49 protein-coding genes and 1 tRNA gene (1 of these 50 running past the window's edge) are annotated in these 57671 nt (G+C 60.8%); 15 read left to right on the forward strand and 35 right to left on the reverse strand.

From position 1 onward, the window contains the following. The 3 genes from T370_RS22570 to T370_RS0102845 all read left to right on the forward strand — a co-directional run. On the forward strand, positions 1 to 509 hold a 509-nt coding region (locus T370_RS22570; protein ID WP_034505643.1), incomplete at its 5' end, for a hypothetical protein. 12 nt (positions 510 to 521) lie between these two features. Next, positions 522 to 1088 (forward strand): hypothetical protein, encoded by a 567-nt coding sequence (locus tag T370_RS0102840; protein WP_029434680.1) that lies wholly within the window; start codon positions 522 to 524, stop codon positions 1086 to 1088. After that, complete coding sequence (locus tag T370_RS0102845; RefSeq protein ID WP_029434681.1) at positions 1085 to 1348, forward strand: hypothetical protein; 264 nt, start codon at positions 1085 to 1087, stop codon at positions 1346 to 1348. The genes T370_RS0102840 and T370_RS0102845 overlap by 4 nt, the downstream gene beginning before the upstream one ends. A gap of 61 nt (positions 1349 to 1409) precedes the next feature. On the opposite strand, the gene T370_RS0102850 is transcribed toward T370_RS0102845, so the two are convergent. Beyond that, positions 1410 to 1757, reverse strand: coding sequence for a cupin domain-containing protein (locus T370_RS0102850; protein WP_029434682.1), 348 nt, complete (start codon positions 1755 to 1757; stop codon positions 1410 to 1412). 331 nt (positions 1758 to 2088) lie between these two features. Between T370_RS0102850 and T370_RS26350 the strand changes: the two genes are divergently transcribed. Further along, positions 2089 to 2217: a Mom family adenine methylcarbamoylation protein gene (locus T370_RS26350; protein ID WP_462934494.1), complete on the forward strand. Its 129-nt coding sequence runs from the start codon at positions 2089 to 2091 to the stop codon at positions 2215 to 2217. A 135-nt stretch (positions 2218 to 2352) separates the two neighbouring features. Continuing rightward, the gene (locus T370_RS0102855) at positions 2353 to 2574 is read left to right on the forward strand and encodes a tyrosine-type recombinase/integrase (RefSeq protein WP_051643721.1); all 222 of its coding nucleotides are present in this window, start codon (positions 2353 to 2355) and stop codon (positions 2572 to 2574) included. Between the two features lie 47 nt (positions 2575 to 2621). Here T370_RS0102855 and T370_RS0102860 read toward each other — a convergent pair. Further along, positions 2622 to 2711 (reverse strand) — tRNA-Ser (locus tag T370_RS0102860). 259 nt (positions 2712 to 2970) lie between these two features. On the opposite strand from T370_RS0102860, the gene T370_RS0102865 reads away from it, so the two are divergent. Further along, positions 2971 to 4593 (forward strand): Na/Pi cotransporter family protein, encoded by a 1623-nt coding sequence (locus T370_RS0102865; protein WP_005029826.1) that lies wholly within the window; start codon positions 2971 to 2973, stop codon positions 4591 to 4593. 180 nt (positions 4594 to 4773) lie between these two features. Here T370_RS0102865 and T370_RS0102870 read toward each other — a convergent pair whose 3' ends face one another. After that, the gene (locus T370_RS0102870) at positions 4774 to 5040 is read right to left on the reverse strand and encodes a helix-turn-helix domain-containing protein (protein ID WP_029434684.1); all 267 of its coding nucleotides are present in this window, start codon (positions 5038 to 5040) and stop codon (positions 4774 to 4776) included. Positions 5041 to 5296: 256 nt separating this feature from the next. Here T370_RS0102870 and T370_RS22575 point away from each other — a divergent pair, with 256 nt between their 5' ends. Next, on the forward strand, positions 5297 to 5797 hold the full coding sequence (locus tag T370_RS22575; protein WP_248604192.1) for a hypothetical protein: 501 nt from the start codon (positions 5297 to 5299) through the stop codon (positions 5795 to 5797). 96 nt (positions 5798 to 5893) lie between these two features. Here T370_RS22575 and T370_RS0102880 read toward each other — a convergent pair whose 3' ends face one another. The 3 genes from T370_RS0102880 to T370_RS0102890 are packed head-to-tail and all read right to left on the reverse strand — an operon-like array spanning position 5894 to position 10934. After that, on the reverse strand, positions 5894 to 8197 hold the full coding sequence (locus T370_RS0102880) for an FAD-dependent oxidoreductase (RefSeq protein ID WP_029434685.1): 2304 nt from the start codon (positions 8195 to 8197) through the stop codon (positions 5894 to 5896). A gap of 11 nt (positions 8198 to 8208) precedes the next feature. Further along, a complete protein-coding gene (locus tag T370_RS0102885; protein WP_029434686.1) occupies positions 8209 to 9840 on the reverse strand; it encodes a glutamate synthase-related protein in 1632 nt (543 codons plus the stop codon). After that, positions 9828 to 10934, reverse strand: coding sequence for a class II glutamine amidotransferase domain-containing protein (locus tag T370_RS0102890; RefSeq protein ID WP_005029814.1), 1107 nt, complete (start codon positions 10932 to 10934; stop codon positions 9828 to 9830). The genes T370_RS0102885 and T370_RS0102890 overlap by 13 nt, the downstream gene beginning before the upstream one ends. A gap of 517 nt (positions 10935 to 11451) precedes the next feature. Here T370_RS0102890 and T370_RS0102895 point away from each other — a divergent pair. Continuing rightward, a complete protein-coding gene (locus tag T370_RS0102895; protein ID WP_029434687.1) occupies positions 11452 to 14148 on the forward strand; it encodes a mechanosensitive ion channel domain-containing protein in 2697 nt (898 codons plus the stop codon). Between the two features lie 158 nt (positions 14149 to 14306). Here T370_RS0102895 and T370_RS0102900 read toward each other — a convergent pair whose 3' ends face one another. Together T370_RS0102900 and T370_RS0102905 are read right to left on the reverse strand one after the other, a co-directional pair. Beyond that, complete coding sequence (locus T370_RS0102900; RefSeq protein WP_029434688.1) at positions 14307 to 14579, reverse strand: helix-turn-helix domain-containing protein; 273 nt, start codon at positions 14577 to 14579, stop codon at positions 14307 to 14309. Positions 14580 to 14868: 289 nt separating this feature from the next. After that, complete coding sequence (locus tag T370_RS0102905; RefSeq protein ID WP_248604193.1) at positions 14869 to 15081, reverse strand: helix-turn-helix domain-containing protein; 213 nt, start codon at positions 15079 to 15081, stop codon at positions 14869 to 14871. A 134-nt stretch (positions 15082 to 15215) separates the two neighbouring features. Here T370_RS0102905 and T370_RS24070 point away from each other — a divergent pair, with 134 nt between their 5' ends. Further along, a complete protein-coding gene (locus tag T370_RS24070) occupies positions 15216 to 15614 on the forward strand; it encodes a hypothetical protein (RefSeq protein ID WP_248604194.1) in 399 nt (132 codons plus the stop codon). A gap of 47 nt (positions 15615 to 15661) precedes the next feature. On the opposite strand, the gene T370_RS0102915 is transcribed toward T370_RS24070, so the two are convergent. The 6 genes from T370_RS0102915 to T370_RS0102940 form a co-directional block, all read right to left on the reverse strand. Then, the gene (locus tag T370_RS0102915) at positions 15662 to 17059 is read right to left on the reverse strand and encodes an outer membrane homotrimeric porin (protein WP_029434690.1); all 1398 of its coding nucleotides are present in this window, start codon (positions 17057 to 17059) and stop codon (positions 15662 to 15664) included. Between the two features lie 159 nt (positions 17060 to 17218). Further along, entirely contained in the window at positions 17219 to 17662 is a 444-nt protein-coding gene (locus T370_RS0102920; protein WP_005029805.1) for an HMA2 domain-containing protein, read from the reverse strand. After that, the gene (locus T370_RS0102925; protein ID WP_029434691.1) at positions 17659 to 19761 is read right to left on the reverse strand and encodes a heavy metal translocating P-type ATPase; all 2103 of its coding nucleotides are present in this window, start codon (positions 19759 to 19761) and stop codon (positions 17659 to 17661) included. The genes T370_RS0102920 and T370_RS0102925 overlap by 4 nt, the downstream gene beginning before the upstream one ends. A gap of 182 nt (positions 19762 to 19943) precedes the next feature. Further along, positions 19944 to 20192: a DUF6110 family protein gene (locus T370_RS0102930; protein WP_005029800.1), complete on the reverse strand. Its 249-nt coding sequence runs from the start codon at positions 20190 to 20192 to the stop codon at positions 19944 to 19946. Between the two features lie 54 nt (positions 20193 to 20246). Next, entirely contained in the window at positions 20247 to 22493 is a 2247-nt protein-coding gene (gene feoB, locus T370_RS0102935; protein ID WP_156034320.1) for a ferrous iron transport protein B, read from the reverse strand. Further along, positions 22490 to 22723, reverse strand: a complete 234-nt coding sequence (locus tag T370_RS0102940) for a FeoA family protein (protein ID WP_029434693.1) — start codon at positions 22721 to 22723, stop codon at positions 22490 to 22492. The genes feoB and T370_RS0102940 overlap by 4 nt, the downstream gene beginning before the upstream one ends. A gap of 394 nt (positions 22724 to 23117) precedes the next feature. Between T370_RS0102940 and T370_RS0102945 the strand changes: the two genes are divergently transcribed. Together T370_RS0102945 and T370_RS0102950 are read left to right on the forward strand one after the other, a co-directional pair. Continuing rightward, positions 23118 to 24491: an MATE family efflux transporter gene (locus tag T370_RS0102945; RefSeq protein WP_029434694.1), complete on the forward strand. Its 1374-nt coding sequence runs from the start codon at positions 23118 to 23120 to the stop codon at positions 24489 to 24491. A gap of 24 nt (positions 24492 to 24515) precedes the next feature. Continuing rightward, positions 24516 to 25073 carry a metal-dependent transcriptional regulator gene (locus tag T370_RS0102950; protein ID WP_005029791.1) on the forward strand — a complete coding sequence of 186 codons (558 nt, stop codon included), beginning with the start codon at positions 24516 to 24518 and terminating at the stop codon, positions 25071 to 25073. A gap of 207 nt (positions 25074 to 25280) precedes the next feature. Here T370_RS0102950 and T370_RS0102955 read toward each other — a convergent pair whose 3' ends face one another. The 15 genes from T370_RS0102955 to T370_RS0103025 form a co-directional block, all read right to left on the reverse strand. After that, a complete protein-coding gene (locus T370_RS0102955; protein WP_029434695.1) occupies positions 25281 to 25913 on the reverse strand; it encodes a class I SAM-dependent methyltransferase in 633 nt (210 codons plus the stop codon). A 320-nt stretch (positions 25914 to 26233) separates the two neighbouring features. Next, the gene (locus T370_RS0102960) at positions 26234 to 27055 is read right to left on the reverse strand and encodes an energy transducer TonB (RefSeq protein ID WP_248604195.1); all 822 of its coding nucleotides are present in this window, start codon (positions 27053 to 27055) and stop codon (positions 26234 to 26236) included. Then, positions 27045 to 27431: an ExbD/TolR family protein gene (locus T370_RS0102965; protein ID WP_029434697.1), complete on the reverse strand. Its 387-nt coding sequence runs from the start codon at positions 27429 to 27431 to the stop codon at positions 27045 to 27047. The genes T370_RS0102960 and T370_RS0102965 overlap by 11 nt, the downstream gene beginning before the upstream one ends. Then, positions 27424 to 28062: a MotA/TolQ/ExbB proton channel family protein gene (locus T370_RS0102970; RefSeq protein ID WP_005029783.1), complete on the reverse strand. Its 639-nt coding sequence runs from the start codon at positions 28060 to 28062 to the stop codon at positions 27424 to 27426. The genes T370_RS0102965 and T370_RS0102970 overlap by 8 nt, the downstream gene beginning before the upstream one ends. An 83-nt stretch (positions 28063 to 28145) precedes the next feature. Further along, entirely contained in the window at positions 28146 to 28658 is a 513-nt protein-coding gene (locus T370_RS0102975; RefSeq protein ID WP_029434698.1) for a flavodoxin family protein, read from the reverse strand. Continuing rightward, a complete protein-coding gene (gene hutX / locus T370_RS0102980; protein WP_029434699.1) occupies positions 28655 to 29188 on the reverse strand; it encodes a heme utilization cystosolic carrier protein HutX in 534 nt (177 codons plus the stop codon). Before hutX ends, T370_RS0102975 begins: the two co-directional genes overlap by 4 nt. 145 nt (positions 29189 to 29333) lie before the next feature. Next, entirely contained in the window at positions 29334 to 30737 is a 1404-nt protein-coding gene (locus tag T370_RS0102985; RefSeq protein WP_029434700.1) for an ABC transporter ATP-binding protein, read from the reverse strand. Next, entirely contained in the window at positions 30737 to 31519 is a 783-nt protein-coding gene (locus T370_RS0102990; RefSeq protein ID WP_005029773.1) for an energy-coupling factor transporter transmembrane component T family protein, read from the reverse strand. Before T370_RS0102990 ends, T370_RS0102985 begins: the two co-directional genes overlap by 1 nt. After that, positions 31497 to 32048, reverse strand: coding sequence for an MptD family putative ECF transporter S component (locus T370_RS0102995; protein ID WP_005029771.1), 552 nt, complete (start codon positions 32046 to 32048; stop codon positions 31497 to 31499). Before T370_RS0102995 ends, T370_RS0102990 begins: the two co-directional genes overlap by 23 nt. A 137-nt stretch (positions 32049 to 32185) precedes the next feature. Then, positions 32186 to 34330: a TonB-dependent receptor plug domain-containing protein gene (locus tag T370_RS0103000; RefSeq protein ID WP_029434701.1), complete on the reverse strand. Its 2145-nt coding sequence runs from the start codon at positions 34328 to 34330 to the stop codon at positions 32186 to 32188. Beyond that, positions 34330 to 35724: a heme anaerobic degradation radical SAM methyltransferase ChuW/HutW gene (hutW, locus tag T370_RS0103005; protein WP_029434702.1), complete on the reverse strand. Its 1395-nt coding sequence runs from the start codon at positions 35722 to 35724 to the stop codon at positions 34330 to 34332. Before hutW ends, T370_RS0103000 begins: the two co-directional genes overlap by 1 nt. A gap of 138 nt (positions 35725 to 35862) precedes the next feature. Further along, positions 35863 to 36324, reverse strand: coding sequence for a Fur family transcriptional regulator (locus T370_RS0103010; RefSeq protein ID WP_029434703.1), 462 nt, complete (start codon positions 36322 to 36324; stop codon positions 35863 to 35865). A 153-nt stretch (positions 36325 to 36477) separates the two neighbouring features. Further along, on the reverse strand, positions 36478 to 36924 hold the full coding sequence (locus tag T370_RS0103015; protein WP_005029763.1) for a flavodoxin: 447 nt from the start codon (positions 36922 to 36924) through the stop codon (positions 36478 to 36480). Between the two features lie 24 nt (positions 36925 to 36948). Beyond that, complete coding sequence (locus tag T370_RS0103020) at positions 36949 to 37368, reverse strand: hypothetical protein (protein WP_005029761.1); 420 nt, start codon at positions 37366 to 37368, stop codon at positions 36949 to 36951. Beyond that, the gene (locus tag T370_RS0103025; RefSeq protein WP_016360438.1) at positions 37365 to 38594 is read right to left on the reverse strand and encodes a DUF2325 domain-containing protein; all 1230 of its coding nucleotides are present in this window, start codon (positions 38592 to 38594) and stop codon (positions 37365 to 37367) included. Before T370_RS0103025 ends, T370_RS0103020 begins: the two co-directional genes overlap by 4 nt. Before the next feature lie 43 nt (positions 38595 to 38637). Between T370_RS0103025 and T370_RS0103030 the strand changes: the two genes are divergently transcribed. After that, positions 38638 to 39279: a hypothetical protein gene (locus T370_RS0103030; protein ID WP_029434704.1), complete on the forward strand. Its 642-nt coding sequence runs from the start codon at positions 38638 to 38640 to the stop codon at positions 39277 to 39279. Positions 39280 to 39491: 212 nt separating this feature from the next. Here the strand turns inward: T370_RS0103030 and glgP are convergent, their stop codons facing one another. The 5 genes from glgP to T370_RS0103055 all read right to left on the reverse strand — a co-directional run bounded on the left by glgP (position 39492) and on the right by T370_RS0103055 (position 50262). After that, positions 39492 to 43742: an alpha-glucan family phosphorylase gene (glgP, locus tag T370_RS0103035; protein ID WP_029434705.1), complete on the reverse strand. Its 4251-nt coding sequence runs from the start codon at positions 43740 to 43742 to the stop codon at positions 39492 to 39494. A 62-nt stretch (positions 43743 to 43804) separates the two neighbouring features. Further along, positions 43805 to 45034, reverse strand: a complete 1230-nt coding sequence (locus T370_RS0103040) for a glycoside hydrolase family 57 protein (RefSeq protein WP_005029749.1) — start codon at positions 45032 to 45034, stop codon at positions 43805 to 43807. A 1-nt stretch (position 45035) separates the two neighbouring features. Then, entirely contained in the window at positions 45036 to 46376 is a 1341-nt protein-coding gene (locus tag T370_RS0103045) for a glycosyltransferase (RefSeq protein ID WP_029434706.1), read from the reverse strand. After that, positions 46376 to 48409 carry an amylo-alpha-1,6-glucosidase gene (locus T370_RS0103050; protein WP_029434707.1) on the reverse strand — a complete coding sequence of 678 codons (2034 nt, stop codon included), beginning with the start codon at positions 48407 to 48409 and terminating at the stop codon, positions 46376 to 46378. The genes T370_RS0103045 and T370_RS0103050 overlap by 1 nt, the downstream gene beginning before the upstream one ends. Before the next feature lie 398 nt (positions 48410 to 48807). Next, positions 48808 to 50262, reverse strand: a complete 1455-nt coding sequence (locus tag T370_RS0103055) for a sensor domain-containing diguanylate cyclase (protein ID WP_029434708.1) — start codon at positions 50260 to 50262, stop codon at positions 48808 to 48810. A 333-nt stretch (positions 50263 to 50595) separates the two neighbouring features. Between T370_RS0103055 and ppk1 the strand changes: the two genes are divergently transcribed. The 3 genes from ppk1 to T370_RS0103070 are packed head-to-tail and all read left to right on the forward strand — an operon-like array spanning position 50596 to position 55296. Next, on the forward strand, positions 50596 to 52743 hold the full coding sequence (ppk1, locus tag T370_RS0103060; RefSeq protein WP_005029741.1) for a polyphosphate kinase 1: 2148 nt from the start codon (positions 50596 to 50598) through the stop codon (positions 52741 to 52743). A 25-nt stretch (positions 52744 to 52768) separates the two neighbouring features. Beyond that, entirely contained in the window at positions 52769 to 53707 is a 939-nt protein-coding gene (locus tag T370_RS0103065; protein ID WP_029434710.1) for an HD domain-containing protein, read from the forward strand. Further along, the gene (locus T370_RS0103070; RefSeq protein ID WP_231377916.1) at positions 53692 to 55296 is read left to right on the forward strand and encodes a Ppx/GppA phosphatase family protein; all 1605 of its coding nucleotides are present in this window, start codon (positions 53692 to 53694) and stop codon (positions 55294 to 55296) included. The genes T370_RS0103065 and T370_RS0103070 overlap by 16 nt, the downstream gene beginning before the upstream one ends. 158 nt (positions 55297 to 55454) lie before the next feature. Here the strand turns inward: T370_RS0103070 and mgtA are convergent, their stop codons facing one another. Continuing rightward, positions 55455 to 57671 carry the 3' portion of a magnesium-translocating P-type ATPase gene (gene mgtA / locus T370_RS0103075; RefSeq protein WP_029434711.1) on the reverse strand. It continues 486 nt past the right edge of the window, so 2217 of the gene's 2703 nt are visible here — the last part of the coding sequence; its start codon lies off the right edge, out of view; it ends in the stop codon at positions 55455 to 55457.

Below are 57671 nucleotides of genomic sequence, written 5' to 3' on the forward strand. Positions count from 1 at the left end.
ATTCATTTCGTTTTTCCCCGGACACGGGGGAGGCATATATGGATGGCCGTGTAATACATGCGAAAGCCGATACCGCCGGATACGCAGATACCGCCGGAAGTGCTCCGGCAAATGGCGGGACGGCATGGGCCGCGAACCGCCTGCGCAGGGAAGGGGGCGTCGATACCGTCTGGAATTGGGCGGGGCAGGGAGGCCAACCCGGTTGGCTGTGGGGAGGTAATGACGGCGTCAACATGTACGTCTACAACCCCGCCAATTTCAGCGTGAACTATGCAAACAGTTGCAACTATGCGAACAGTGCGGGCAGTGCTCCTGCGAACGGAGGGACGGCATGGGCGGTGACCGTTACGCCCAATGTTGTAAATGTCAGCTATTCAGCATTGCCCGCAGGAGGAACATGGCTGGTCATGAGTCTTGATAATGGCGATGGTGGTCAATTTCAAAAATTGAAATTTTCAAAGGTCGCAGGGGGCACGAGAACATCCGGGCTTGCTATCAGAATAGCTTAAAAAGGAGGTATTATGTCTGAATATGGAAATATATTCCACCGTGCATTTGACGATTCCTACGTCATTATAAAAAATGGTATGCCCTACCACGTCTATCCCTATGCCGCCGAATTCGCGGAGGAATGGGACGCCGTGTTTGCCTACGCCGAGGCCCATCCCGAATGCGTGACCGAAGAACAGCCCTACGTCCCGCCCGTACCGACGCTTGAGGAAGTGAAGACCGCCAAGCTCTCGGAAATCAACGCGGCAGCGGACAGGGCCATAGCCACACTCACGGCGACCTATCCGGACCGGGAGATCAGCACGTTCGACAAGCAGGAATCCGAGGCCCGCGCCTATGCCGCCGACCCTACGGCTTCAACGCCGCTTCTTTCGGCATTGGCGAAGGCTCGTGGGTTGGAGTTGGCAGAGCTTGTGCGGCGCGTGCTGATCAAAGCCGACGCCTTCGCCGTGGCTTCCGGCTCCATCATCGGGCAGAGGCAGGCACTGGAGGATCAGCTCGACGCCTGCGAGACGCTGGAAGAGGTAGATGCCCTCGACGTCGTCATCATTATGCCGGGCGCGGAGGTGGAGGCATGACGTACGGAAAGCGAACCCTGATTGCCGTCGACCAGCTCCTCAATACGCTCCTCGGCGGCTGGCCGGACGAAACCCTGTCCTCGCGCTGTTACCGTTGGGCGCGGGACGGGGTGAGGGCATGGCCCCGCAAGCTCGTGGACGGGCTGTTCTTCTGGCAGAGGGAACACTGCAAGAGCAGTTATGAGAGCGAGAGGGAGGGGAGGCAGTCGCCGCCGGAATTGAGGATACATGTCCGACCTAAAAAAACAGCACATCACTAGAGAGTTCCTGATAACTAGGTATCAGGAAAGTGGTCACCGTTAGGTGTGTTGTTTTTCTACGCTATTCCTGAGCGTCGGTGAAAAGAACAATCAGCAACATTTTAAAGCGCTCAAGTGCGTAAACGGCGTGGGGAATTTTGGCGGGCATAACGATACAATCCCCAGCATGAAGGATATGCTCCGTATCCCCAATAGTGATACGGCCAGTTCCGTCGAGGACTGTGACCATGGCATCGCCGGAAGAATCATGTGCGCTGATTTCTTCGTTCTTGTCAAAGGCGAACAGCGTTACGTTGTGGTGCTTGTTCTGCGCTAACGTTTTGCTGACGATCTGCCCGGGTTGGTATGTCACCTGTTCAGCCAAGGGGAGTACTGTGGAATGTTCGATATTTTTGATAGGATGCGACATAATAGTTCCTCCATAGCACTCTGTGGATGTTATAAATAAATCTGTATGTTGGGGTAGTCTTTCGGAGACTGTTTGTAAACCTCATTAGAAGAGTGGGCCAGAAGCCATGTGCTCACCCGCCGGAATCGCGACAAACATAGCATTTTCAGAAGAAGCGGGGGAGTTACGGTCTCCCCCGCCGGCCCGGCGAGGACACGCCAGGCCACGGTCCCGCACGAAGGGACGCATCGTGCAGGGTTTCCGCCGATGGCTGTGCTCATGGCGAGCGCACGATATATAACAGGCAGAGAGCCGGGGTGCAATATGTGATTTGTTCAATAAGGGACGCATATTGCACGATAATGCAGATCGGGCACTCAAGCTGATGTATCGGCAATATCGGTATGTCCTTTTTTTGAAGCAGTCATGGCGCAAGCGCCTGCGGTTGAGGGTGCAGCCGTACCCTAAGCCCGAAGCATAAATATAAAAGCCCGGAGAAATTTTTCTCCGGGCTTTTGCATATAATGTGCCAACTTCGATAACTTGTATGTCAAGGGTGTCCCAAATCGCGCGCTAAACTGTCCCAAATCGCGCGCCGCGTTAGTTCAAGTACCTTATGAAACGCCTTTGCGAGAAGGCGGGCATACCGTTCTTTGCGGCCCACAGCCTGCGCCACTTCATGGCTACCCATCTTAAAGACCCGCGCCGGGCGCAAAAGGTGCTTGGACACATGAACATCCGCACCACAGAAATCTATCTGCATGACCTTGGCGTCGACAGGGAGGCCGCAGGCATTTTTGAGGACATCACGCATGGAATCACGCATGAAGGCGATTGAGGCACGAAAAAAGGGCTTACTGAGTTTCAGTAAGCCCTTGAAATTTATGGCGGAGAGGGGGAGATTCGAACTCCCGGTACCTTTTGAGTACACACGATTTCCAATCGTGCTCCTTCGACCAGCTCGGACACCTCTCCGCGTCGTGCAGCGATGTAACTAGCGAAATTCAGGATGGCTGGCAAGCTTTTTTTTGGAAAAACCGACATTTTTTCCACACCACGAACGACGCTGGCAAAATAACACGCGATAAATAAAGGGTATTTTATTATCATGATACTCTAAAAAAATGCGGTTCCCCTTTTTCGGAATGCCGAGTATTCGAATTCGCCGGGAATTTCCTTGACAGTTCATCTTTTCATGGGGCAAGAGTCGAACCAAATTCTAAGGAGCGTCTTCATGTCTGTACAAAGCATCATTCAGCTTCTTGGCGGCGTTGGGCTTTTCCTCTTCGCCATCAAGCTGATCAGTGAGGCCCTACAGCTGATAGCCGGGGACCGATTGCGACAGCTTATCGGAACACTGACCAAAACGCCGATCATGGGCGTGCTGGTGGGTGCCTGCGTCACCGTTCTCATCCAAAGCAGCAGCGCCACCACGGTCATGACGGTCAGCTTCGTCGACGCGGGGCTCATGACCCTGACGCAAGCCATCGGCGTCATCATGGGCGCCAACATCGGGACCACGATCACGGGCCAGATCCTCGCCATCAAAGTCCAAGACTACGCCTACCTCTTCATTATTATAGGCGTGCTTCTCTCCTTCTTCGGACGCTCCAAGGTACAGAAGTACGCCGGCAACGGCCTCTTGGGTTTTGGTCTGCTTTTCGTGGGAATGCAGACCATGGAATCCTCCATGAGTTTCCTCCGGAATGAAAAGGAATTATTCCTCATGTTCAGCCACAACCCGCTCATGGGGGTTCTGGCCGGAACGCTGCTCACCCTCCTTGTCCAATCCAGCGCTGCTACGGTCGGCCTGACCATCGCCCTCGGCGTACAGGGCCTCTTGCCCCTCCACGCGGCCATCCCCATCATCTTGGGTGACAATATCGGAACAACCATCACCGCGGTCCTCGCTTCCATCGGCACGGATCGGACCGCCAAACAGGCCTGTGCCGCCCATGTGCTCTTCAACGTCATCGGCGTATGCATTTTCCTCACCATCCTTCCGCTTTACCAAGAGCTGATCGCCATGACGGCTACAGGCATCGCCCACCAGATCGCCAATGCCCATACGTTGTTCAACGTCTTCAACACCATCATCTTCCTGCCCTTCGTCAAGCCGTTCGCGGCGCTCATCCGCAGGCTCCTGCCCGACAAGGCCCATAAGGTCGTCGAAGGGGCCCAGTATCTTGATCCCAAGCTCATCGAAGCCACCCCCGGCATCGCTGTGGAAGCGGTCAAAAACGAATGTGCCTACATGGGCTTTTTGGTCATCCACCTTCTTGATTCGGTTCAGGAAGTATTCTTCAACGACAAGAAAGACCTCATCCCCAAGATCGAAGAGACCGAAGCCAAAATCGACCAACTGCACAAGGCCGTCAAAGCCTATGCCGAAGACATCATGCAGGCCGGGATCTCCGATGACGCGGCCCGCGTGCTGACGCTGTATGTCGCCAGCTCCGGGAACATCGAGCGCATCGGCGACTACGGCAAGAAGCTCCTTGAGTACTACGCGTACCGCCAGAACAGGCCGAAGGATTTCTCCCAGCAGGCCATGACGGAACTCTCCGGCATGTACGCCGAAGCCCATCACGCCATTGTGACCGCGCTGGACGGCTTCATCAACGACGACCCCGACAAGGCGCGCGAAGTCGCCCCCATCGCCGGGAAGCTGCGCGGCCTCGAAGTCGAACTCCGCAACCGCCACATCCAGCGGCTGGACAAGCAGGAATGCGACTCCGAAACGGGCCTTGTCTATGTGGATATTCTCGGGATCATCGAGCACATCGGCTATCATTCGAACAACGTCGCCAAGGCCACCATTTCCTCCTGCACGGCGGAGCACAAGGCGAAGGCGTAACAGATACCGAGAAAGAGGCTTTTTCCCAAAAGCCCCTCCCCGCAAAAACTGCGACAGGGAGGCCGCGCGGCAAGAGTTCCGCCGCAAAAAGGCTCTGCATGAACACACGTGCGGAGCCTTTTCCCTTTTTCCACAACACACTGTGATCATGAAAGGGCGTTTCCGTACTGTCGCTTGCCTTTACTGGAGATTTTTTCTTGGCTTGTTCAGTCCGTTCAATTCATCAGTCACCCTCTTGAAAAACTCCAGAGGAGAAAGGCCAAGGGCTTCACAGATGGAATAGATCGCGGTGATGGTGGGATTCCTTTTTCCTTTTATGATTCCACGGACATAGCAATCCTGCAAATCCGAAAAATCCGCGAGGGCCGTTTTGGTCATCTTTCGTTCTTTTCGGATTTTTTCGATTGTAATGCCAGTGGCTTCCAATAAACGAGGATAGGTTTTCATTCCATCAAGGTATACAATGTATTGACAGAAATTAGATACTATAGTATCGAAATAAACAAAATAAGATACTATCGTACCGCTTTTATGCTTTCACGTGTGAGGGGGGAGCCTGTCATGGCTGACATGGTGCAAGACAATCTCTGTTGCAGCCGCAGCGTGGTTGATTGGCCCAAGGTGACACGTTCGCTCCTAGGCGCGGTGTCCTTTCCGGTGATAGGCCTGCTTGTCCCGTACGGCATGTCGAAGCAAGGCATACATGACATTTTTCCCTATTTTTTTTATTGCAATAGGCATTGTGAACCTGCTTCTCTTCAGGGTGAACGCCAAAGGATACGTCATCGACGCAGAAAACGGTATGCTGGAGTTTCCGGGCGGCGGCATCAAAGTCCAAAACTGGACGTCGCACTTCAACCCCCTTTATCTGTTTCAGGAATTCATGAGGCATAAAATAGCTCTCGCCGAGATACGCGAAATCCACCCGCCTCTAAACATGAGGCAAACGGTCTACGGCAATGACCGTTCGCGTGCGAGCGTACCAAGCAGGATCGAACTCAACGGCGATTTTGGCACCGTTTCGCTTTCCTTCCGATCAAAGGAAAAACGGGATGAGCCGTATCCGTCACCCCAAAAAGCAAGGAGGTTTCCTCCCATAGCCGAATATACGCGCTTGAGGGTAGGAAGCCACTATTCCTGCATCAATCATGCACTATCACAGGCCTTTTCCCCCGTTCCCCTCCTGTCGGCAGGGATTCAATAAAGATGAAAGCCTTTGAAGCGGGAGAGAAGGGGGTTTGGGGGAGGGAGAAACTTTCTTCAGAAAGCTTCTCCCTCCCCAATCTTCCGTGTGCCTCCCCTACTCCAGCGGAACATTGGGATGCATCGTCCAAATGCCGCAGGGACAGACGCCGGAGCAGATGCCGCATCCGATGCACCGATTGGGATCGGAAACATACCGATACGCGCCGCCCGCCAGTGTTTCCCGGCTGATGGCCCCCTCCGGGCAGGATTCCAAGCACATTCTGCAATCCCGGCAGGTCCCGCAACTGACACAACGGTCAAAATCCCGGTTCGCGGCAGGCAGCTCACCATGAGGGCAACGGGTGAAATACGCTGTGCTCAGTTGCCCTGAGGGTACCGGTTTCTTCTCGACGGGCGCATAGGCCACACCGCGAAGCGAGGCGTCAACGGCCTCAGCCGCCTTGACTCCCGTTCCGATGGCGTCCGCCAGCAATCCTGGCTTGATCACGTCGCCCGCCGCAAACACGTTTTCGAGAAGGCTCATATCCGCCCCGGGAATGACCCAATCGCGGAATTTCCGCACGCCTTCAGGCAGGTAGCCCAAATCCGGGGATTCGCCGATGGTGATGATGACCATGTCGCCGGAAATGAGCGTCCCGTCCGCCGTGATGAGTCCGCCATCGGTTATTTCCTTGGTCATCACCGGCCAGAGCAGCTTGCCGCCCAGCGCTTCGATGTGCGCGATTTCATGGGCAAAGGCCGCCGGTTTCTGCACGTCGATGCAGGTCACGCTTTCCGCGCCCATCGCATAGGCCCCGGCTGCGGCATCCATGCCCGCGTTGCCGCAGCCGATGACGATGACATTCCGGCCGACACGAGGGTTCTCGCCCTTGTTGATGGCCTTAAGGAAGTCGATGCCCGCCACAATCCTCTCATGCCCGGGCCACGGGAACACGCGGGGGATATGCCCTCCGGTGGCGACGATCACCGCATCGCTTTCCCGCCGGAGCCGCTGGAACCCGTCCGCGTCAACCCGGCTGCCGGTCACGAAACGGACGCCCATGTCCTCAATGCGCTTCAGTTCCTTTTCCAAAATCTCATGCGGAAGGCGGGCGCGGGGAATGACCTGCTCCAGCTTGCCGCCCATGCGGTCGTCAGCTTCGTAGACGGTGACCTCATGCCCTTTCCGGGCAAGCCGCCATGCGGCGCTCAAGCCTGCGACCCCGCCGCCGATCACGGCGACTTTTTTGCCGGTAGGCCCGGTGGGACGGGGCAGGGACACATCAATGGAACAGCGCCCGAGCGCTCCGATTTGGACGGCTTCGTCGATGCCGCCGCGCGTGCACCCTTCCATGCACGGGTTGGGACACACGCCGCCGCACACTGAGCCGGGGAACGGCGTATAGTCGAGCACCAGCTTGTAGGCTTCCTCCACCTTGCCCGCGCGCAGCAGGTTGTACCGTAGCTGTGTAGGAATGGAAGCCGGGCAACGGAACTCACAGGGCGCGGCACAGGCGGCGTTGTCCCACGAGGGGACGCGCTGGCGGTACAGGCCGCGCGCTACGGTGGCGTTCACAACGAAATCATCACGGCATACGTCGCTGAAAATGCCGCCCTGTATCCATTCCTTGGCCCGGAACGCCTTCATCGGCATGGGATCGGGCCTAGGGGAATGTCCCCCCAAGGTGAAGGGATACATCTTCCGCCACTCGCTCCAATCGCTGAGGACGGCGTACAGTTCCGGCCTGCCCACGGCGGACAAAAATGTTTCCAGCCCGGCGTCAAGGTAGGCGATGTCATCTGACTCCAGCCCGGATACGGCGAGATCGTCCGCGACGTCCTCGGAAAACGCGCCGCGCACATACACTATGCCGCCGACCATGCCCACGCAGGGACGTTCGCCAAGGACGGAAGGAAGCCCTTCGCAGTCATAACCGCAGACCACGGCCTTGCCCCCGCCCATGAACTCGAAGGAAAAACTGCCCACATTCTTGAGCACCCACAGTTCCGGGGGCGCATAAAGGGGATCGTGCTTCATGAGCGAACCGGATCGGGCCCCTGCCCGGCCGCCGATATGGATGACGCCCGCCGCCGCGCAGTGCCCGGCGGTGTCGCCCGCATCCCCGCGCACGACAATGCGGCCTCCCGCGTTCAGCCAGCCCACATCGGCGGGCGCGGGGCCGTCCACAAGGATTTCCGTATTGCCGAGGCACATGGAACCGACGCGCTGGCCGGGGTTGGTCACATGGAACCGCAGGGCCTTGCCTTCCCTGTTCCACAGCGGGCCGCCGATGTCGTGCTGGCCCGACGCTTCGATTTCAAACGATGTCTCGCCGTTGCCGACCGCTTCCTCTATGGCGAGAAGCAAGTCCTGGGTCGACATGCGGTGCGTCCCTTGCAATGTCTTGATTGTCAACATGTCGCGCCCTCCTAGCACACGTATTGGATGCCGAGCTTGTCGGCCACGGCCCTGTCCGTCGTCACAAGGGCGTCGGAACGGCCCACCGGCAACGAACTGTTCCCGATGGGAGCCATCAGTTTGCGCAGTTCCCCGTCCAACGCCAGCATGTAGTCGACAATATTCTGAGCGCCGCGATCGACGTCCAGCCGATGGACGAGGCGCGGGTCCTGCGTACAGATGCCGGTGGGACATCTGCCCGTGGAGCAGGCGTTGCAGCGGCCCTGCTCATTGCCCACGCATCCAAGAAGCTGAATGAGGATCTTGCCGAGGAACACGCCGTTCGCGCCGAGGCAGATCATCTTGAAGGCGTCGGCCCCCGCCGTCCCGGTCATGCCGATGCCGCCGCCCGCCCACAACGGGATCTGCCCCTGCAACCCCTGCCGCACGGCGGCGAGGTAGCAGTCACGCAGTTTGGAAACCACCGGATGCCCCGTATGATCGAGCGAAACCTCATTCGCCGCGCCGGTGCCGCCCTGAATGCCGTCGATAAAGAACCCGCCGCAGATTTTGTACGGATCGCGGAGCAGGTTGTTGTAGACCGATACGGACGTTGCCGAGGCCGCGCACTTGATGGCCACGGGAACGCGGAACCCGAAGGCCGCGTTCAGGGACAAGTGCATCTTCTGGACCGATTCTTCGATGGAATAGAGCCCTTGATGGTTCGGCGGCGAATGCAGGGTCGTCCTCGGCACACCGCGAATGGCCTGAATGTGCGGGGCCACCTTGGCGGCGGGGAGCAGGCCGCCGTCGCCGGGCTTGGCGCCCTGCCCTATCTTGATCAGGATGCCCGCCGGGTCCGCCTTCATGCGGGGCATGGCCTTGATGATGCGGTTCCAGCCGAAATGCCCGGAAGCGATTTGCAGGATCATGTACTTGAGCCGCTCGGATTCCAACAGCTTGACGGGCATACCGCCCTCGCCCGAACTCATGCGCACGGGAAGGCCGCATTGCTCGTTGAGGTAGGCCGTAGCCAGCGCGATGGCCTCCCACGCCCGCGTGGACAGCGCGCCGATGGACATATCGCTGAAAATGACCGGATAAATCCAGTGCAGCGGGGGTGTTTTCCCCTCAAGCCTGAGTTCGCCGCCCTCGGCGCGCAACGGGAGTTCGCCGGGCAGGAGCACACGCCCGAACGGGGCCAGAATATCAAAGGTATGCCGCTCGGAATCCAGCGCCGGGTCGGTCATCTGGCTGATGCGGCCTACGACGATGTGATCAAGGGTGCGCTGCGCGTTCAGATTGGTCCGTCCGCCGCGCTTGGTGGGGCCATTCGTCCGGGCCAGCAGCGCATACCGGCTGTCAGGGTTGCGGACGGCACGGATGGCCTGATTGGGGCACACTTTTTCACACATGCCGCAGCCGACACACGATCCGGTAAGGCTCGCCTTCTGCCGGATGACGGGACGGGCTAGGTGCTCCCGAACCGGTTCCGGCTGGCTCGCACGGGAAACCGTCAGATCCTGCCGCATGACCGCGACTTCAAGCGCGTTCAGGGTACAGCTCGCCACACAGCTGCCGCACATGGTACAGCGCTCGGGCCGATAGTCGATGATCCACCTTAAATCGTTGACGCCAATATCCTGCGTGGTCACTGATTCCATCTTTGCACCGCCAAATCATTATTGATGAGCACAACTTCCCGCTCGTTGGGATAGATGTCCCGCGAGGCATCCCGATCGGGCAATACCGCGTTCAGCCCGCAGACTTCGGAGGAAATCGCCATGGTCGTCCCGTCGCCGCCCACAACCACAGGGCGCAGTTTTTTGGAGTCGCAGCACGTCATCATGCTTCCGTCAGGGAGCACGGCGATGATCGTGTTGGGGCCGTTGATTTCCAGATGGGCGAGGGATTCGCGGATGAGGCTCAGCACCTTGCGGTCGCCGCGCCGTTCCGCTTCCGCAAAGGGCAGCGGCGTAATGACGTGCTTGAAGTACTTGAGGGGCCACTTCAGTTCGCGCAGCACGTAATGCAGGGTGTAGAGAAAATTCTGCGAGTCCGACTCGAACCCGACGTATCCCCGGTGCAGCGACTTCTGGTACTCCGTATTCTTCGTATAGAACGTGTTTTCCCCGTTGGCGCACAGGGTATAGCCCTGAAGGAAGAACGGATGCGCCGCATACCGGACGATGTCGTAGTTCGTATTCTGGCGGCACTGGGTCACGATGCTCTTCGCCCGCAGGGGGCCTTCCTCGTCCCACAGACGGAAATAGGCGGCGATGTCACGGGGATCGCCGATTTCCTTCAAGGTCAGCACGTCGGGCCAGAAGGAATAGACGAACCCCTGCCCGTCCTTTTCCAGCATCCGGCGCAGGGCAAGCCGCGTATCGAGCAGGAGTTCCTCACGCTCGGCCTGCGGGCGTCCCCTGTAGGCTTCGGGATACTCGTAGTTACGGAACACATAACAGGGCATGGCCTTGATATCGAGGCCGGGCCGCCGATCCACGTCCGGAAGCCACTCCAACACCTGCTCAAACCCCTGCTCCGCCATATACGCATCGACCATCCGGACGCCGCGCGGCGTACAGGCCAGCGACAGCAGCGGCTTGTCCTTATGGCCCTCGAACACGCCGTACAAATCCTGCATCACCATGGCATAACCCGAGTTGTCATGCCCTTCCTGTTGGGGAAGCATCAAATACAACGCTTTCGCCGGTTCGACCGGCACCTTGCTTTTGATCGCTCCGATTCTGCACATAGCTTCCTCCATCCTCATACGGATTGCCCGCCACGCGCGGCGGGACTTCGTGACGGCGCGCCATCCCGCGCTTTCCGTGCGTGCGGCGATCGTCCGCATCAACACGCAAAAGGGGGAAGAACTTTGGCGGGCCGTTTTCGGCCCGGCGGCACGCGCTTTTATACAAAATTGTTATTTTAAATGTCAAAAGAAAAACACATACCCTGTTTGACGATTCAATGAGCAAATAACATACTTATTTTTAGGTATCAATTCGTTCATTTGATTTTTGTTCTATTTTTACAAAATTGTAATATCCATTCTTTCATCGAAGCGTCTCCCCCATTCCTCTTTCCTCACGTTTCCCCGTGCAACGAGGCGGCAACGCGCTCGCACGGTCTCCCTTCTTGAGGGCCTCCGCCACACGGCGCGGAAACGTCCCATTCGCTCGATCAGCAGGCTAAATGGCCTTGCATGGCCTGACGCTTTGCCGTATGAGACGGGAACATCTTTTCGGGTTGATAAAGGATAGAACACCATGTCCCTGCAGCGTTTTTTCACACGTTCCACTTTTGGGCGCTTCGCCCTGTTCATGATGGCCGGGCTGCTGTGCGCAAGCCTTTCCGCGCGGCCCCTGCTCGCAGCTCCCGACAAGGACGCCGCCGCGTCCGACCAGAAAACGTCCGCCAAAGAAGAGAAGGACAAAACGGCTGACGCGTCCTCCGAAAAGGCCGCCGATAGAGACGCCCTGACGGACAAGGAAAAAGCCAAACTCGAAGCTGAAGAGAAGGCCAAACAGGAAGCCGAGGAAAAGGCCCGCCTGGAGGCCGAAGCCAAAGCCAAGGCCGAAGCGGACGCCAAGGCCAAGCAGGAGGCCGAGGAAAGGGCTCGGCAGGACGCCGAAGCCGCGACGGCCAAACTTCAGGCGGAAGCCGAAGCAGCCCAACAGAAAAGCGAGTCCACCGCCTCCGACGACGCCGTGTGGGAAGAGGCGTTCAAGCAGAATCAGGATGAGCTGAACGCGATGGAAATCGAGATCGACGGCTTGGCCGGGGGCCTCAAGGCGATCATCAATCCGCTCCGCAAGAGCCTTCCCGGCATGGAGGAAGCCGCCCAGCGCCTGTTCTCTCTGGCCGGGACGCACAAGCTTGATCCCATCATGCTGGAATCCATCGATCAGCGCGGCGTATTGCAGGCTTCGGGCCTGCGCCAGCAGATGCAGCCCGTCCTGACCGCGCAAAACGTGGTCAAGGACAAAATCGCCGCGCTGGAACAGATGAAGAGAAGCCTCCCTCCCCTTCCGGAGAAAGGCAGCAAGGAAAAGCTGAATCCCGATCAGCAGCAGACGTGGAAAAACATCAGCCGCATCGAGAACAAACTCATCAAGATGGATCAGCGGCTGACGCTTGAGCTTTCTTCCGCCACGGACCTGCTCGGCAAAATCGAGAGTATGCACACAGGCGTGACCGGCTACCTGCCGGACCTGTGGCAGACCTATTATTTTTCAGTCCCGAGCCGCTTCTTCGACCCTGTCGCCTGGGAAGGGATCACCGAGCGGTGGGAAAAGACGCTCCAGAACATGAACCTGCGCATGAGCATCGAATTCCCGCGCAACCCTTCCGCATGGAAGGGCGTGGGGCTGCGGTTCCTCAACGTGCTGCTTCTGGGCTGCGTCGTCATCTTCTTCGTCAACCGCCGCATGGTCCGAGCCGAAAAGAAGGGCACCATGCCCACGGCCGCCCGCTCCGGCATCCTGCGCAGCCTCCTGTGGCAATTCACCGGCCTTGCGCTGGTCGGGGCATCCTTCGGGAGCCAGGGCGAGCTCTTCCGGGGGCTGCTCGTGCTCGGCAGCATCCTTGTCATCGGCGGCGAGATGACCCTCGCATGGGGTATGCGCTGCTTCATCCTCGACAAGAAGATGGGCCTCACCCCGCTCTGGCCCATGTATCTGGCCTCAAGCCTCGGCATCCTGATCAGCTACCCCAACCTGCCCGGCGGCATCCTCTCCCTGAGCTGGATCGCGGTGGGCCTGGTTTCGCTGTACATCCTCAAAGAACTGCACGCGCGCGAGCTTCCCGGCATCGAAAACAACCTGCTGCACGTCCACAGGCTGACCGTCTGGCTCAGCATGGCCGTCGCCGCCATCGGCTGGCCGCGTATGGCGATCCTCGTGCTCATCCTCGTCGACTGCCTCGCCATCAACACGCAGTTCATCATCGGCCTGCTCCAGATCCTCAACCGTTCCTCGGACGTGCAGGACAGTGAACAGCACGCCCAGCGCAGCGTGCTCGCGGGACTCGTCGCGGCCTTCATCGCGCCCATCGTACTGCTGCTCATCCTGTGCGGCATGGTGCTCTGGGTCATCGCCATGCCCGGCGGCGCGCTGCTCCTGTGGCACTACCTCGGTACCGGCGTGCAGGTCGGGTCCGCCTCGTTCAACATGGTGCACCTGATTCTTATCGTCAGCGTGTTCTACATTACGAGGGCGGCCATCACGGCCTCCCGCTCGTTCCTGAACCGCGTGGCCTCCCAGTCCTACAAGATCGACAAGACCCTGATCCCGCCCATGCAGACGGGCATCACCTACGGGCTGTGGACGCTCTTCGCCCTCTTCACCCTGAAAGCCCTCGGATTCGGGCTGGAAAACCTCGCGGTCATCGCCGGCGGCCTCTCCGTCGGTATCGGCTTCGGTATGCAGACCATCGTCAACAACTTCCTGTCGGGCCTCATCCTGATTTTCAGCCGGACCCTGCACGAAGGCGACGTCATCGACGTGGGCAACCTGCAGGGCGTCGTCCGCAAGATCAGCGTCCGCGCGACCACGGTAGAAACGTTCGACAACGCCATCATCTTTGTCCCGAACTCGGAATTCGTCTCCAACCGCCTGATCAACTGGACGCGCAACGGGCGCATCGTGCGCCGTGAAGTGGCCATCGGCGTGGCTTACGGGACCGATCCCAAGCTCGTGGAACGGTTGCTGGTTGAAGTGGCGCAGTCCGTCCCGCAGATTGTACGGCGGCCTCAGCCCTTCGTCCTGTTCATGGATTTTGCGGACAGCACGCTGAACTTCGTACTCCGTTACTGGTCGGACATCGGGACCGCCACGGACGCCGCCTCGGCCATCCGCCACCGGATCGTGGAGGTCTTCGCCGAGCATCAGGTGGAAATCGCCTTCCCGCAGCTTGACGTCCACGTCATCCCTCAGACGCCGTCCCTGACACGAGCTGAAGGGTAAGAAGGCTTGACTCGCCGCATTTGAAAGCATCAAACAAAACAGGCTCTCCCGACGGCATCGGGGGAGCCTGTTTTGCATAACAATGCTTATCTGAACCTGATTCAACGAAAAACAAAAAGACGTTTTTTACTTTAACGTCAATCTGTTCCGCGTTACCCTTACTCCATTTCCCCCAGCGCGCCTTCTTCCTCAGTCAGAGCCGCCCAGCTCAGGGCAGCGGCGGCGTTCACCAGTTCTCCCGGATCCATGCCTATGGCGTCGGCAAGCAAAAGGATCGTTGTGAAACGCGGTTCGTTTCTGTCGTGCTCAAGGTTATTCAGATAGCGGGTGCTGCGCCCCAGTTTTTGGGCAAGACTGTATTGCGTAAGGCCGCGCTTTCTATACTCTTGAACAAGAGCCACACCGAACTTGGAAGGAGGTCTTTTTCTCATTCCTTGTTCATACTCAACACCTGATTTATAAATAGCCGTTGATTTTATCAGGTGATATATTGAACATCTATTTTCAAATTGATACACAACAAACATGGCAACATCGGAACGGAGCGCTCCTGTGCCAATCGCTAGGGCCTTTTAGACCGTAAAATGTAAGGGGTAAACCGGAAAGGGACATTTCAAACGGCGAACAAAGGATGCCCCGCATTCCCAACTGCTTCATTTCTTCTCTGCAGTTCCGCATATCTTCTTGTGGTGCCCGGCCCTCTTCGGCTCAAAGTCTTTGTCATACGGGATCGCCATCCTTCCGGCATGAGTGCGTCAACGTCGCGGACCAGTTCCCAGCATCCATACGCAGAGCCCGCGCAAGCAGGAGCCCGGTCGACAGTTGCTGCTCACGCGCGTTGTGCTCCAACATGCTGATATACCGGGCGCTACGCTTTGTGAGTTTGGCGAGGCGGTATTGCGTAATGTCGCGATCTTTTCTGGCTTTTACCAATACATCACCGAACGGGCAAAGGGGGTTTTCTTCCATAGAGGGGGCATACAAGAATGACCTGATCAGAAAAAAACTGAATAACTGATCATCTATATTTTCTATGATAACCCGATCACTCAAGCGAGGATGTTGTCATGTTTCCAGCCCTACAACGCTTTTTTGAGGCGGTAGAATGCAGAACGCAGGCCGAATTGGCGGAGTTCTTGGGGATAAAACAGTCGTCAATCTCGGATGCGAAGAAAAAAAACGATTCCTCCAGATTGGCTTCTCACTGCGCTGCGGAAAAAAGGAATCAGACCGGATTGGATACTCACCGGGCAAGGCGCCCGTATGCTGCAATCCTGCGATGGGATGGGAATGGTTGTCCCCCTGCATGTACCCATTTTGGAAATAAGGCCACCGGAGGAATGCACGATGGAAGAACTTATGGTGGAAATTTTTCGGCGTGCATCAAAAACTATCAACAAAAACAAACTGCATTAGCTCCTTTATTGGTAAACAGAAAAAGGCCGGAACTCATTTCTTGGCAATGAGTCCCGGCCTTGCCTCGTTCCTGTGGAACAACTTCCACTAGAAAGGATTAAAACGCGTAGTTCAAGTTCAGGCCGATCTTGTACGCGGTCTTGTCGACGCCGCTGAGCTTGCTCCCCCAAACATCCTTATCCAGATCGAGGCGGACAAAGCCCATTTCAGCCGCCAGCGTCAGGTTCTCGTAGATCTTGTACTGGGAATCGAAGTTGACTTCCCACGCATGGTCTTTCGTCGTCAGGTAGACGTTGCCGCTCTCGACGCCACCGACCGGGCCGGAAGTAACCATCCGGGTATTGTTCGTACCCGTATAGAAGCCCACCGCCAACGTATGGGTGAGATTTTCAAAGAACGAGATGTCGGCAAGGCGGGCGACCACGCCCCACGTGCCCGTGGGCGTATTGCTAAGCACAGCGCCGTCCGAAATCCCATAAGCGCCGTCCCAGCCAAGGGTCGTGGCACCCCAGCCGGGAGACAGCGTGGGCAGGCGTTCCGAGCCGTCCATCGTATCGGAATTGTCGCCGGAGCCGTACCAGGCGATGAGGCCGGGGGTCACGTAGTCGAGCTTGTACTCGGCAATACCGGAAAGCAGCCAGCCCTGCCGGGTCAGATCCTGCCCGTTGGCCGCCTTACCCCAGTCGGCCTTGCCGTAAGCGAAATCAAAGGCGAGGCGCAGCGGATCAAACGTCGTCAGCTCTCCGCCGATGCCAAGCCACCATGCCGGGTTGTTCGAATCCTTGGCCACGACGGAAACGCCGTCCTGCCCATAGGGAAGCAGGCCGACGATCAGGGATTCGCCGTTCTCGCCCACTTCATTCAGGCTGTTCTTGCCGAGATTGCCGTACATGCCCCACGGGTTGAGCTGCCAGCCTTCCCCGGTCAACGGGACGCTCAGGCCCACAAAGTCCATCGCGTTGCCCACGCCGCGGTCAATCGTGGTGTTGTCGTTTTCCGCACGCATCCAGAACAGGGACATCCCGGCCATATCATTGAACTGATAGGACAGGGTGATGCCCGCGCCGTCCGAGTCGTCGCTCCCCATGATGGGATCGCCCGCCACGAAGTTCGGCAGGCTGAACGGCTGCAAGCCCATGCGGACGCGCAGATCCGTCTGGGGCACAACCCAATCCACGTACGAGTACCGGACTTCGACGACCTTGCCGTCCGTTCCGAGCGCGCCGCCTTCACTGCTGTTGCCCCAATTGGTGTCCCCGACTTCAAAGAACACCGTACCCTTCAGGGATTCGGACGCGATGATGTCCACCTGCGTGCGCAAGCGCTGGCGGGCATGGAACAGATCGTCGGCCTTTTCCTTGGCGAAGCCGATATTGTTCCATTCGGTGTTGAAATCCCATTCTCCCGAAACCTTGATGTCGGCGGCCTGCGCACCCTTGTGCGCCGCGCCGAAAACAAGCCCTGCTGCCAAAAGAAGGACGGCTACTTTTTTCATGCTGCTTCCTGAATTGAGTCTTTGAGGTTCACGGAAAGGGCCGATGGCCCGTTTATGGCTGACCGCCCCCCGGGATGAAGACGCAAGGCATGGCCTCGGCTTGCGGAACACCGTCGCCAGCTGAGCGTTCCCGAGAGCGGAAGATCCCGTCTTGGACGGCTAGAGAGCCTTTCTATAGGTATAGAGATGGGCGAGGTTGAAGAGGAGGAACAGCCCTCCCGCCACGACATGCCCGCGTTCCCGTCCGGCAAGGCCGAAGGCGAGGGACGCGCCGAGCGTCGCCAACATGCCCCGGTTCGTGAACCGGATGGCCCTGGCCCGGTCGAAGCGCCGCTTCCGGGGTGCCGCCGCCTCATCTTGGGCGGAGGCGAAATCCGCCCACTGCCCGGCAAGGGCCAACAAGTCCTCCCGGCTGATCTGATCCGGATCGTATTCCAGCAGCAGGGACCCGGTACGGCTGTTCACCGTCACGCGCAATATTCCCGGCAGTGAGGCCAGAAATCCGCGGACCTGTTCGGCGTCCTCCGCCCGTTTCAAGGAAGGATGGCGCAGGCGCACCCGCCCATCCACAAAACTCGTGATGCACGATTCGATTTCGCTCATGCCGAGACCTCCTCAAGTTGGGGTTCCGCGCCCGCTTTGAGCATCGGACGCATGGCGTTGAGGGACACGCCCACCGTCGTCAGATTGTGCAGGAGCGCCGAGGGCCCCGGCTGAAGGAAACCGGCCAACCCGGACGCGAGGAATACGGTATTCAGGGTCATGATCAGGCCGAAGTCAGTCCGGATGCGCCGCATGGCGGCCTTACTCAGATCGACGGCGGTGACGAGGCCGTCAAGACGGCATTCCGTCAGCACCACGTCCGCCACTTCCCGAGCCAGATCCGCACCGTCGCTCAGGGTCACCCCCACGTCGGCGGCGGACAGAGCCGGAGAGTCGTTGATCCCGTCGCCGAGCATGGCCACCGTGTGGCCTTCCGCCTGAAGACTGCGGATGACCTCCGCCTTGTCCGTAGGCAATACCTGCGACCTGTACTCGCTGATTCCCAACCGCTCGGCCACAGCGGCGGCCGTGCGTTCATCGTCCCCAGTGAGCATGACGACGCGGATTCCCCGCCCGAGCAGCTTGCGAATAACCGGAGCCGCCTCGGGACGCAACGGGTCTTCAATGGCAATGAGCCCGGCCAGTTTCCCGTCCACCGCCAGATAGAGGATCGAGCGGCCTTCGCGGGCCAGACGCTCGATGGCCTCCCGCATACCGTCCACCGGCACGCCTTCGTCGTGGTGGATATAATGACGGCTCCCAAACAGCACGCGCTTGCCGTGCAGGCGGGAGGCAATGCCGTGCGCCACCACATATTCGACTTCGGTATGTTCTTCCTGATGGTGCAAGCCTTCCTGCTCGGCCTTCCGAACGACGGCCCGGGCGACGGGATGCGGAAAATGCTCCTCAAGACAGGCCGCGGTCCTCAGGATGTCGTCCCGCTCGTAGCCTTCGCCGGGGATCACCTCCGCAACGCGCGGACGGGATTCCGTAAGGGTCCCGGTCTTGTCGAAAACCACGGCGTCAGCCGCCGCCAGCGATTCGAGGAACCGCCCGCCCTTGACGAGGACGCCGCGCCCCACCCCTTCCTTCATGGCGGCAAGCACCGCCAGAGGGGTGGAAAGTTTCAGCGCGCACGAATAGTCGACGAGAAGGACGGAAGCGGCGCGGGCGGGATTGCGGGTGACCAGCCAGACAAGCCCGGCCAGCAGAAAGCTGAACGGCACCACCGCATCGGCAAGCCGTTCGGCCTTGCCCTGCACTCCGGCCTTGAGCGCTTCGGAATCCTCGATGAACCGGACAATCTGCCGGAGGCGCGTGCCGTCGCCCACGCCCGTGGGCCGGATGGCGATCTCGCCCTCCTCAACCACAGTCCCGGCGTATACCGACGAACCGGGAGAGCGCAGGACACCGAGCGGTTCTCCGGTCATGGAAGCCTGATTGACGGAGGCTTCGCCTTCCGCCACCACGCCGTCCACCGGAATGGCGGACCCCGTGCGGACAATGACCAGATCGTCTTCGCTCAGTTCGCTGATGGCGACATGCATCTCCCGGCCTTCGCGCCGCACCCAGACGGTATCGACGTCAAGCGCGAGGCTCTGGGCGAGGGTGTCCAGCGACTTCTTGCGCGTCCACGCTTCGAGCGCTTCACCGAAACCGAGCAGCAGAGTCAGCAGGCGTGCCGTTTTGAAGTCACGGCGCAACAGGGAAATGCCGATGGCGGCGGCATCAAGGACATCCACACTGAGGCGCCCACGGCACAACGCCGCAACCCCTTTGAGGATAAAGGGAACGGAGGCCGCCACCGCCGTGGCCACCCTGACGAGAACCGGCATGAACGGCCGGACAAAGATATAGCGGAGAAAAGGCCCCCAACTCGGCCTTCCGGCTGGCTCGGGGAGGTTTTCGCCGCACACGGCGACATCCCCGGAAGGCTGTTCCGAAGCGGCCACCGCCAGCAACAGGAACGCGGCCCGCTTGGCTTCGTCGTTGGCATACAAGAGGAGCACACTCCCCGTACGGGGATTGACGCGCACCCCTTCGATGCCCCCGACGGCGTCAAGCCTGTCCGCAAGGACTTGCGCCTTGCGGAGGCTGAAACCGTACCGGGCGCGCAGGCGGACCCGTCCCGGCACGTCATGGACAATAAAAAACAGCATGGGAGTTCCTTTTTGGAGGAAAGGCGGGAAGGACCGCCCGCCTTCCGGGAGCGGCACGAGGCCGTCCCGGAGGCGTAAGAAAGGGGAGCGTTCAGGCTTCCGAAGGGGCTTCTCCCTCTTTCGAGGGAAAACGAAAGCCTACCGGAAACATCGGCTAAACGCTCGCGGGGAACACCGGAGGACTAGGCCTCTTCCTTCGCTTCCCGGCGCTGTTCCGCCGCGTGGCGGGCTTCGGCCACCATGTCGTCCATGTTTTCCTTCACGGTTTCCACTTTGGCGAGCACAGCGTCCTTGACGTCCATGCCACGGCTCAACAAATCAGCGGCCATCGGCTTCAGGTCAAGCTTGCCCTTGCTCACCGCCACCGCGCCGATTGCACCAAGCGCCAAGCCGCCAAGGAAAAACAGGCCGTACTTCATGTTCTCGTTCATGTCATTCTCCTTCGATGTGGAATTTCATTATCAATTAAAAGTGAAAAAAGAAGCCTACAAAGCCATGCAGATTCTATAGGCTGCCGCCGCCACACCGTACGCAAACACGGTGTTGAATATCATGCTGAACGCAACCCAACCCCAGCTGCCCGCCTCCTGACGGATGACCACGAGGGCCACGAAGCACGGGGAGTACAGCAGCACGAAGAGCATGAGGGACAACGCCGTCGCCTTGTTCCAGTTCGGGTCCTGTGCGAGGCGTTCCGCCAGCGACGTCGCTTCTTCAGGATCCTGCTCGCCAAGCGAATAGGCCGTGCCGAGCGTGGAAACAATGGCTTCCTTGGCCGCTATGCCGCCAATCAGAGCCACGTCCGTGCGCCAATCGAAGCCCACGGGCTTGGTCAGGGGTTCGATGGCCATGCCGAGACGTCCGGCCCAAGAATGCTGCAAGGATTCTTCAGCGAGGGTCGCCTGTACGGCGGCCAGCTCTTCCTCCAGCGGAGTGCGGGCTTCATCCCCTTCGGGCAAGGCGTCCACCTTCTCCTGCAAGGCGGCGATCTGCGTTTCCAGCGGCGCGGCCTGCTCAGGATCCAGCGTCGGGAAGGTCATGCTCGCCCAGATCAGGATGGACACGGCAACAAGCACGGTCCCGGCCTTTTTGAGATACATCCATGTGCGTTCCCAGCAGTGCGTGACCACGCTGCGCAGGGTGGGGACGCGGTACGGGGGCAATTCCATGACGAACGGGGTGGATTCGCCGCGGATGATGGTCGAGCGCATGAGGCGCGCCATGAGAAGCGCGGCGGCCCAACCGGCCAACGTCAGCAGGAACATGGTACGGGCGGGGTTTTCGGGGAAGAACACGCCCACCAGCAGCAGAAACACGGGGAGTTTGGCTCCGCACGCCATATAAGGAAGCGTGAGCAGGGTCGCCAGCTTTTCCTTGGGACTGCGCAAGGTCCGGGTGGCCATGACGCCGGGGATGGCACAGCCGCCCGCGATACCGCCCGCGATGATGAACGGCATGACGGAAGCCCCGTGCAGGCCGAAGGCGCGGAACACGCGGTCAAGCATGTAGGCCATACGGGCCATGTAGCCGAAGTCTTCAAGAATCGCGACCAGCGTAAACATGATGATGATAAGCGGCACGAAGCTCATGACGCCGCCGAGGCCGTCGATGACGCCGCTGACGATGAGCGACTTGAGGAAGCCGTCGGGCATCAGGGCGCTTACGGTCTCGCCAAGCCAGCCGAAGCCGTCTTCGACCCATCCCTGTGGGTATGCGCCGATCACGAAGGTCAGCTGGAACATGGCGTACAGCACGCCGAGCATGATAAGAGGGCCGAACAGCGTGTTGGTCAGCACCTTATCCAGCTTGTCGGACAGCTCAAGGCGGTCCTTGGCCGATTCGCGCCGGACGGCCCCGCTGCGCAGCACACCACGGATAAAGCCGTAACGGTAGTCGGCGATGATGGCTTCGGGCGACGTTTGCAAGGTATCCCGAAGATGGTCGGCCACGGTTTCCCGGTCGGCGCGCAGCTGCGCGGCCACATCGGGCATACGTTCCACCTGCCTCAGGATTTCGGAATCGTTTTCCAGCACCTTCAGGGCAATCCAGCGGGCGGGATAGCGATCCGTCAACAGCCCTTTCTCGGCAAGGAGCCGTTCCATCTTGGTGAGGACCGGATCGAGATCCGGGCCATAGGAAATGTTCAGCGGAGCGCTCCCCCGGCGGCCAAAGGCGACGGCTTCGCGCAGAGCGTCCTTGAGGCCTTCGCCGGAACGCGCCACGGTCGCCACAACGGGAATGCCGAGCTGTTTGCCCAGCTCCTTCGTATCCACCTGAATGCCCGCTTTCCGGGCTTCATCCATCATATTGCAGGCCAGCACGACCGGCAGGCCCATCTCCATGATCTGGACGGTGAGGAACAGGTTGCGCTCAAGCGCGGAGGTGTCCACCAGATCCACGACCGCCATCGGCTTTTCCTCGGCCTTTTCGGGCGCGAGCACGGCACGGGTGACGATTTCCTCCTGCGAGTACGCCGTCAGGGAATACGTGCCGGGAAGGTCCACCATGAGGACCTCAACGCCGTCGATGGAGACGTAGCCTTCCTTCTTGTCGACGGTGACGCCGGGATAATTCCCGACATGCTGATGGGTTCCGGTATATTCGTTGAACGCCGTGGTTTTCCCGCAGTTCGGGTTCCCCGCCAGCGCAATGCGGACCTCTTTCAACGCGATGTGCTTCGCCTCGCTGCCGTCCTGGCGGCAGTGCGGGCAATCGGCATGGGCCTGGCTCATGCGACCTCCACAGTGATGTAATCGGCTTCGCGGTTCCGCAGGGCCAGCGTGACCCCGAAAAGCCGCAGTGCAACCGGGTCACGCAGCGGGGCGCGGCCCACAATTTCCACATCCGTACCGGGGATGAGCCCCATGTCGCGGATACGCCGCCCGAGCTCGCCATCGGCATCCACGCTGATGATGCTGCCCTTCTGCCCCACCTGCATCTGGCGCAAACCTATCCTCCGCATACAGTCCTCCAAATTGATTTTGATTTTCTTTATTAAGAAAACCTGACGACACTCTACTTCACCACCGCATGCAGTTTGCTGCGTGCGTTACGGTTTTCCCATGGGGCGCTTCAACAAAGCTCCGTACACTCTGACACAAGCCCTCCCGGAACGGGTGAAAGATGCCATTATTGAAAAGTATTGTCAATATAAGTGAGAAAATCTTTCAATTACAGCATCTGTATTCGCCTATCGCGTACGATTTCCGTGTGTTAGAAACCGATGAAATGTTACTTTCCCAACCTGAACAACACGGCGTGAGCCGTTCTGGGAAAAAAAGCTCAAAGATTGACTCATCAAACTTTATTTGACAAATACTCACTTTTGACCTACTCCCCGGCTCTGGGGGGAATCCATGCTCACAAACGCCGCGCCGAACAGCGACCTGCCGACCGCCCGGGAACTCGTTTCCCTCACCGTGCCGCAGCTCGGCATGATGCTGTGCCATCTTGCCGTTTCCATGACGGATCTGTGGGTGGCAGGACGGCTGGATGCCTCCGTTCAGGCGTCGCTCGGCATCGTTTCGCAGGTCTTCACCCTCCTCATGCTGATCACTTCCCTTGCCGGAAGCGGCTGCCTGACGACCATCAGCCAAGCCCTCGGAGCCGGGCTCGAACAGCGCGCCCGCCGGTACGCGGCGCTGATCGCAGGGCTTGCCGGTCTCACGGGCACGGTCATCGCAGCGACAAGCCTCCTTTGCCTGCCGATGACGCTCCGGCTCATGCACGTCTCCCCCGAAATGGAGCCCGTGGTCAGGACGTTTATCATTGCCTACAGCTGCCAACTGCCGTTTTATTACACCCTGATCATGCTGAACTCGGTGTTCCGGGCCTACAAGCTGGTCCGCCTCCCGCTCATCGCCATAGCCGTGGTCGCCGTCGGCAACCTCATCGGCAGCGCGGGGTTCGGGCTGGGGCTGTGCGGGTTGCCCGACTACGGGTATCAGGGGATCGCGTGGAGTACCTTTGGGTCCGCCCTGCTCGGGCTGGCCTGCAACCTGTACGCCATCGTCCGGCACGGCATCCTGACCCGCGCATCCCTCGCCCCGTGGCGGTGGGCCCGGCGTGCCATGCCCTATCTCTTCCGGGTGGGCGGACCGTCCGCCCTCGGCGCTCTGGCGGGACACATGGGGAATCTCGTCATCCTGTCGCTGCTCACGGGGCTGCCCGGCGACATGGTGCCTGTCCTTGCCGGGATGACCCTCGGCTCGCGGGTGGAGAGCTTTCTGACCTTCCCCACTGCGGCGCTGAGCATGACCGTCACCATCCTGAGCGGGCATCTGATCGGTGCAAACAGGCCCGAAGCGCTGTTCCGTTTCGGCCAGCGGCTCGCACTCGCCGCCGCCCTTGCGCTCGGATTCGGCGCTGGGCTGCTGTTTGTGTTCCGGGTTCCGGTGGCGGAGATGCTGTCCACACAGCCCGAGGTCGTCCGGCAGGCCGCGCAGTTCCTCGTCTTCGCGTGCGCGGGCATTCCGCTCAAGACCTATTCCATGCTTGTGAACGGGGCTTTCGCCGGGGCGGGGGCCACGCGCGTCTCCTGCAAAGTCAACTGTGTGACCATGTGGGCGCTCCAGCTTCCGCTGGCGTGGACGCTCGGCAACGCCTTCGGCGCGACCGGCATCTACGCCGCCATGCTCTGCGCGAACGCGGGTTCGGCATTCTGGTACGCACGGCTCTACGCCGGGAAAAAATGGCTTGAATACGGTATGCGAAAACGTCAGAATGCCTGACGAGCCGAAAGAGGAGAACGCGGTATGCCCGAAGAGCGAAACGACGCCAGACAGCTCTCGCCTGTGCTGGAAAACTACCTAGAAATCATCTTCCATCAGGAAATCCGGGAAGGCGCGGCCCGCGCCAGTTCCATCGCGGAGGCGGCGGGCGTGTCCCGCTCCACCGTCACCAGCACGCTGAAGGCGCTGAAAAGCATGGGCTATGTGGACTATGAGCCCTACAGCCTCGTCCACCTGACCGAAGCGGGGATGCACATCGGGCGGGATATCGCCCACCGGCACATCGTCATTCAGGAATTTTTCCAGCATATCCTCCAGTTGGAACCGAACGTCTCCAACGACGTGGCCTGTGAACTGGAACACGTGATCCCGCCGGACGTCATACGGCGTCTGGGGCAATTCGTCCTGTACCTGCGGAGCCGCGAGGACGACTGGAAAAACTGGCAGGAGGACTACAAAGAAATCCGGCTGGAGCATATCCAGTCCAATACGGACAGGGATCTTGTCCGCAACGCGCCGCCCATGCTCGCCATGCGCACCCAGATGATGGGGCAGGACGAACTGCGGAAAAAGTACCGTTAGCGGGCTTTATCCTACGCGTCGGCAGAGCCCTCCGGCGGCGCGAAAAACCATGCAAAACCTCCGAAGCGAACGCCCTCCGCGTGGCCTCGCCATCAGCCGGAAAGCGTGGAAACGTGAAGGCCCGATAAGGCTTCCGTGCAAACATCCCCGGCTCTCCGGGATGGATCCCCCCTGCCCCATACGTTGCGTCCCGGCGCCTTGGGCCGCTTACGCAACGGAATCCGGGCCTTTCCTTGCGACAAGGCACAACGCCCCGCCCTCTCCGCGAACGTCGGACCGGACATCGACAAATCCGACGGCGCACAGCCATCCCGCCAGCGCGTCCGCCGTATACGTCCGCATCCCGTCCACTATGGAGCACCACCGGGAATCCCCGGACTCCTCGTTCACGATCAAAAACACGCCGGACGGTCCGAGTACGCGGAACACCTCGGCAAAGGCGGCGGATACATCCGGCCAGAAGTAGACCGTCTCGAAAGCGGTGACGAGATCGAAGGACGCATCAGCATAGGGCAGCCGGGAAACATCCCCCTGCCGCACTTCGCAGCGCCCGGCGGCGACGGCTCCGGCGTTCTTCCGGAGGCTGGTGGCGACGCTCTCAGCGGAAAAATCGATCCCGCAGACAGACCCTTGCGGGCAGAGTTTCAGAAATTGCGCCAGATTCGCCCCGCCGCCGCATCCTATATCGAGCACCCGGGCGTCTGGCTCCGGCGACACATGCGACCGACCCCACTTCGCCAGCGAAGCGTGCCCACAATTCATAGCCCACAGCATGATCCTTCCGGATAGGCCGCCGGGCTTCCGGGCGTTCTGAAAAAACGCCCGCAATACATGATGCATACGCTCTCCTTGTCTATCCGGCTGACGTTCCCTCGCTCCATATACAAGTAAAACAGACTGGCCGAGGAACGACTGGCCTCCTCTCCAAAGGTCTGAGAGGTATCTGGAAGCATTATCTACGGAGAAAACCCGGCACAGCCGGGCTGAACTCCGCCACGAGTCGGGAACGCGAAACCGGGTCCTTTCTCACCAGAACGGCCCCCCCCAATCCGGACTACCCCAAAGTTTCCGAATACGGACTTTGCGGGAACGGCAGCCCATACGTCAAGAGGGGCCCCCGCATCGGGCGCTCCTGTCCGGCGAGGACAACAGGGGGTACGTCACGCATCCTTGAGCGAGTAGCGCACCGGCACCAGAACCTGAAAACCTTTTCCCCCACGGACCGAGGGTATATCAAGGCCGACAAGCTTCTCGCCGAGCCGTTCGGTGGCTGTATCGAGCACCCCGAAGCCGCTGCCCTTGCCGAGCGAGCACGCACTGACCTTTCCGTCGGCGGAGATCGTCACGAGAAGCTGCACCGTCCCTTCAGCGCCGATCCGCCGCGCCTGCTTGGGATACCGCTTGTGACGGTTCAGGGCGTCAAGGATGGCTCCCAGCGCCTTGCTCTTGTCGTCCGGCCGTTCCTGCGTTCCCCCGACCGGGGCCGAAGGCGCGGCCGCCGCCACGGAGGATACGCCCGTCCCCGCCGAAACCGGAGGAATCTCCGTCTGTTGGCCTACGGGAGCGGAAGGCGGCACGGGCTTCTCCGGCTGCCGGACCACCGGCCGCGTTTTTTTCACCGGAGGAGATTTCTTGACCGGTTTCGGCTTCACGGGTTCGGGAGCTACCGTTTTGGGCGCCTCCTGCGGAGGCTTGGGCCGTTCGACGACCGGAGGCGGCACGGGGATCGTCACCTCCGATTCCGGGCTCAACAGCTTGCGCATGGCGTCCGGCTGAACGGGTTTCGCCTCGGGCGTCGGCTCGGGGCGGATCACACGCATCAGCATGATGGATGAAGGGGCTTTCGGCGGCGTGAGGATCTTGACGGAGGGGGTCATCAGACACACGGCCAAGGCCAGCAGGACAAGCCCCCCGGTCATGCCGCCCGCCATGCTGCGGCTCTTGCGGAATTCCTCCACCCCGTACAGGGGCCTAACGCTCACTTGGCTGCGTACTGATAACAAAGTGTCCTCCTCTCTTCAGCCTTGCGATGTCTACGACGCCGACAAACGCTTCAAAAGGGGCCTTTTCGTCGACGTACAGATTCAGCAGGGCTTCGGGCCGCGTCTCGAGCACCGCGGCCAACGCCTCTTTCGTCAATTGCCGATCCTGATAATGGATAGTCCCATCGGCCTTCACCGAAATCACCAGTTCCGCATTCTTACGGCTGGATTCCTCCGACGTCTCCGAGGCCGGAAGCACGATATCCAGCACCGGCTTGCTGAATGTCGTGGTCATGATGAAGAAAATCAGGAGCATGAAGATAACGTCGATGACCGGCGTCAGATCGATGCTGGCATCCTCGTCGAAATCATGCATGGCACATTCTCCGGGTTTCGGGCCGGGCTTCCCGCTTCGCGCCGCCGCACAGTTCCAGCGCACGGTAGCTGTGTTCCACGGCCTCGATGTGGAAGCCCTTGAATTTGAGCATCAGGTAATAGTAGAACATGAGCATGGGGATGGCGACGCACAGGCCCATGATCGTGGTGATGAGCGCTTCCCAGATGCCCGCCGCCAGCTGCGCGGCGTTGGGGGCGCTGTTTTCCGCGATGGTGCGGAACACCGTCACCATGCCGAGGATGGTCCCGAGCAGGCCGAGCAGCGGCGAGACCACCGAAATGAGCCTCAGCCAGCACAGCCCTTTCGTGACCTGCTCGAAATTGCGGTGGAACAGGTAAGCGACCTCGGCCCGGATGTCTTCGGAGTGGCCTCCGTGGGTCTTCACGACATCGCGGATAATGGCAATCAGCGGATTGTCGCTCTTATCGCATACATCGCGCATACAGCGGCCTTCCTGATGCTCAATGTCGAGAAAGTCCCGCTTGAAGTCGCGCCAGACGAAATGCAGATACAGAAGGTTCCGCAGCGCGAGGTACAATCCCGCACAACCGACAAAAACCAGCGCGACGCCGGACGGGCCTATGGACGCATAGATTGAGGCAAGATTCATGAGCGTTTCCTGAACACGACGTATGGGCGGCAGAGCCGCCCTTCCGGTTTCGGGGCCGAAGCTCCGTTGATCCTTCTGGCCCGTCAGGCCACCTGTTCCGCGAACCCCTTGAAGGCTTCCTGCGCCCGGAGGCAGTCGGCCTCGTCGGGATGCTTGGCCGCTTCTTCGAGGCGCGCCTTGCGTTCGGGCGTCATGGGGTGCACGTCGGACGCCATTTTCTGCATCATGGCGACGATCTTCGGATCGACCTTGCCCTGACACAGATACGTGCCGAGCACCTTGTTCCGGCGTTCCGGAGCGTTCACCAGCGCTTCGCCCTGCGCGATGCAGTCCCTGGCGTGATCGGAATCCGGCCATGCGCCCAGCGTGCCGAACAAAGCCACCTTCGCGTCCCGCACCGTTTCCAGATAGGCCTTGGCCTGCGCGTCGGGCATCCCCTTGTCCACCCAGTAGCCCACGGCAACCAGATCGTAGCCCTCGGGCGCGGGAGCGGACTCCACGGGATAGATCTCACAGCCGGGAAGAACGGCGGCGATGGCTTCGGCGATTTTCCGGGTATTCCCGGTCCGGGACGAATAGACGACAAGAGCTTTCATGACGGTTCCTTTGTGCCCACGGCCTCGCGCAACGCGAAGAACGACTCGCGCGCTGCCGGGATGAGTTGACGGTTTTCGCGGCCCACGTACACGGAGAACAGGACCGTGCCCGCCGCGTTGAAAAACTGCACGGAATGGCTTTCCAATCCCATAAAGGGTAAAGACAGGAAACAGATGTGACCGAGATCATCGATCTTGAGATGTCCGCCGAGTCCGCTGCCGCCGGACAGGTTGAAATAGCCGTGCCCGTGTCTGCCTTCCGGTATCTTTCCCTTGATTTCGATGACGGAGCCCAGATGCGCCATGATAAAGGTGGCGTTTTCCCATGAGGCCAAGGCCTGCCAGACCGTATCGAAGGCGTCCTTGCCCGCGAAGGCCCGCGCCTCGTCCGGCAGGGCTCTGGCGACTTCCAGTTCCGAAACGCCGAAGCGTTCCGCAAGGCTTGCCAGCATCACCGGCTTCTTTTCCCGCAGGGCCGCGGCGATGGACTCGCCCAGCGTTTCCGTTGTCTGGCAACACGATGCCGTCATAGTTCGTTCTCCCGTTTGGTTTCCGTTTATTCCCATTCCAACAGCGCTTCGTCTGTTCGAGACGCCCCGGAAAAGATGATCATGCGGGTGCCGCTCTCCGGAAGGTTTCCCTTCCGATCCGCAGCATTCCCTCCGTACTCACTCGCTATGAAAGAGGCAGCCGCAAGGCCCGGGCGCAAGACAACCCCATCAGTTCGAGATCATGGGTGATCACAAGGACGCAGGCCCCCCTGCCGGCCAGCAGAGCCAGCGCGTCGGCGATGCGGCGCATGTTGCGCCCGTCAAGGCCGCTGGTGGGCTCGTCGAGGATGAGCACGTCCGGGCGCTTGGCAAAGGCGCAGGCGATCACAAGCCGCTGCTTTTCGCCGCCGGAAAGCGATTGCGGGTGACGTTCCGCAAGCCCTTCCAGCGCGAACAGCGACAGCAGGCCGGGCACATCGTCCGCGCCGCACCCCGCCAGCGACAGGCTGACTTCAAGTTCCTGCCGTACCGTCTTCATATGGAGCTGGTGATCGGCGTTCTGGAGCACAATGCCCACTCTGGAAAGCAGTTTCGATGCCGGGACCGGCTGCCCCGCGATGGCGAACCGCCCTTCCTGCGCGGCGTTCAGGCCGGTAAGCAGGCGGGCGAGCGTGGTCTTGCCCGTGCCGTTGTCCCCGATGAGCGCGGTCACGCCCGCCGGGATCGACACGTCCACGCCGTCGAACAGGGCCGGTTTGCCGGAGTACGCGAACCGCAGGCCGGAAACGGCCAGCCCGCCTTCACCCGGCTCCAGCAGTTCCTCCGCGCAGTCCGGCAACGTGCGGCGGGGATCGTCTATCCGGGCGGCGCGCAGCCCGCACCGTCCGCGCAGGGCGTCGTCGTACAGCAGGTCAAAGCCGCCCCGCTCCGCAATCCGGCCTTCCCGCATGACAAGCACGCGATCCGCTATGCCTTCCAGCCAGTACAGCCGATGATCCACCACAAGGATCGCCATGCCCCGCGCCTTGAGTTCGGCGAGCTTGCAGGCCAGATCCTCGGTAGCTTCGGGATCGAGATTGGCGCTCGGCTCATCAAGGATAAGGGCCCTCGGCCCCTGCGAGAGGATGGAGGCCACCCCGACCTTCTGCTTCTGCCCCTCGGACAGTTCGTGGATAGAGGAGGACAGGATCGGCCCGAGCCGGAAGGCCCGCGCCGCCTCATCGATTTTGGCGGCGATGGCTTCGGGCGAAACGCCCTGCCATTCATGGGCGAACGCCAGCTCGTCCTCGACATTCAGGGCGAAAAACTGCTGTTCGGGGTCTTGAAAGAGCGTTCCGACCTCCCGCGCAATGGCGTTGATGGGCCGGGCGTCCGTCGGCTCGCCGCCGATCAGGACACGGCCTTCCAGCGTCCCCTGAAAATAGTGGGGGCACAGGCCGTTGGCGAGGCGCATCAGCGTGGACTTGCCGCAGCCGCTGGCCCCGGTGCACAGCACCAGTTCGCCGGGCCGCACCGAAAACGAAATATCCGAAACCGCCGGGCACGTCTGGAACGGGTACGTGTAGGTCACACGTTCAAAGCGGATCATCAGCGCATCCCTCCTTCCAGCGGGGCCCATCCCACGGCATGTTGGCACAGCACCGCCGCAGCCGCCACAAGGCAGGCCGCGACCAAAAGCCATGTGTCGGACGCCTTCCAAACCAGCTTCCGGTAAGGGCGCATCCCTTCGCCGTAGCCGAGCCCCTTGAGTTCGGCGGCGATGCCGAGCTCTTCCGACGTCTTCAGCGAACGGAACAGCAACGGCGTGAACACCAGCCTGATCAGCAGCACGGGATGGCGGAAGGCGTTCCACGGGGTCATGCGCCAGCCGCGTATCCGAAGCGTTTCCGAAACCTGTTTGGCGTCATGCAAAAACGTGGGGATGAAACGGATCATCACCGCCGCCGGGAGATACAGGCAGAACGGCAGGCGCAAACTCTTCAGGGCGGTCAGCAGGCTCTGCACCCGGCAGGAAAAGGCCAGCGGCAGGATCACGTTCAGCATCGTCGCCATGCGCAGGAACGGCACCACCAGCGACACCGCCGAAAACGCGGGCATGGACGGGATCAGCAGGCTCATCCCGAACGCGCACCCCATGGCCAGCAGCGACATGCCCACAAGGACCGCATACCCGATCAGCAGGATGCGGAACTGCCGCATCCCGAGGGCATACACCAGAGACATGCCGAAAAGCACCATCTGCGGCTCGACCCCGGACAGGGCCACCGTAGCCACGGACGCCAGCAGGCTGACGAACATCTTCGCCCGCGTATCCGCCGCGTGCAGCCCGCCGCCCCAGACGGCCCCCTCAGTTACGGACAATGCCTGCATGACGCAGCTCCCGAACGGCGCGGACGCCGGAAAAAAGCCCGCACAGCGATCCCACGTAGCCGATGACCACAATGGGGACGATGACATACAACAAGGCCGGACTCTCGCGCATGAACAGCCACGAAACGCACAGCGAAAAGACTTTCGACGTGAGATCGTATACCGCGACGCCGAGCACGGGCGCCCACGGCTTCCGCATCCCTCCGGAGCAGGCCATCGCCGCCTCGGCGCAGCCCGCCGCCAGCAGCATGGCCGGGAGGAGCGTCACGCTGCCGCCGAGCAGAAGCATACTGATGAGCATGTTCACGAGCACGAACAGGGCCAGCGTCCCGGGCTTGCGCACCTTATAGAGCATGACCACGAGCAGCGTGGTGAAAATGAGGTTCTTGGCGAGCAGGCTCACCGGATTCATCCCTCCCCCCACCAGCGCGACCAGCAGGGTGGAAAGCTTGGCGGCGGCCGAGAAAACGCCGAGGACGACGAGTTCCCGCGCGCTCCAGTAATGACGGTTGAAGACCTGTGACGGCATCCGTATTCCTTCCCCTCCTCCCCCCGACGCCGCACGGGATTACCGTGGGCGTCCGCCGCCGTGCAGCGTGGGAAGAGTTTTTTGATAATATAAATGAAATTCAATTTCAATACTAAAGCACAGGCTTCCTCATGAAATCAGAATCTCATGCCGACCTTGATGTTGGCGTGCAGGCCGGGTTCCAAAATGCTGTCGTCCTGCCGGTACCGCTTGTCGAAGAGGTTCAGGACTTCTGCGGCCACGGTATACTGCTTTTCGTCGCCGAACTCGAAACCGAAAGCCACGTTCGCCGTCTGCCAGTTGTTGTAGTGGGTCGTCTCGCTTTCGGTCTTCTCGACGGAATTTGAGGAGAACCGCCCGTACACGTCGGCGTTGAAGTCAACGGTTTCGCTCAGGGCGTGCTTGAAGCGCACCCCCGCCCTGCCCGACCATTCGGGTACGCCGGTTTTCCATGTGGTCAGCGTGCCGTAGTCGAACTTGCGCCGCATCCATGTCGCGGAAGCGTACGGCGTGAGGCCGCATTCGAAATCATAGCTCGCGGCCAGCTCCACCCCGTGGGTCTTTGCCGACGAGACGTTGATGTAGCGCGAAGTGTCGGTATCCGCGTCAATGGTGGGGTTATAAATATAGTCGTCCGCATCGGAATAGAAGGCCGCGACGTCTACGGACAGGCCGTCATGGACATACCGCGCCCCGATTTCATAGCTGTTCGAGGTCTCCGGCTTGAGGCCGGGGTTCGGCAGGATCGTCCCGCCTCCCATCGCCGACATCACATACTTTTCCTGCAGCGAAGGGACGCGGAATCCCTGCGCGAACGTGGCCCGCAGCGTCAGATCCGGGATGCCCGACCACATAAGGCCCACATTGAAGACCGGCCGGGAATTGTTTGAGGAGCTCTCCGTGCCCACGTCATACGGGGCCGTGCCCTTGGAGTTGGTCTTGCTTCCTTCGGCATGTTTCATCTCGGACTGGACCCACGTATACCGTACCCCATAGCTCAACGTGAAGTCGGCGGGCAAGGTCGATTCCATCTGGGCATACAGGGCGTTCGTCAGCATGTCGCCCTCGTGGTAGGCCGTGGAGGTGTACGGGATGCTCTTCGCCATGGATGCCGCCGCGATCTGTTGCGCAAAGGGGGGCGCACTGGCCAAGATGCCGGTGGCAAGGATGCGCTCCACTGAAGTGGAAGCCGAAGCCCTCGTATCAGCCTTCAGCGTATCATAGCTGATGTCGTATCCGGTGATCAGGTAATGGTTGTCGCCGATGGCCCAGTCCATCTGCAGCGAGGAGCCGAGCTGCTTGTTCCGGTTGTCCGCATTGTTGGTGACGACCAGCGGCATCTTCGTGATGGCCGGGTCCGTGTTCACGTCGTTGGTCATTTCCTTTTCATTCTTCTGCCAGAATGCGTCGAAGCGCACACGGGGAAGCCACGGCGTCACGTTTTTGGCTTCGGCGAAGGCATAAACCTTATCGCGCTGCCACTTGGGGACGTCCACGGCGAAATTCTCATAGCCGGGCTCCATGCTCCCGGAATGGATGGACCCCTTGAAGCTGTCCAGCCCGCCGCCGACCGTGAACTTGTCGGAAAAGTCGTAGCTCAGGAACGCGCTGCCTTCCTTCTGGCGGAAGGAGGTGTTCGGCGCTTCGCCGTCAGGCGTGCGCAGGTTCCCCTGATCGCTGTATGAGCCGGACACGCGGTACTTGAATCCGTTCATACCGCCGAAAGCCGACAGGGATTCGGCAAAACCGTTGGACGCGCCGTTATAGGCCACGGACGCCTCGCCCTGAATCGGTTTGTCCCCGCCTTTCTTGGTGATGATGTTGACCACGCCGCCGATGGCTTCCGAACCGTAGAGCACGGACGCGGGGCCCTTGATGACTTCCACGCGCTCCACGTTGGAGGGATCGATCAACAGGGGCGTGCCGTCCATCGACTTGTTTTCCACGAGCTTCTGCCCGTCGATGAGGATCAGCACGCGGTTGGGATTCTCGCCGCGGATGGATATGCGCTTAAAGCCCTGCCCGCCGGAATTCCTGATTTCCACGCCCGGCACGTCCTGCAAAAGCTCGCCGATGGTCCGGGCGGGAGAACGCTTGATGTCCTCGCTCGTCATGACGGAAACGCTCATGGGAACGTCCTGCAATTCCTTCTCCACCCTCGTGGCGGTCACGTACACGTCGTCCGCCTTGACCGGCTCCTCCACGGCATAGGCGGGGCACCACGCCGCCAGGCCCAGCGCCGTCAACGGCAAGGCACGGGCCAGCATCTTCCTTACAAACATCAGGCCTCCAAAGCACGCTTGAGATAATCAAGCAACAGTTGTGAAAGGTTCACCTGCCAGAACTGCCCGGCGAGCGTAAGCACGATGAAGGCCCCGTCCCGTTCGACAAGACCCGCCCGCTCCCATTGCTCAAGCACGGGTTTCCACACCTCGCCCAACGGGATGCCGTAAGCCGCTTCCAGCCCCGGCATGTCCAGCCAGCCCTGCTCCATCCCCTCGGCGATGGCCTTGAACAGCTTTCCCTGCGGGAACGGGCGAAACAGCATGGCGATGGGCTTGCGTCCGGCCCGGACTTCTTCCTGCCACGCCCGGTAGTCCGACTGGTTCAGATAGAAGAACCCGTCCAGATTGCCGCCCGCGCCGGGACCGAACGCCAGACAGTGGGCGCGGCCTTTGACATACAGATTGTACAGGTTGCGTTCCCGCGACGTCCGCGCCCAGTGGCTGATCGACAGGCGGCGGTAAAACCCTTTCTGCATGGCCTTCACCCCTGCGGCGAACATGGCCGACTGCATGGGGACGTCCGCCCCGGCGGGAAGGCGTCCGCTCTCAATGGCCTTGGCGAGCGGGGTGTTCCGGTACACGTTGAGCTGGTAGCAGTCAGCGCCGTCGAGCTTGAGCGACTGGGCCGTGGCGATGTCCGCCAGCCAGCGTTCCATCGTCTGCATGGGGAAGCCGTAGATGAGATCCACGATGACGGCGGCCTGATCATAGCTCTGCAAAAGCTGGAGCTGCCGAATCAGCGTGTCGCGATCGGACACGCGGCCCATCGCCTGCCGGATCTCCGTGTCAAAGCTCTGCACCCCGAGTGAAAAACGGTTTGCCCCGCCCTCGAAGCACGCTTCCATCTTGTCCGGGCCGAAATTCGACAGACGCCCTTCCACCGTGATCTCGCAATCGTTGGCGAGCGGCAGCACGGCGCGGACTTCCTTCAAGATGCGCCGGAGATCGCCCGCCTGCAGCGCCGTGGGCGTGCCTCCGCCCATGTACACGGCATGTACCGGCCCGGCATCCTGTCCGGGCCGGCCCCGCCACAGGCGCAGCTCCTGAATGAGCGCGTCGGCGTAGATCCGGCTTTCGTCTTCGCGGTATGCCTTGTTGTAGAAACCGCAGTACAGGCAGTGCGTCTCACAAAACGGCACATGGATGTACGCCACGGTCTTTCCCGTCCTCGGCTCCGCCAGCAAAGGCTCCAGCGTCGCCTCAAAATCCTGTTTTTCCACGCCCGAACCGCCAAGGCCGGGATGTACGGCGATCTTGCCTTCAAACGCGTACGGCAGAGGATCGACCCCCTCCCTGGCGAAGTAGCGTTCGAGCCCCTCAGCCGGGACGCTTGGCTGCCCTACCCGCTCCTGCTCGGACGGAAGGCTTTTTTCCAATCGGATTTCAGTCATGACCCCTCCGGGTTCTCATCAAAAGTACATTGAACAATATTAAGTTTTATTAATCAAACTTTATGTCCGCAGATGTACACAGTCCGCCCCGGCCTGTCAACCGTTTCTGCCAAAAGGTGGAATGCTTTTTATTACAGCCTATTTTGAAGGAGATTGCCCAGCGAGGCACTCCGGACAGACGCCGTACAGATACAGCCTGTGTTGCGTGGGTGTAAATCCGTATTGGCGGACAAGGCGCTCCTGCAGGGCTTCGATCTTAGGATCGACGACCTCAATGCTCTTGCCGCAGCACTCGCAGATGAGATGATCGTGGTGCCAGTCGCTGGCCTGCTCATACCGGACGACGCCCCCGCCGAAAGAGACTTCCTTGGCAAGCCCGGCCTCACACAACAGCTTCATCGTGCGGTATACCGTGGACTGCCCCACCGTCGGATCCTGTCGCTGAACCAGGCCGTACAGATCGTCAATGGTCAGGTGCCCCTCTTCCTGAAAAAACACGGAAACGATGGCTCGCCGCTGCTGCGTGTTGTGGCAACCTTTTCCGCGTAGGAAGCGCGTGAACACCGTCTCCGGATCAACATGGACTTGTCCGCCTGACATACCTCATCCTTACATAACGGTTCAAGATGTATTGAAGCGCGGGCCCTGCACTCCGGCCCGCGCTTCAGGCATAACGGCTACGGAGTGCCTATACCGCCCACAGTCTATTATAATTGAATTTCATTTTCAATATATTCGCATAAAAAAATGCGGTTAAAGAGCCGCCAACAGCCGGTTGGCCCAATCTTCCACGTCGCTCCCGTTCGACGAGAGATTGCCGTCGAGCTTCAAGCCTTCCAGAATCTGAATGCCGCCGAGTTCGTTCAAACGCGCCTCAATCACATCCACCGCCCCGCAAAAATGCTCAAAGGAGCTGTCCCCGCTCGCAAAGCACGCGGTCTTGACGCCCTTGACTCCAATACGATCAAAGGCTTCGAACAACGGCTCGAAATCCGTCTGCAGCTCGACTTCATCGGTCCCCCACGCGGAGCACCCGAACAGAGCGACATCCCGGCCTTCGCACAGGCCATCCGGGGAAACGTCGGCGGCGTCCCGTACATCGGCGACATGCCCCGCAGCCCGCAGACGCCCGCCGAGGTATTCGGCAATATCCGCCGTGTTGCCGGTGGTGGACCCGTAAACGATAAGCACATTACTCATGAAAAAGCTCCACTTGGAAAAAAGTTAATGATCGTGATTGTGTTCGCCGCGACATGCGCATCCTCCGTGCCCGTGCCCATGCCCGTGTTCGCCATGGCATGTGCAGTGCGCGCATTTTCCGCAGCACCCGCTTTTCTTCTTGCGGGGCGGCACGATAAGCACACGGCTCCCGGAGGGCGCCATGTTGAATCCGTTTTCGCCCTTGAAGAACAGCTGCGACGCCGGAACGGGCGTCTGGCACAACCGGGCCTGCAACACCTTGCTGCCGAACGGCAACACTTCGCTTACCCCCGCCGTATCGACGAACACCCTGCCGCCGCACCTGTACTCCCTCAAAAAGAGATTCAGCAGTTCGTGTGCGGAGTTGCCGTCAAAAATGCCCTGCATCTTCACATGCAGGTTGTCCTTGTTGTGATGGTAGTTCATCTGAAAATCGGTGCTCATGCACGTTCTCCTTCTTGCCGTGCGGATTCGCTCCCCAGAAGCCGGGAAATGGTGCTCAGACTCCCGTTCGGCAACATATAAAATGTCTTGTTGTGTTTCTTCGCCAGATTCTTGACTTTGATGCAGGCGCCGTGGCTGTTGCAGTTCACGGGGCAGAGGATGATGTCCGCGCGCCTGAGGCTCCGCTCGAGCTGGCGCGTGCCGCCCTGCAACGAGCCGTTGTGGTAATCGAGGACGCCGCCGCCCCCTTCAATAAATTCGCGGTACAACGACTCCATGCGCTCAACGCCGCCGACGATGAGCACCCGCTTGCTGCACAGATCGAACGAGGGACAACTCTCGTCGCAGTCCCTGCCGCAACAGGTCCCGCAGGAATCAGCCGCCATGCCAGGCAAGTTCCCCTGCTCAAAGCGAGCCCTTCCCTGCTTGAGCAGCGAATTGACCAGTTCGCGCTGGCCCTCGAAACGCTGCGTCAACGACGCAAGCGCCTCCCGCAGGTTCTCGTTTTCCGCTTCAAGTTCCGGGCCCCTGATTTCCCACAGCGCCGTGGACGCCTCATACATGGCGTCCAGTTCGGCTTTCAGGCGGTTGCGTTCGTCCCGGAGCGCGGCGTTTTCCTGCGCAAGCGCACGCCTGCCCTCTTCCGCCTGCTCCATGCCGCCGCGCGAAGCCGCTTCGCGCTCCTTCAACAGCCGGATACGGTTGGCCTGCTGCTCGTTCTTGCGTTCCAGTTCAACGATAAACCGCCGGATGCGCGTCTGTTCCTCCGCGATGCCGTGCATGGCCATGTGGACCGCGCCGTAGACCGTGCGACGGGCTTCATCCGAAAGCCTGCGCGTGGCCGCCGCCCACAAAAAGCCCACATACTGGCCGGCGGAGAACGCCTCCTTCCACTGCGCGAGAAAATCCTCTTCACTCAAAAGCCGCAACGGGGCGGCCTCACGCTCGTACTTCCGGCGGAGCAGCTGGCTCATCTTCCGGGACAGAGGGTTTTCCGTAGCGGCGGCATTGACGAACAGTTCGTGCATTTCAAACGGCGTCAGTTCAACCGCCGGAAGCGACATTTTCTTCAAGAGATGTTTCTGTTCGGCAAGCGTGATCCCCATGCCGACAAGCGGACATCTGAACAGTTCGTCCGCTTCCCATATGCCGTGAACAGCCCGTGAAACAGGCGACGCAACGTCCAACGCGGGTTCCGCGTCCGCTGTCTGAGATAACCAACTCATAGCGTTCCTCCATTCCGTTCTGTTGGAAACAGATCTGCCGTATATGAAAATGAAAGTCAAGATCAATAAGTATATTTTTTCTCTCTTCCGTCCTCCCTTTTTCGGCAAAACAAAAAGGAGGCTGCCCGGAAACAGCCTCCCCATGTCGCATAACATATTTTACTCTCTGCCGATGCGCTTCCTTATATGTGATGACGTTCGCCTCGCTCATCGCCGCGGCGAAAGCTCGCACCTGCGACGCCGGAACATGCAGGCAGGCTGTGGCGGCGTCACCCTCGGCGTGGAACGGAAGGTTGCTTGCCCTGAGCAGATCGTTCACCGTAGCCCGGGACTTGGCAGGGTCCCCAGAGACGGCCTGGAAAATATAGCCGCCCTCGCCGTCACGCTGGATATGCCACTGCTGGCGGCCACCCTCCACCACTTGCAGATGCTCCAATTGAACCGTTCCGTGTGGGGACCTCCGCGTGGTCCGGGAGGTCAGCTTTTCCAGACTGCTCAGGTTCTCCAGAATGGGCGGATTGTCGTCAAGGAAAGGAAGCCGCTCGCCGAACACATCGTTCAGAATATAATCGCGCCGGGCGATGAAGGCATCACGCATCGTTTCCACCTGATGCGGCACAACCCCAAATCGGCGGCACTGCCAAAAACGTTGCAGGCTCTCCCCTCGCGTTTTTTCGTCGCATGAAACGCGCCAGAAAACCGTCTTCACGGGACATCACCGCCGAAAGCTTTTTTCCGGCGGAAACGCCGAATGGCGGCCCTGAAGAAATCCTGAGCCGCCATTCCTTTTACCGTGCCCCAGTGGCGTACACAACCCCCGGGGCATTCAACGCGCCTACGGAACTGAGGGGAGTTCCGAGGTATCCCTTCCACAGCCCCGTTCCGAAGAGATCCGGTTTATCCCCACAGGACCAGCCGCGTCTCCAGCGGCGAGGCCAGCCCCGGTGTGACGGGAAGCACTCGCACGCCGTACACATGCGGCCCGCTCCGGGACGGGCTGTAGGCGCAGGCGTACACGAGCCTGTCCGCCGTGCTCTCCTCCGTGCGCGCCATATCCACGACGTCCGGAGTGTCCGTAAAACCGTTGCCGTCGCCCGGTCCGGCCACGAGCTGCACAAGCAGCTCCTCGGGCTTCATCCCGCCGGGCAGGACGCCGATCTGTACCTGCATGGGCTGGGTGCCCATCAGTTCCTCACCCTTAAGCCCTTCAATACGGATCTGCTCGATCCGAAGGGAGCTGAAGCGGGCGTTGACGTCCTGCTTCCACCGGGCGAGGCGCTTGGTGAGGGCGTTGTGCTTGTCGCGCAGTTCCGCATACCGCTGCGCCGCCGGGATGTAGTAGTCGTTGAGATACTCCCGCACCATCCGGTTGGAGCTGAACCGCGCGATCAAGGACTGCATGGACTGCCTGACCGTCAGAAGCCAGTCGTGGGGCATCCCTTCGAAATTGCGCTCGAAATACAGCGGCACGATCTTTTCTTCCAGAAGGGCGTACAGGAACCCGGCGTCGTCATAATCGCTCTGTTCCCCGCACAGATATTCACGGGTGACGGCGGGCCCGATGGTCCAGCCGTTCTCGCCGTTGTACCCTTCACACCACCAGCCGTCGGAGATGCTGAGGTTGACCCCCGCGTTGACGGGCACCTTCTGGCCGCTGGTCCCACAGGCCTCGTAGGGACGGCGGGGAGTGTTGAGCCACACGTCGCAGCCCTGAACCATGAGCCGCGACACCGCAAGGTTGTAATCCTCTATGAAGAATATCTTTCCGAAGAAGCGGGGGTCGAGCATGTGGCGGATCACTTCCTGCAGCATGTCGATGCCCTGCGTGTCGGCGGGATGGGCCTTGCCGGAGAAGACGAAGATCACCGGGCGCTCCGCATTGCCCACGATGCGGGCCAGACGATCCAAATCCGCAAAAAGCAGCGTCGCCCGCTTGTACGGCGCAAACCGCCGGGCAAAACCGATGACCAGAGAAGACGGCGTAAGACAGGCCGCCATTTCCTTCTGCTTTTCGTAGGGAACGGCGAACTTCTTGAAAAATTCCGGCAGCGAAGCCCGGAGATAATCCAAAAGCTGCTTCTTCTGGAGCTGCCGCACCGCCCAGAGGCCCTCGTCCGGGATTTCGTCTATCTTGCTCCAGATGGACGAATCCGGGCTCTGCTCCTGCCAGCCGGGGCCAAGCACGTTATCCAGCAGCGCCCGCATGGGCGCCCCCGTATACGACGGCACATGGACGCCGTTGGTGACGTACCGGATGGGGATCTCCGCCTTGGGCACGCCCTTCCAGCCTTCCTGCCACATATGGCGGGAAACGTATCCGTGCAGGGCGCTCACGCCGTTGGCCCGGAACGAGTAATTCAAAGCCAGCACCGTCATTTCGAAAACATTGCGCTCGCTCCCTTCAAACCGCCCCATCCGCACGAATTCCGGCCACGGCAGGCCGATGCTCTGGGCATACGGCAGGAAGTACGGCTCCATCCGTTCCAGCCCGAAACGCTCGTTCCCGGCGTCCACGGGCGTATGCGTCGTAAACAGGCTGCTTCCGCGCACGAGTTCCCCCGCTTCGGCGAAGGAGAGCCCCCGCTCCTGCATAAGCAGGCGGATACGCTCAAGGATGAGGAACGCGGAATGCCCCTCGTTCATATGATATACGGAGGGCCTGATGCCGAGGGCGCGCATGAGCTGGACCCCGCCCATGCCGAGCAGGATTTCCTGGCGGAGGCGGCAATCCCTGTCCGCCTCGTACAGCCGGGCGGTGATCTTGCGATCGTCGGCGGTATTGCTGGGCGTGTCGGTGTCCAACAGATACAGCTTGACCCGCCCCACACGCACCATCCAGATCTGCGCATGGAGACGCCGCCCCGGAAGCTGCAACAGCACTTCGAGCGGCGCTCCGCCCTCATCCTTGACCAGCTCCAGCGGCAACGTGGCGAAATCGTTTTCGGGGTACTGGGCGATCTGCCGCCCGTCCCTGTCGATCTGCTGCCGGAAATACCCGCTCCGATACAGCAATCCCACGCCCACAAGAGGGATATTCAGATCGCTTGCCGATTTCAGGTGATCGCCGGACAGGACGCCGAGCCCGCCCGAATAAATCGGCAGGCACTCGCTCAAGCCGTACTCCGTCGAGAAATAGGCCGCCGGGCGCTCCGGCGACAACGCGCCGAAGTCCTTTGCGGAAACGCCCATGTAGGCGTCAAAGGCCTCCATTGTGGACTTATACAGCCGCAGGTAGGACTGGTCATGCGCTACGATGAGCAAACGGGCCTTGGTCGCCTTTTCGATGACCGCCACGGGATTGTGTCCGCTGCGTTCCCACTCCGCCGGATTGAGCGCGGAAAACAGCTGATGGCATTCGGGATGCCAGCTCCACCACAGGTTATGGGCCAGCTCGCGCAGCCGCCCGATGGGCTCCGGCAGCGCGGTGACGGCGGTAAAGGCGTGCAGGGTCGGCGTCGTGGACATCGTCGCCTCAAGCACCCGCGTCAGGGATGCGCTGCTCGGCGCGTCACGAAGCGCCCCACGCTCCACGGCCTTGTCCAAGGCCTGCGTATACGCCTGAATATAGTGGGGGAAAAACCGATCCCACGAACACGCGCCGGATAACGCGCGGACGGCCGTGCGCCGCTCGTCGAGCTGTGCCGACGGCAGGGCAGCGTAGTCCAGCAAAACGGCCCGCAAAGCCGCCACAGTCCCCTCATACGAAGTCTGCTGGCGGTGCAGGATCGTAACGCCCTGCTCCTGCCCCTGCGTGTCCCGCACCCACAGACCGAAGCCCGACAGGTCCGTGGTCACGGTGGGGACGGCGTGCGCGGCGCTTTCCTGCGGCGTGTAGCCCCACGGCTCATACCACGAGGGGAAAACGCCCAGATCGCAGGCCGCCAGCACTTCCTCGTACGGCATGTTCAGGAAGCCGTCGTTGCCGTCCAGCAAAGCGGGATCAAAAATGACCTGCACATGGTTTTCCGGCCTGTTGTCCAGACCGAGCCGCTTGCAGGCGTTCAGGATGGGGTCCTGCGGCTGGTTGTATACGTGGTGGCTGCTGATCCAGTACGGCCCCTGATCGGAGATTTTGGAAGGATCGCCGCCCACGGCATCGGGATTGACCCCGCTGTGCCCGCCCATGACGGCGCACAAGGCGAGCACGTTGGTCTGGGACTGGCGTAGCGCCTCGTTCACGCCCGCCAGCGCGTCGAGGAATACGTCCACGCCCTTGTTGTGGTATTCATACCGCCCGGAAATGATGAAGATCCGGGTATCCGGCGCAAGCTCGCGCCGCAGGAGGCGTCCCGCCGCGCCAAGGAGTTTGGCCCGCGCCCCGGCCGGAACGTCCCGTTCGGCGCTGTAGTCGGGGATGACCCGCATGTCGAGGCCGTTGGGCGTCACCACGTCCGGGGAGCGCCCCAGAAAAACCGTGGCCTCGTCCGCCGTGATGCGGCTCACCGTGGTAAAGCAATCGGCTTCCCGCGCCGACGCCGTTTCCATCGAGCATTTGGCGGTGATGTTGTAGGCCCCGGCTTCCATTTTGGGGTTGATCTGGTTCATCTGCTTGTAGATGTCGAACCCGGACCCCGCCATCGACCGGCCGAGCATGGTCGCGTGCGTCGTAAAGACCGTGCCGAGCTTGGGCGCGCGCTCCTTCAGGTACAAGAGGCCCCCGCCGCACATCCATTCGTGGAAATGCGCAAGCACCGGGCCGGACGCGGGCACGGCAAGCGTCTGGCACGCCGCCTCGATCACCTCGCCGCACGCGGTACTGAACATGACGGGCTCCACATAATCCCACCCGCCGGAAATGGAATCGATGCCGTAACGGTTCCACAGGGAAAACAAAAGCTGCCCCTGATTGAACCGATCCCGATAGCCGACAAGGATGACCTTGGGCCGCCCCGGAATATCCCAGCGCCCGAAGCGGCAGGCCAGATTCCGCCGCGCCGTGATCGCGCGCAGCTCCTGCCAGCAGGCTTCGTCCGTTTCCTCGAATTCCGCGTTGTTGCCCAGATCCGGGCCCAACAGATAGTAGTTGTCTCCGAAAAGAGCGGCGGCCTCCAGAGCCTTGCTGCTCACGACGGCGTAAATGCCGCCCACTTTGTTGCAGACTTCCCAACTGACTTCAAAGAGCGTGGTACGGGACATATCATACTGCATACGGTTCTGCTCCCGCGCCGGCAAGGTTGGCTTCCGGGGTTCCCCGGCAAGCCCAAGCGCCCTCAGGCGCTTTCCAGGACGGCGCTTTTCGTTCCGGGGTCAAGGGGGGACGCCGCGTCAAGCGTAAGCCTGAAATCGGCGAGCACATTCATATAATTGATGTAGGCGTCGTACGGCGTGCCGTAGGGGTTGAAATAGCTGTGCACGTCGCCATCCGAGAACCACTTCGTGGACATGTAGTAAAAATGGTCGGAGGTCTGCAGACGCCGCCATGTGCGGAGCACGCCGGGATCGCCCGTGGCCTTGACCGCCTTCTCCAAGCGATAGACGGATTCGATGGCGTCGTTCTGCATGTCGTTGCCGAGCCATGCGGTGAGATCGCGCTCGGCGTCCGCCCACGACATGAAATGCGGCACGTCGAGGCTCGCCACCGGCTCGAACCGGGCCGCCGCTTCCGAAGGCGTGATGAACGCGAAACCGGGCGTCCGCAGCATGACCTCGGGCAAGGCTTCCATAAAGGCGAAAATACCGGTGGATTCCCATTGATGCTCCCCGAACGTCTCGTAATCCATGAACAGATTGATGAGATCCCCGGAGGCGTTGGCGGCGTGCGCCCACTCGGAAAACTTGTCCGCCGTGAGCGGAAATTCGGGCCATTGGTGGTTCGAGAACCGGAAGGCGATGTCGTCCGAGAGGCGGTAATTCTTGAGCAGAAGCTTGAGGCGATCGCACCCCGCCGGGCGGTAGACAAAGTTCGGGCTGCGCCAGCCGAGCACGTGATCCGCACCCTCGGCAAGCACGGCCTTGTAGCCCATCGCTTCCACGGCCCGCGCCAGATCGTTGTTGTAGATAAGCTCCGTATTGCGGAAGACACGGGGCGTTACGCCGAAGAGCGCTTCGATCCGCTCGTCGTGCAGGGCGACCTGTTCCCGGAACTCCTCCGGGGAATACAGAAACGCCAGCGAATGGTTGTACGTCTCGGAAAGCAGTTCCACGCATCCGGTGGCCACCAGTTCCCGGAAGCTCTGGATGACTTCCGGCGCGTAGGCCTCGAACTGATCGAGCGCCGTTCCGGAAATGGAGAAACTGACCTTGAACCTGCCGTCGTATTTGCGGATCAGCTTGAGCAGAAGCGCGTTCATGGGCAGGTAGCATTTACGGGCCACCTTCAGCATGATGCCGCAGTTCGCGTCCTCGTCCTCGTAAAAGGAGTCCACGCCGATGTCGAAAAAGGTGTAGTGCCGCAGCCTGTACGGCTGGTGGACCTGAAAATAGAAACAAAGTGCCGACATATCATTTTCCCCCGGAAACAAGTTGCGCGTAAATGGCGTTCAGACGATCGGCCACGTTTTCCCAACGGATGGCCTTGAGCTCCTCGCGGCAATTCCTGACTTCCTCGGCGGCGAGAAACGGGTACGACAAGATCGCGCAGATCTTGTTCGCCATTTCCCGGATGTCCCAAAAATCGACCTTGATCGCGTTCCGCACCACTTCGGCGACGCCGGACTGGCGGGAAATGAGCACCGGCACGTCATAGGCCATGGCCTCAAGGGGCGCGATGCCGAAGGGTTCCGAGACGCTCGGCATGACGTAGAGGTCGCTCACCGCGTACATATGATTCACCTCCTCATCCTTGAGGAAGCCGGTAAAATGGAAATGGCTGCCGATGCGCAGCTGCGCCACCCGGCGGACCATGTTCGGCAGCATGTCCCCGCTGCCCGCCATGACGAACCGTACATCCGGGATGCGGTCGAGCACCAGCTTGGCGGCCTCCACAAAGTAGTCCGGCCCTTTCTGGAACGTGACGCGCCCCATGAACAGGACCCGCTTCTCGTGCGCGCAGCGTTCCGGGACCGCATAGACGCGATCCGCCTCGCTGCGGGAAACGGCGTTGTGCACGACCTCGATCTTGTCCCCCGAAATTCCGTACTGCCGCATGACCAGACGCTTGGTGTAATGGCTCACCGCCACCACGCGATCCGCCGCCTCAAGACCCGCGCGCTCGATGCCCGCCACGTCCCGGTTCATATTGTCGCCGCTCCGGTCGTGCTCCAGCGCGTGGATATGCGCCACCAGCGGCTTTCCCGTCAGCTTGCGGACAAGGATGCCCGCCGGATAGGTCATCCAGTCGTGGACGTGGATGACGTCGAAACGCGCCTTCCGGGCAATGGCCACCGCCGCGCAAGCGTAGCGATAGACCTCGCTCATGAGATCCGGGCCGTAGCCGCCGTGCAGACGCAGGATCGTTTCCTGCGTCGAAGAAAAAACGTCCGCGTTCCGTTTCACCGACTGGAGGCGTTCCAGCTCACGCCGCCGCTCGTCATAGCTTTCCGGCGTGTCGTAAGGGAGCAGCAACGAGTCCACGTGCTCGATGTGCAGCTTTTCGCGCCACAATTCCCGCACTTCCTCATTGATCCTGAGGTTCCGGGCCGTACGCTCCACCCTCGTGCCGGATGCCGAACACAGCGACAGGCGTTCCCCCACCCGCACCGGGGCGTCCAAGGGGGTCTGCGGCAAGACGAACAGGATTTCCGTGCCTTTCTTCGCCAGCGCCCGGCCCATACCGTAGCACGCCGTCCCAAGGCCGCCGCTCTTGTAGGGCGGAAATTCCCAGCCGAACATCAGAACGCGCATCAGTTCCCTCCTTTCCGGGCGTTGGCCTCCCACTCGGCATAGACGCCGGGAGCGGCCTCCTTGAGCAAGTGCAGCAAACGCAGGCATTCGGCGACGCTCCAAGCCTGAGCGATGCAGCCGTTGGGAAGATGGGGGGGATCGCCGTCAAAAATTTCCGAAACGGACCCGATCCCCGCGTCGCCGAGGTGCTGGGCGAACAAGGGCCGTATGGTCCGCAGCAGCTCCCGCACCGAGCCGGGCACGTCCCATGCCGCCCGCAATACGGCTTCCCCGTACGCCCCCAGCAGCCACGGCCAGACCGTGCCCTGATGGTAGGCCTCATCGCGTTCGGCGGGGCCGCCTTCATACAGAGGACGATAACCGGGCGCGCTCGGTGCCAGCGTCCGCAAGCCGTACGGCGTAAGCAGGCACCGCCGCACGCGGGAAAGCACGCTGGCATACCTCTCCTCGTCCAGAACCGGATAGGGAAGCGAAAGGGCGAAAAGCTGGTTGGGGCGCACGCACGTTTCCACGCCGCCGTCGCGCCACACGTCCGCGAGGTAGTCGCCCCGCTCGTCCGTGACCCAATACCGCTTGAAAAAGACGGACCGCATGGCGTCCAGCTGCTTCGTCCGCCGCCACTCCGGTTCGCCGAACGCTTTGGCGAGGCTGTCCGCGAAGGCCAGCGCGTTGTACCACAAGGCGCTGATTTCCACGGGCTGACCGTGGCGCGGGGTCACCGGGCGACCGTTGGCGACGGCATCCATCCATGTGAGCTGGGTTCCGGGGTTCCCTACGGAAAGGAACCCCTCGGCGTCCGGCGCCACAAAAGGAACCTTGCCGCCGCCATAGTGTTCAATGATGTTCTTGATGACCGGCCAGCACCGTTCACGGACCAAACCCTTCCGATCCGGCAGCGCCTTGAGCATCTGCTGCACGGCCCAGACATACCAGAGGGAGGCGTCCGCCGAGTTGTAGGCGTGGTTGCCGTCGGCGGAGAAGACGTTGGGGATGAGCCCGTCCCTGACGGCGGAACCGAGGCCGAGCAGCACGTTCGTGCCCTCTTCGGGCCTTCCGGCATAGAAGGTCAGGCCGGGCAGCGCGATAAGCGTATCCCGCCCCCACGATCCGAACCAGTGGTAGCCCGCCGTCACGGCAAGGCCTCCATCGGGCCTCCGGACAAGAAAGCGCTCCCCTTCCCGGGCAAGATGGCCTTCCAGACTCTCCGAGGAGGCCGCCAACCCCATGCGGCGTTCGACTTCCCGCCGCCAGACCTCGCCGATGACGTTGTGCCCGTGCTCCGCCTGGAGCGCCTCCGTCGAAGCGGTGAGGAACACTGGTTTGCCGGGAACAAGCCTGATCTCGAACTGGCCCGGCTGAAACAGATCTTCCTGATAGGCAAAGCCGCGCTCCCGCTCCACCAAATACTCCACATTGAAGCACCAGTCGGGAGCGGCGTTGAAGATGAAGCCGCCCTCCACCTGCATGAACAGGGGCGGCAATGCCTCATACGGCCTCAGGCAGATCCCGGAGGGGGCCGAAAGCGTTTCGGGACGCAGCGCGGGATTCGCGCGGGTGAGGTCATGGGCATTGCGAAAGGCGAGCAAGGGCTTCACGCGCAAAACCACCGGAGGCGTGTCGGGAGCGGTGCCGCGCACCTCATACCTGACGAGCAGCAAACGGTGTCCGGGAATCAGCATCAATTCCCGCGTGAGCGTCACCTCTCCGAAACGGTAACGGAACACAGGCCATTCTCCGGCGTCCATTTCCTCAAGATGCTCATTCCCGCGCGGATAAAAGACGCCGGGATGCTTACGGCAGGAAAAACACAGTTCCCGCCCGCCCACGAGCAACGATTCCTCAAGAGACGACAGCAATACATGCCGCCCCGCCGGGCTTTCCAGATCGGCCACGAGCAGGCCGTGATACTTCCGCGTATTGCAGCAGATGAGCGAGCTGGAAGCGTAATCACCGAGGCCGTTGGTCTCGATCCATTCTTTCCTCAGGGATTTTCTGATATTCTGGCACGTGGGCTTATCGAAACGAAACTTCATGTCCACTCCTTCACGGCAAAAGGGGAAACACACCCGTAAAAAGCGACAAGGCAAGAGCACCCTGCGGACAGGGTTAACGAGGTCTCTTTAGAGATGGTTGACGATAAGCAAGCGCCCTGTGCACGGTGGCACAGGCGGAGGGAGAAATTGAAGCGGCGGGAGGAGCCGCCCGGAACGGGCTGGCCAGCCGGAGTGCTTCTGCGGCCAATCGCTTCAACTTTCAGTATGCTTACCTTCCTGAAACGGAGGAGCCCGTTTGGGAAGGAAGACTACTGACGAACGTAGGATACTACCATGATTAAGCTATAGCTTCCTACTTCTGTAATAATCATTATTAGGCCGAAAATCAAGGGCACACCAGAAATCTTATTATTCTTCCCAGCTACAGTACAGTAGACTTACACGCCCGCACCACAAGACGCCCCATCAGCCGAAGGCGACGTTTCAGTCCCGTTCCGGCAACGGCGGCGCTTCTTGTGTTCGTACATGTCGGCATCGGCCAGCCGCATCAGCGCTTCCAAGGAATCGGCCTCGGAGGGGTACAGCGCCAGCCCCATACTCACGGCGGGGTTCAGGTCTATGCCTTCAAGATGGTAGGGTTCGCTTCCGATGGCTTCCAGCATACGGCGGAACCGCTCTCCGGCAATGCACCGCTCGCTGACGCCGTACAGGATAGCGATGAACTCGTCGCCGCCCAGCCGGATCAGCGTGCCCGCCGTCGACAGGGCGCTCTGGAGCCGTTCCGCGAACCCGTTCAGCAGCTGGTCGCCGCAATCATGGCCGTACGTGTCGTTGACCTGCTTGAAATCGTCCAGATCCATGTAACAGAGCGCAAAGGGCCGCTTCGCCTCCATCGCCTTCTCCAGTTCACGGAACAAGACACGGCGGTTGGGAAGCCCCGTCAGGGGATCGTGCTCCGACATCAACTCCAGCCGCTTCTTTTGATGGGCAAGATCCACGGCCAAACCCACCACGCATGAGAACAGGATGCTGATAAAGGTGGCGATGCCGAAAGAAGCGTACCGGATGCTCCAGTTCCACCCGCCCTTGGGCGTCACGCTCAGGATCCAGTCCGCATTGGGCAGGTGCACCTTCCTTTCCACGGGCTCGACCAGCGTTTCGGCGGAACGCAACAGCACGATCCGGTCCCCCGTATCGGGGTGGATGCGGGAAAGCTGGTACACGTAGTTCTGCTTGTCGAGGTATTCGAGTTTCACCGGATCCAGCACGTCCGGAAAAGCGAAGGTCACGCAGATGAGCCCCCAGAACTTCTCCTGGGCCGTGATATCCCCTTCCGGCTCGCCCATGAACACGGGAAGCCTGACCGCCATCGCGTAGCCGCCCTGAATCAGATCGAACGGGCCGGCAATGGTGGCCTTGCCCGAATCCCGCGCCAGCAGCGCCTCGCGGGAACGCTCGGGGTTGGCGAACAAATCGTGCCCGATGGCCTTCTTGTTGCGCTCAAACGGGTATACTTTGGTAACGACGCCGCGGGGGGCCAGATTGATGTTGATGGTGCTCGGGTGCATCTTCACCAACTCTTCGGCGTAGGAGTAGAACTCCGAGATCCGGCCCTCCCCCTGCCGCAGCAGGGCTTCCACCAGATAGGCGCTCGAAAAGGCGTTGGCGACGACGTATTGGATCTTCGTGGCGTAGCTGTCGACGACGTACCGGGCTTTTTCCCGTTCCTGAAGCACACGGACGTGTTCCAGACGGAAGAGGAAAAGATAACTCCCCAGCAGACAGACCAGCAAGACGCCGAGGGCATACAAGACGCTCCGGCAGTTCCCGCCTTCCCGCAAGACGCCGGTGTCGAACGTCCTTCGCTCTCCGTGCCGTATCAGTCGCTGCATCGTCATTCCTCAAACGCACTCATGCGGGGAAAAGTTCTTCAGGCAGACAAACATATTCTTTGACCATCCCACGAATCCCCTCTTTCGGCAAGGGCTTCCGGATTGCCGAAAGAGGTCCCGCCGCCGTTTGGCCCCCTTTCCCCCCCTCTCTTCAGCAACCTCTTGCCGAAGTGGAGAAAAAATTCCGTCAGCCGTGTCGGAATCGACTGATATTTTTCAACCTTCTTATACTCTGGACTTTTTTCACACAATCGTCATACTACTGTAACATACTTCCAGGGCCCGCCTGCTACAAGACCTGCATCCATGCCGTCATGCGAAGGAGGAGCGATCGTGGTTTCCAAAGATTCCGAAGGGTACCCGGAGCAACTGTGCGCCACAGAGGAAATCAGTGAACTGGCCTGCCCCAACCTGTACCTGAACCGGGAAATCAATTGGCTGGACTTCGATGCGAAAGTGCTCGACGAAGCCACGGATGCCGGTCTCCCGCTCCTTGAGCAGCTTAAATTCCTCTCCATCTTCTACAACAACCTCGATGAATTCTTTATGGTCCGGGTGGCGAACATCTATCGCCAGTACCGCAGCGGGGCCGTGTCCTCGTCGCCGGACCGCATGACGCCCGCCAAACAGCTCGCCGAAATCCGGCGCAAGGTGCTTATTCTGGTTTCCCGCGCCCAGGAGCATTGGCGCAAGCGGCTGGCCCCGCAGCTGCACGACAAGGGCGTACGCCTGATGCGCTATGCGGACCTCTCGGAAAAGCAGCGCAAGTTCCTCGACGGCTACTTCAGGAACGAAATCTACCCCATCCTGACCCCGCAGGCCATCGATCCGGGCCACCCCTTCCCCACGATTTCCAATACCAGCCTCAACTTCATCATCCAGCTGCGCAGCCGTGACGGCGTCACCCGGTTCGCCCGCCTGAAGTGCCCCAACAACATCTCCCGCTTCGTCTTCATCCCCCGGAACAAGGAGGCCAAAACCTATGCCTCGCTCGGCTTCAACGCCAACGTCCGTGACAGCGACATCATCCTGCTGGAAGATCTGATCGCCGAATACCTCGGCGCGCTGTTCCCCGGCAACACTGTCGTCAACGCCGGGCTGTTCCGCATCACGCGCAATACCGACGTGGAGATCGAGGAGGACGAAGCCGACGATCTGCTGGAAGCCGTCAAGGATCTGGTGGAACAGCGCCGCTTCGGCGACGTGGTGCGCCTTGAGATAGCCCACGGCACGGCCAAGGAACTCAGCGCGTTCCTGACCGAGCGGCTGGGGATGCAGCCGTTCCAGATTTATCGGGTCAAGGGGCCGCTGGCCTTTTCCGAACTCATGGCCCTTTACGGCGTGGACAGGCCGGGCTTGAAAGAATCCCCCTTTTACGGGCGTACGCCGAGCGTGTTTCAGGAAGGCGACATCTACGCGCACATCCAGAGCAGGGATGTTTTCCTCTTCCATCCCTACGACAGTTTCACCCCGGTTCTGGATTTCATCCGCCGCTCCAGCGAGGACCCCGGCGTCATCGCCATCAAACAGACGCTCTACCGCGTGGGCAACGCTTCGCCCATCGTGAAAGCCCTTATCGAAGCCCGGCGCTCCGGCAAGCAGGTCACCGCCGTGGTCGAGCTGAAAGCCCGTTTCGATGAGGAACGCAACATCACGTGGGCCGAAGAGATGGAGAAGGCGGGCGTCAACGTAGTCTACGGGCTCGTCGGCATGAAGATACACGCCAAGCTCTGCCTCGTGGTCCGGCGCGAACCGGAGGGGGTTTCCCGCTACGTGCACATCGGCACCGGAAACTACAACCCCTCCACCGCCAAGATGTACACCGACATGGGGCTGATCACCGCCAACCCGAACATCTGCGCGGACGTCACCGATCTCTTCAATGTCATGACCGGATACGCCCACCGCGAGCAATACAGGGAACTGCTCGTCTCCCCGCTGTCCATGCGCCGCTCCCTGCTGGATATGATCCAGCGCGAAACGGCCCTGCACCAGCAAAATGGAAACGGCGAAATCATTTTCAAATGCAACCAGCTGGTGGATAAACACGTTATCCGGGCCCTGTACAGGGCTTCCATGGAGGGCGTGCGCGTCCGGCTTCAGGTGCGCGGCATCTGCTGCCTGCGCCCCGGCGTGAAGGGCATCAGCGACAACATCGAGGTGACGTCCATCGTCGGGCGTTTCCTGGAGCACACCCGCGTCTACTGGTTCAACGCCAATGGGGAAGGCCGCCTCTATATCGGCAGCGCCGACATCATGCCCCGTAACCTTGATCGGCGCATTGAAGTGCTTGTCCCTATCCTCGATCCCGGATTGCGGGCGTGCCTGCGCAACGATATTTTGGAAACACACCTCCGCGACAATCAGCAGACGTGGCGACTTCAGGAAGACGGCACCTATTGCCGCATCAAGCCCGGCAAGGGAGAAGAACCCGTCAACGCACAGGAAATCATGATGCGCCGCAGCCGGGAGTGTGTCTGACCTCAAACGCTCAAAAGGAAAAACCATGACCATACATACGGAAGACCAGTTGCAGGAACCGCAGGCCGAACCCCAAGCGACCCCGGCGAAACGCCCCGCCAGAACCGCGAAAAACGTCCCCGCCGGAGAATCGCAGCCCAAGCCGAGGCCCGCCCGCAAGAAGCCCCAAAGGGCCCAGCCCGAACCGGTACAGGAATCCGCCCCGGAACCCGCAGCCGTGGCGGAACTCGTAACCGCCGCCCCGGAACCCGCAGCCGTGGCGGAACTCGTAACCGCCGCCCCGGAAGCCTATGACCCCGCTCCGGCATTGTCCGCCCCCTGCTCCGAACCGTGCCCGGAAACCTGCTCCGCCCCCGCCGCCGAAACGGCTGAACTCGCCGAAGAGACGCTCACCACGGCGGTCATGCCCGAATCGCCGGTTATGGCCGATTCGCTGACGCACGGGCAGCGTGTGGCCGCCATCGCGGCGACCCTGTTTCAAGATCTCGCCGAGCTCCACGGGCTCGACGACGTCTGGGGGCACAGGCTCCACCTCGCGGCGCAGCTGCACGACATCGGGTTCGCCGAAGGCCGCAAGGGGCATCATAAAATCAGTATGCGCCTCATTGAGGAAGATCTCAGCCTGAACATCCACGAGGACGATCGCCCGTGGGTCGCCCTGCTCGCCCGTTACCACCGCAAGGCATGGCCCTCGCGCCGGCACGCCCGCTTCGACGCCCTGAAAAAAAGCGACCGGAAGGCGCTGCGCAAGGCGGCGTCCCTGCTCCGCATCGCGGACGCGCTCGATTACACCCACACGGGCGTCGTCGGGAACCTTGCCGTCGCCGTCAAGAAGCGTAAGGTCATCATCGCCGTCCAGTGCTCCGGAGACTGCTCCGCGGAAATGGAACGCGTCATCAAAAAGGGCGATCTGTTCATGCACGTCTTCGGACGGGAGCTGGAATGCGTATGTCAGGGGAACTAGAGCGGACGGAAAAAGCCATCGGCATCATCGATCTCGGCAGCAACTCGGTCCGCCTGCTGCTCGTCCGCGTCCATGCGGACGGATCCACGACGATCCTGAATCAGGTCAAGCACATGGTCCGGCTCGGCGAAGGCGGATTCACCCACAATCGCCTTCAGGAAGAGACGATGGCCCGCACCATCGCGGTGCTGCGCGGGCTGGCGGAAATGTGCGCGGTCTATGAGACGACGGAAATCATCGCCATCGCCACGGCGGCCGTACGCGACGCCGTCAACGGCCCCGAATTCATCCGCCGCGTGCAGGAAAAGACCGGGATCGACTTCACGGTCGTATCGGGCCGCGAAGAGGCGCGCCTCATCTATCTTGGGGTTTCCAGCGGGCTGGAGCACAGCAAAAGCCTTCGGCTGTTCATCGACATCGGCGGCGGCAGCACCGAGCTCATCGTGGGCGATTCCCAGTCCTACGTGAACCTCGATTCGCTCAAGCTCGGCTGCGTGCGCCTGACCAACCTGTTCTTTGAGGACAACAAAGGGCCGGTTTCCGCCTATACCTACGCGGCGCTGCAACGTTACGTCCGCAACGAGGCCCTGCACTCCTTCCAGCGCATCGCGGGTTTCGAGATCCCCGAAGCCGTCGCCAGCTCAGGCACGGCCCAGAACCTCGCGGAAATCGCCGCCGCACTGGAGCAGCAGGACGCCGCGCGCACGGGCAAACCTTCCACGGCTTCCAAGCATGTCCTCAGCTATGACGGACTGCGCCGCGCGGTCAAGGAACTGTGTTCCCGCACCCTTGAGGAGCGTAAATCCGTTCCGGGCATCAATCCCAACCGGGCCGACGTGATCATCGCGGGCGCGGCCATCCTCCAGACCATCATGGAGGAGCAGGGATTCGAGAGCGTGACCATCAGCAACCGCAACCTGCAAAACGGCATCCTCGTCGACTACCTCATGCGGACGCATCCGCAGAAGGCCGGTTCCCGCCTCTCCGCCCGCGAGGAAAGCGTCCTCCAGCTGGCACGGTTCTGCCGCTTCGAGGAAAAACATTCCCGGCACATCGCGAAGCTGGCCCTTGAACTGTTCGACAGCGCGCGGGCCATCGGGCTGCACGACGCCCCGCCCGTATCGCGCGAGCTGCTGTACTATGCCGCCCTGCTGCACGACATCGGGATCTTCATTTCCTTTGCGAACCACAACGCGCACAGCCACTATCTGATCCGCAATACGGAACTGCTCGGTTTCACGGAACGCGAAATCGAGCTCATAGCGGCGCTGGCGTTCTTCCACCGTAAGCGGCCCTCCAAGAAAATCCCGCTGTTCCTCCAGCTTGATGAGGGCATCCGGGAAGAGGTACGCCTGCTGTCCCTGTTCCTGACCCTTGCGGAGCGCATGGACAAAAGCCACCGCCAGATCATCCGTTCGGCCCGTTTCGGGCGCACGCCGGACGGGGAACTGGAGCTGTGCCTTCGTGCTTCCGAGGTCTGCCCCATCGAAATCGAAGAGATCGGGCGCAGCCACAAGCTGATCAAGAAGACCTTCCACACGCATTTCACGCTTTGCCCCTGTCTCGAAAACGGGGCGCCTATTGTCTGAAAAGCTGGGGGAATGAGTATACCGGGGAAGGGGCCGTCCTCCCCTCCCCCGGTCCCCTCCTCTCTCCTTCCCAAGACTTTTGGCTGATGGGGAGGCGGCGCGGAGGGAGTTCGTTCCGGCTGAGGCGGGGATTCCTCCGCACCGTCAGCCGTTTTTGCTTACAGCAGTTCACCGTACTTTTTGATGAAGATGCCCTTAAGGGTTGTCGTCAGCAGCATGTAGGCCGCAAGCGTGGCGAACAGCCACGGGAAGAACGCGCCCGGAAGCGGCATCATGTCGAGAGCCCCGCCGACTGTCGTAAACGGGATGCACGTTCCCGCCAGAATCCCGAGCGAAGTCAGCCCCGTCACCTGCCACGAGGCCCGGCTGCGCAGGAACGGAACCTTGGGCGTACGCAGCATATGGAGCACCAGCGTCTGCGTCCACAGCGATTCCACGAACCACCCGGCCTGAAAGAGGCCCACGAACGCGACCTGCATTCCCGCGTCCAGCGTCTCATACGCCCCCCCGAACACCAGCGGGCAGATGTAGGTATACAGCAGAACGAACGTCGTGATGTCGAATACCGAACTGGCGGGCCCGAACCAGATCATAAACCGGCTGATCGATGAAGCGTCCCATGTCTTCGGCTGCTTCAGGAAATCCGCATCGACGTTGTCCCACGGCATGGCCGTGCATGAAATGTCGTAGATGAGGTTCAGCACGAGGATCTGCAGCGGGGCCAGCGGCAGGAACGGCAGAAACACGCTCGCCGCCAATACCGAGAACATGTTGCCGAAGTTGGAGCTTGCCGTCATCTTGATGTACTTGATGATGTTGGCGTAGATCCTGCGGCCCTCGATCGCGCCCTGCTCCAGCACCATCAAATCCTTTTCCAGCAGGATGATGTCGGCGGATTCGCGGGCGATGTCCACGGCGGAATCCACCGAAATCCCCACGTCCGAAGCCTTCATCGCCGCCGCGTCGTTGATGCCGTCGCCCATGAAACCCACGGTATGCCCGTTCTCGCGCAGGCACGTCACAATGCGCGCTTTCTGCTGCGGAGTCAGCTTGGCGAAAATGTCCGTACGCTCCGCCGCAGCGCGCAACGCCGCGTCGTCCATCGCCTCCACATCCGAACCGAGCAGCAGGGAATGGGACCGCAACCCCACCTGCCCGCACACGCTGCGCGTCACCGCGTCGTTGTCCCCGGTCAGCACCTTGACCGCGACGCCGTACTCCTTCAGCGCGGCAACGGCAGCCGCCGCGGAATCCTTCGGGGGATCGAGGAAGGCGAGATACCCGATGAGCACCATGTCCGACTCGTCCGCCACGGAAAACGCTCCGGCGACCATCGGATTCGTCTTGTGGGCCACGGCGATGACGCGCAGCCCGGCCTCGTTGTACCGCCGCACCGTGGCGAGGATCTCCTCGCTCAACGCGCTGGTGAGCGGCTCCACACTCCCCTTGTATTCCGCGTAGCTGCAAATGGAGAGCATTTCCTCCACCGCGCCCTTGGTGATGATCTGCGTCTTGCCTGCCTTGTCCGCCACAACCACGCTCATGCGCCGCCGGGTGAAATCGAACGGGATTTCGTCCACCTTCCGGTAATCCTGCCACAGCGGGAGCATGTTCGTCTCGTAGGCGTGATCCACGATGGCTTCGTCCATCAGGTTGCGCAGGCCGGTCTGATGGTAGCTGTTCAGGAAGGCGTGGCGCAGGACACGCTCATCCACATTGCCGTGCACGTCGAGCGGATATTCCAGCACGATGCGATCCTGCGTCAGGGTCCCGGTCTTGTCCGTGCACAGGATGTTCATGGCCCCGAGATTCTGGATCGCATTGAGATGCTTTACGATGACCTTTTTCCGGGACATGGCGACCGCGCCCTTGGCGAGGTTGGCGGACACGATCATGGGCAGCATTTCCGGGGTCAGGCCCACAGCCACGGACAGCGCGAACAACGCTGCCTGCACCCAGTCGCCTTTCGTAAAGCCGTTGAGAAAGAGCACCACCGGAACCATGCCCACCATGAACCGGATGAGCACCCACGATACGGCGTTCACGCCCTTCTCGAAATTCGTGCGGACGCGCGTTTCCGCGACGCGCCGGGCCAAAGCCCCGAACAGCGTATCCTTGCCCACGGCGATCACGAGGGCCAGAGCCGAACCGCTGACCACAGTACTGCCCATGAACGCGAGATTGTTGCACTCCAGCGGATTGCCGCCCGTCTGCGGCTGCGCGGCGGTCCACTTTTCCATCGGTTCGCTCTCGCCGGTCAGCGATGACTGGCTGACGAAAAGGTCCTTGGTTTCGACGATGCGCACATCGGCGGGGATCATGTCGCCCGCGGCGAGCCGGATCACGTCGCCCACAACAAGCTCCGAAATGGGGCG

Origin of the sequence: Bilophila wadsworthia ATCC 49260 (assembly GCF_000701705.1) — a bacterium.
GTDB lineage: Bacteria > Desulfobacterota > Desulfovibrionia > Desulfovibrionales > Desulfovibrionaceae > Bilophila > Bilophila wadsworthia.

Excerpts from the sequence above, each read along its gene's own strand:
- T370_RS0102840 (WP_029434680.1), top strand. The coding sequence starts at position 522 with ATGTCTGAATATGGAAATATATTCCACCGTGCATTTGACGATTCCTAC.
- T370_RS0102845 (WP_029434681.1), top strand. The coding sequence starts at position 1,085 with ATGACGTACGGAAAGCGAACCCTGATTGCCGTCGACCAGCTCCTCAAT.
- T370_RS0102850 (WP_029434682.1), bottom strand. The coding sequence starts at position 1,757 with ATGTCGCATCCTATCAAAAATATCGAACATTCCACAGTACTCCCCTTG.
- T370_RS0102855 (WP_051643721.1), top strand. The coding sequence starts at position 2,353 with ATGAAACGCCTTTGCGAGAAGGCGGGCATACCGTTCTTTGCGGCCCAC.
- T370_RS0102865 (WP_005029826.1), top strand. The coding sequence starts at position 2,971 with ATGTCTGTACAAAGCATCATTCAGCTTCTTGGCGGCGTTGGGCTTTTC.
- T370_RS0102870 (WP_029434684.1), bottom strand. The coding sequence starts at position 5,040 with ATGAAAACCTATCCTCGTTTATTGGAAGCCACTGGCATTACAATCGAA.
- T370_RS22575 (WP_248604192.1), top strand. The coding sequence starts at position 5,297 with ATGACATTTTTCCCTATTTTTTTTATTGCAATAGGCATTGTGAACCTG.
- T370_RS0102880 (WP_029434685.1), bottom strand. The coding sequence starts at position 8,197 with ATGTTGACAATCAAGACATTGCAAGGGACGCACCGCATGTCGACCCAG.
- T370_RS0102885 (WP_029434686.1), bottom strand. The coding sequence starts at position 9,840 with ATGGAATCAGTGACCACGCAGGATATTGGCGTCAACGATTTAAGGTGG.
- T370_RS0102890 (WP_005029814.1), bottom strand. The coding sequence starts at position 10,934 with ATGTGCAGAATCGGAGCGATCAAAAGCAAGGTGCCGGTCGAACCGGCG.
- T370_RS0102895 (WP_029434687.1), top strand. The coding sequence starts at position 11,452 with ATGTCCCTGCAGCGTTTTTTCACACGTTCCACTTTTGGGCGCTTCGCC.
- T370_RS0102900 (WP_029434688.1), bottom strand. The coding sequence starts at position 14,579 with ATGAGAAAAAGACCTCCTTCCAAGTTCGGTGTGGCTCTTGTTCAAGAG.
- T370_RS24070 (WP_248604194.1), top strand. The coding sequence starts at position 15,216 with ATGTTTCCAGCCCTACAACGCTTTTTTGAGGCGGTAGAATGCAGAACG.
- T370_RS0102915 (WP_029434690.1), bottom strand. The coding sequence starts at position 17,059 with ATGAAAAAAGTAGCCGTCCTTCTTTTGGCAGCAGGGCTTGTTTTCGGC.
- T370_RS0102920 (WP_005029805.1), bottom strand. The coding sequence starts at position 17,662 with ATGAGCGAAATCGAATCGTGCATCACGAGTTTTGTGGATGGGCGGGTG.
- T370_RS0102925 (WP_029434691.1), bottom strand. The coding sequence starts at position 19,761 with ATGCTGTTTTTTATTGTCCATGACGTGCCGGGACGGGTCCGCCTGCGC.
- T370_RS0102930 (WP_005029800.1), bottom strand. The coding sequence starts at position 20,192 with ATGAACGAGAACATGAAGTACGGCCTGTTTTTCCTTGGCGGCTTGGCG.
- feoB (WP_156034320.1), bottom strand. The coding sequence starts at position 22,493 with ATGAGCCAGGCCCATGCCGATTGCCCGCACTGCCGCCAGGACGGCAGC.
- T370_RS0102940 (WP_029434693.1), bottom strand. The coding sequence starts at position 22,723 with ATGCGGAGGATAGGTTTGCGCCAGATGCAGGTGGGGCAGAAGGGCAGC.
- T370_RS0102945 (WP_029434694.1), top strand. The coding sequence starts at position 23,118 with ATGCTCACAAACGCCGCGCCGAACAGCGACCTGCCGACCGCCCGGGAA.
- T370_RS0102950 (WP_005029791.1), top strand. The coding sequence starts at position 24,516 with ATGCCCGAAGAGCGAAACGACGCCAGACAGCTCTCGCCTGTGCTGGAA.
- T370_RS0102955 (WP_029434695.1), bottom strand. The coding sequence starts at position 25,913 with ATGCATCATGTATTGCGGGCGTTTTTTCAGAACGCCCGGAAGCCCGGC.
- T370_RS0102965 (WP_029434697.1), bottom strand. The coding sequence starts at position 27,431 with ATGCATGATTTCGACGAGGATGCCAGCATCGATCTGACGCCGGTCATC.
- T370_RS0102970 (WP_005029783.1), bottom strand. The coding sequence starts at position 28,062 with ATGAATCTTGCCTCAATCTATGCGTCCATAGGCCCGTCCGGCGTCGCG.
- T370_RS0102975 (WP_029434698.1), bottom strand. The coding sequence starts at position 28,658 with ATGAAAGCTCTTGTCGTCTATTCGTCCCGGACCGGGAATACCCGGAAA.
- hutX (WP_029434699.1), bottom strand. The coding sequence starts at position 29,188 with ATGACGGCATCGTGTTGCCAGACAACGGAAACGCTGGGCGAGTCCATC.
- T370_RS0102985 (WP_029434700.1), bottom strand. The coding sequence starts at position 30,737 with ATGATCCGCTTTGAACGTGTGACCTACACGTACCCGTTCCAGACGTGC.
- T370_RS0102990 (WP_005029773.1), bottom strand. The coding sequence starts at position 31,519 with ATGCAGGCATTGTCCGTAACTGAGGGGGCCGTCTGGGGCGGCGGGCTG.
- T370_RS0102995 (WP_005029771.1), bottom strand. The coding sequence starts at position 32,048 with ATGCCGTCACAGGTCTTCAACCGTCATTACTGGAGCGCGCGGGAACTC.
- T370_RS0103000 (WP_029434701.1), bottom strand. The coding sequence starts at position 34,330 with ATGTTTGTAAGGAAGATGCTGGCCCGTGCCTTGCCGTTGACGGCGCTG.
- hutW (WP_029434702.1), bottom strand. The coding sequence starts at position 35,724 with ATGACTGAAATCCGATTGGAAAAAAGCCTTCCGTCCGAGCAGGAGCGG.
- T370_RS0103010 (WP_029434703.1), bottom strand. The coding sequence starts at position 36,324 with ATGTCAGGCGGACAAGTCCATGTTGATCCGGAGACGGTGTTCACGCGC.
- T370_RS0103015 (WP_005029763.1), bottom strand. The coding sequence starts at position 36,924 with ATGAGTAATGTGCTTATCGTTTACGGGTCCACCACCGGCAACACGGCG.
- T370_RS0103020 (WP_005029761.1), bottom strand. The coding sequence starts at position 37,368 with ATGAGCACCGATTTTCAGATGAACTACCATCACAACAAGGACAACCTG.
- T370_RS0103025 (WP_016360438.1), bottom strand. The coding sequence starts at position 38,594 with ATGAGTTGGTTATCTCAGACAGCGGACGCGGAACCCGCGTTGGACGTT.
- T370_RS0103030 (WP_029434704.1), top strand. The coding sequence starts at position 38,638 with ATGAAAATGAAAGTCAAGATCAATAAGTATATTTTTTCTCTCTTCCGT.
- glgP (WP_029434705.1), bottom strand. The coding sequence starts at position 43,742 with ATGCAGTATGATATGTCCCGTACCACGCTCTTTGAAGTCAGTTGGGAA.
- T370_RS0103040 (WP_005029749.1), bottom strand. The coding sequence starts at position 45,034 with ATGTCGGCACTTTGTTTCTATTTTCAGGTCCACCAGCCGTACAGGCTG.
- T370_RS0103045 (WP_029434706.1), bottom strand. The coding sequence starts at position 46,376 with ATGCGCGTTCTGATGTTCGGCTGGGAATTTCCGCCCTACAAGAGCGGC.
- T370_RS0103050 (WP_029434707.1), bottom strand. The coding sequence starts at position 48,409 with ATGAAGTTTCGTTTCGATAAGCCCACGTGCCAGAATATCAGAAAATCC.
- T370_RS0103055 (WP_029434708.1), bottom strand. The coding sequence starts at position 50,262 with ATGCAGCGACTGATACGGCACGGAGAGCGAAGGACGTTCGACACCGGC.
- T370_RS0103065 (WP_029434710.1), top strand. The coding sequence starts at position 52,769 with ATGACCATACATACGGAAGACCAGTTGCAGGAACCGCAGGCCGAACCC.
- T370_RS0103070 (WP_231377916.1), top strand. The coding sequence starts at position 53,692 with ATGTCAGGGGAACTAGAGCGGACGGAAAAAGCCATCGGCATCATCGAT.